The organism is Diplocloster modestus (genome assembly GCF_019042245.1).
GTDB classification, from domain to species: Bacteria; Bacillota; Clostridia; order Lachnospirales; family Lachnospiraceae; genus Diplocloster; species Diplocloster modestus.
Window position 1 is genome coordinate 1 of the sequence record NZ_JAHQCX010000028.1, and the last position, 57,671, is coordinate 57,671.

Genomic DNA, 57,671 nt, shown 5'->3' on the forward strand with positions numbered 1-57,671 from the left:
TCAAACAAAGTGGGATATTTATTCTATTATCCCATATGTTTATCCTTAACTAACTGACATTGGCCGTGAATAGTAACGTTTTATTTTCAGTTTTATCCAGATAAAAAAAGTCCAAAAAAGGGGCCCCTTTTCAGGGCCCCATTAAAAAGGAATTACATCATTCCCATTCCGCCTCCGGCCGGAGGAACCGGCGCATCTTCTTTGATGTTGGCAACTACAGATTCCGTGGTCAGGAAGGTAGCTGCTACACTGGTGGCGTTCTGCAGAGCGCTTCTGGTTACCTTGGAAGGATCCAGGATGCCTGCTTCTACCATATCTACATACTGCTCTTTGTAAGCGTCGAAGCCATGGCCAACGTTAGCTTCTTTTACTTTGTTCACGATGACAGAGCCTTCCAGTCCTGCGTTTGCCGCAATGTAGTACAGCGGAGCTTCGAGAGCTTTCAGGATGATGTTAGCGCCTGTCTTGACATCGCCTTCCATTGTTTCAGCCAGTTTTTCGACTTCTTTGGCTGCATGGATATATGCGGAACCGCCGCCTGCGATGATACCTTCTTCTACAGCTGCTCTGGTTGCATTCAGAGCATCTTCCATACGAAGCTTGCTTTCCTTCATCTCTGTTTCGGTAGCAGCACCTACACGGATCACTGCAACACCGCCAGATAATTTGGCAAGTCTTTCCTGTAATTTTTCTCTGTCAAAATCAGAGGTGGTTTCTTCGATCTGAGCTTTGATCTGGCTGATTCTGGCATCGATGGCACTCTTCTCACCATAACCGTCAACGACGATGGTGTTCTCTTTTTCAACTTTAACGGATTTCGCACGTCCCAACTGAGCCATTGTGGTTTCTTTCAGATCCAGTCCCAGTTCATCAGAAATTACCTGTCCGCCGGTCAGGATAGCGATATCTTCCAGCATTGCTTTTCTTCTGTCGCCGTAGCCTGGAGCTTTTACAGCTACTACATTGAAGGTTCCTCTTAATTTATTCACAATCAGGGTGGTCAGGGCTTCACCTTCCACATCTTCTGCGATGATCAGAAGTTTGGCGCTGGACTGTACGACCTGCTCTAACAGAGGAAGGATTTCCTGAATATTGCTGATCTTTTTGTCTGTGATCAGAATGTAGGGTTCATCCAGAGTTGCAACCATTTTATCCATATCGGTAGCCATATAGGCGGAGATGTAACCTCTGTCAAACTGCATACCTTCTACCAGATCCAGTTCTGTCAACATGGTCTTAGATTCTTCAATCGTGATAACACCGTCATTGGATACCTTTTCCATAGCGTCTGCTACCATATCACCTACTGTATCATCACCTGCAGAAATAGCGGCTACTCTTGCGATCTGGTCTTTGCCGGAGATCTTTCTGCTCATGTCATGAATCGCATTGACAGCGGCGTCTGTAGCTTTCTTCATTCCTTTACGGAGTTCGATCGGGTTAGCGCCTGCTGCCAGGTTCTTCATTCCCTCGTGGATCATGGACTGTGCCAGAACGGTAGCGGTAGTAGTTCCGTCACCGGCTACGTCGTTGGTCTTGGTTGCCACTTCTTTAACCAGCTGAGCGCCCATGTTCTCGAAAGCGTCTTCCAGCTCGATTTCTTTTGCGATGGTAACACCATCGTTGGTGATCAGCGGAGCGCCGAAGGATTTATCCAGTACAACGTTTCTTCCTTTGGGCCCTAACGTCACTCTGACGGTATCCGCCAGTTTATTAACACCTGTTTCCAATGCAGCTCTTGCTTCTGCTCCGTATTTAATCTCTTTTGCCATGATAATAGCCTCCTACTCTTTCTATATTATTCGATGATTGCTAAGATATCGGACTGTTTTACGATGATGTATTCGTCTTCATCGATTTTTACTTCTGTTCCGGCATATTTGGAATATATAATCTTATCGCCAGCTTTTACTTCCATCTTGACTTCTTTCCCGTCTACCGTTCCACCGGGTCCTACTGCTATTACTTCTGCCTGCTGAGGTTTCTCTTTGTTCTGTCCAGGTAATACGATACCGGATTTTGTAGTTTCTTCTGCTTCTAACTGTTTAATAACTACTCTGTCTCCCAACGGTACTAATTTCATGATAATTCCTCCTTAATGAATTCTGCTTTGTGTATTATTAGCACTCACTTTATTCGAGTGCTAACCGATAGTCATATATTAGATAATTCTCGCCTTTCGTGCAACTTTACATATTGGCGATTTTCTCAATATATTCTCATTTTTTCTAGATTATTCTAACATTTTTATCCATTTTCTTAATTTTATCCTTTTTATACGATTTTATACTTTTTTTATACTTTTTCGTGCAGCTTTGCTGCACGCACGCCTGCGGGGTATAAACCTGGGGGGATGCAACCATGGGCCGGAGAGGCTGGAACACTGTCCGAGCCCCCGTTGGGGAGTTTGTTCCGGGCCCTCTCACAACTCCCTGCCTAACGCAGACAATCGAAAAATACTGCCTCCAAGTTTAGAGACAGTATCCCTTATACCCCACGGTTCAAGTGAGGTAGGTTATTTGAGTTTCATTAATAATCTGTGCTTTTGATATTCAGTTCCATAGACATTCTTTTGCGTTCCTTGATATCATCCAGTTCTTCGAATATATAATCGTTTATTACTTTGATATAGGTGCCTTTCATACCGGAGGAACGGGACTCAATCACACCAGCGCTTTCGAACTTGCGCAGGGCGTTGACGATTACGGAACGGGTGATCCCCACATTGTCCGCGACCTTGCTGGCGATCAGGATTCCTTCCGGTCCTCCCAGCTCATCGAAGATACAGATGATCGCTTCCAGTTCCGAGAAAGACAGGCTGTTGATCGCGGCCTTAACTACCTGGATCTGCCGTTTTCTGGTCTCCGCTTCTTCCTTTTCAGCCCGCATCATCTCCAGGCCGACAACGGTTGCTCCATATTCACACAGGATGATATCTCCGATATCGAACCGGACATCCTTTTTATATACAAACAGAGTGCCCAAACGCTCCCCCGAAATATCGATGGGCGTTATGATTGCCTCATAATTCAGCACATCTTCCGAGTCAAAACCCAGAGTCTGCAGATTTACATTTTCTTTTGTAGAAAGGATGGACAGCCATCGTTCGTTCAGAGTCCGATCTATAAACTGACCCACACGGTCTGATATCAATTCGGTAATCTCCTCGACATCCAGACATTTGGATGAACCCAGAACCTTTCCTTTTTTACTGACCACCAGTATGTTGGAATCCAGAATATCCGCCAGCACCGCGCAGATATCATTAAAGACCACCTTACTGTGGCTGTTATTATGAAGCAGCTTATTAATCTTTCTGGTTTTGTCTAATAGTTGAATACTCATGGCGACCTCCTAAACAACCACAATTCTAACATGGAATTGTCTGAAAATCAACCGAATTATCTCACATCTTTAAGAAGTTTTTTCTTTTTTTTCTTTGTTTATTACCTTGACATAACCGCAGTGTTCATTGGCGCAGACGAGCTTACTTCCCTTCTCCACCATGTATCCTCCGCATTCCGGACATTTCTCCTGGGACGGCTTCTGCCAGGACATAAAATCACATTCCGGATTATCCTCGCATCCGTAGTAACGGCGGCCTTTTTTCGTCTTGCGCAGCACGATTTCCTTTCCACACTTCGGACACGTAACGCCCACCTTTTCCAGGTATGGCTTGGTATTGCGGCAGTCGGGAAATCCAGGACAGGCCAGGAATCTGCCATGAGGACCATATTTGATCACCATATTCCTGCCGCACTCCTCACAGATTACATCGGTGACTTCATCTTCTATCTTCACCTGCTCCAGTTCTTTTTCCGCTTTTTCCACTGCATCTCTCAGATCCGGATAAAAATTGCTGACCACTGTTTTCCAATTGACCGTGCCTTCTTCCACACAGTCCAGCAGGCCCTCCATATTCGCGGTGAAATTCACATCCACGATACTGGGGAAGCTCTGCTTCATGATGGAATTAACCACGTCCCCTAACTCGGTCAGATAGAGATTTTTATTTTCCTTCGCCACATAACGTCTGGCGATGATTGTGGTAATGGTAGGAGCATAGGTGCTGGGCCGTCCGATCCCCAGTTCCTCCAGCGTCTTGACTAACGTGGCCTCCGTATAATGAGCCGGCGGCTGTGTAAAATGCTGTTTTTGGTCAAATTCATTCAGATGAATCTGGGTATCTGTAGTAATCTGTCTGGCCAGCACATTGTTCTGCTGCTTTTCTTCGTCATCTATTTCATAGACGGACATAAAACCGTCAAACGCCAGACGGGAAGCTGCTACCGTAAAACGATAATCCCGCGCGTCTATTTTAATGGAAGTCGTCTCATATCTGGCCGGGCTCATCCTGCTGGCTGTAAAGCGTTTCCAGATCAACTGATACAGGCGGAACTGATCCCGTGATAAGGATTCCTTCAACATAGCGGGAAGCCTAGTGATATCTGTCGGACGGATCGCCTCGTGGGCGTCCTGGATCTTTTTGCCCTTACTGGAAGACGCCTGGGCGGTGGTCACGTAATCTTTTCCGTAGACCTCCTCCACATAGGCTCTCGCATTCGCATCCGCCTCGTCGGAGATTCTCGTGGAATCCGTACGCAGGTAGGAGATCACACCAACCGTACCGTTGCCCGCGATTTCGATCCCTTCATACAGCTGCTGCGCCAGACGCATGGTTTTCTGGGTGGAAAAATTCAAAAGCTTGGAAGCTTCCTGCTGCAGGGTACTGGTTGTAAAGGGAAGCGGCGGTTTCTTGATCCGCTCACCGGTCTTGACATCAGCCACCTGATAGTCGGCTCCCTCCAGATCTTTCAGGATCTGGTTCAGCTCTTCTTCATTCCGGATTGTGCGCTTGCCGTCTTTATCCCCATAGAATTTGGCGACCAATACTTTTTTTTCCCCGGGAATACCAAAATTTGCATCCAGGGTCCAGTACTCTTCCGGAATAAATGCGTCGATCTCTTCTTCCCGGTCGGCAATGATACGAAGCGCCACTGACTGCACACGTCCCGCACTCAATCCCCTCTTAACCTTTGCCCACAGCAGGGGGCTGATCCGATAACCAACCATACGGTCCAGAATTCTTCTGGTCTGCTGCGCATTTACCAGATTCATATCAATATCCCTGGGTTCTTTCAGAGAAGCCTTCACCGCATTTTTGGTAATTTCGTTAAAACTGATTCTGGCCATTCTATTATCTTCCAGCTTAAGGGCCTTGGACAGATGCCAGGAGATCGCCTCTCCTTCCCGGTCAGGGTCAGTCGCCAGAAAAATCTTATCTGCTTTCTTAACTTTCTTGCGCAGATCAGCCAGCAGTTCCCCTTTCCCCCGGATCGTAATATACTTGGGTTCATAATCATGTTCAATATCGATTCCCAGCTGACTCTTGGGCAGATCCCTTACGTGACCACCCGACGCCGCCACATCATAATTGGAACCGAGGAATTTTTTAATCGTTTTCACCTTCGCCGGTGATTCCACGATCACTAAATACTTAGCCATTTAATACCCTCCGAAAATCTACTTAACTTAAAACCACCGGTTTATACCGGAAAGTCTCTTCTGACAAATTTCCCCTTTGCCGCTTCTTCTATGCATTCCTTTAGCTGAAGGGACAATAATATTGGAAATACTTCCTGTATAGGCAAGGCGGTTACCGCCATAATTTCATCTACACTTTTTGGGACTAAATCCAAACAAGCATACACCGAAACTTCTTTTTTTTCAAGTGGTATCTTCATTTTTTTCGATTTCCCGTCAGATTTACCAAATATGATTCCAAGTCCTTCCAGCAATTCTTCCGGCCGTAATGCAATACCGGCTCCCTGGGCGATCAGCCGGTTACATCCCATGCTGAGCGGGTCTGTCACCCGGCCCGGCAGCGCAAATACGTCCTTTCCCTGTTCTAACGCCAGATCAGCCGTAATTAAAGACCCGCTCTTTTCTTTGGCTTCAATTACCAGTACCAGATCCGCCAGGCCGCTGATGATCCGGTTTCTGGCCGGAAAATGCCAGTTGACCGGCTGTTCCCCATTGGGATACTCTGAAATCACTCCGCCTTCCTTTATAATCTGTTCATACAGCCTGTAATTCTCTCTGGGATAGCAGATATCTACCCCACAGCCCATAACCGCGAATGTCAGTCCTCCCGCTTCTAACGCCCCTTCCTGGGCGCATCCGTCGATCCCCTTCGCCAATCCGCTGATAATCTGAACCCCGTTGGCTGCCAGCACTCTGCCGAATTCCCGAGCTTTACTCCTCCCATAGGCACTGCACATACGCGCTCCCACGATGGCCACTGCCGGCACTTCCGGATCCGGCAGTTTCCCCCTTACGTAAAGACCTTGGGGATATGCCTGTATTTTCCCCAGCCTCTCCGGATAGGCCGGCTCTCCATAAGAAACATATTCCGTTCTTTCCATATTCATGCCCCCTTTAATGCCAGAATTTCCGATCGCCCATCCGGTACATTACAGCCTCACTTAAGTGTTCCGTACGGATTCTATCGCTGCCGTCCAGATCTGCGATGGTTCTCGCCACCCGCAGTACGCGGTGGCAGCCCCGCATGCTCATGTCCAGTTTATCAAAGACTTCCGAAAGCAGCGTTTCTTCCTTTTTCCCCAGCGCGCAGTACGTCCCGATGGCCGCCGGCGTCAGTTCCGCGTTATAGCGGAAGGGAGTCCCCTGATACCTCCGGCGCTGTATTTCATGAGCTCTGGAAACCCGTTCGCGGATAGCTTCGGATGTCTCCCCTATCCTCTTAGCTGCCATTCTCCCATATTCCATCCTGGGCACCTCCGAGCAGATATCCATTCGGTCCAGCAGCGGTCCGCTGATTTTTCCCAGATATCTTTTGATCTCTCCGGAATTACAGCTGCACTTTTCCATATCCGGGTAAAAACCGCACCGACAGGGATTCATAGCTGCCGCCAGCATAAAATCCGCCGGAAATGTATAGTTTCCCCTGTTTCTGGCGATATGGATCACCCGCTCCTCCATCGGCTGCCGTAAGATCTCCAGGGCCGGTTTGGAAAACTCGGGAATCTCGTCCAGAAAAAGCACCCCCAGATGAGCCAGACTGATCTCACCTGGCCTGGGTATCCTCCCTCCGCCGGCCAGCGCATTTGTCGTAACCGTATGGTGAGGAGAACGAAACGGACGTTTCCGAATCAACCCCTCGCCCTTTTTGAGAAGTCCGCACACGCTGTATATCTTCGTTATCTCCAGGCTTTCCTCCATCGTCAGCCTGGGCAGGATCGTGGGGATTCTCTTGGCTATCATCGTCTTTCCCGCTCCCGGCGGCCCGATAATGAGCAGATTATGCCTGCCGCTCACTGCTACCTCCGCGGCCCGTTTTACCGCTTCCTGGCCGAAGATATCCGCATAATCCATACGCTCTTCCGTCTCTCCTTGTGTAAGCAGTTCTTCCGGATCCACATATTCCGGCTGGAGCGCCGTCTCATCATTCAGATAGGCAATCACTTCCGCAAGTGTCTGAACCCCGATCACTGTAAGCCCCGGAATCGCAGCTGCCTCCTGCGCGTTCTGTTTCGGGACAATACAGCAGTCACACTTCATTTCCTTCGCTCCGGCCGCCATGGTCAGAATACCATTTACCGGATTCACTTCCGCATTCAGGCTTAACTCCCCTGCGATCACCACCTTCTCCATCCTTCCGGCCGGTACCATCCCCAACGCCCCCAGAATCGCGGACGCAATGGGAAGATCAAAAGCAGACCCCGCCTTCCTGATATCTGCCGGCCAAAGGTTCACCGTGATCCGCTTCACCGGCAGACGGATTCCCGTATTCCTCATAGCCGAGCGGACACGATCCTGCGCCTCCTTCACCTCCGAAGCCAGATAGCCCACCATATTCATAACCGGAAGTCCGTCACTGATATCCGCCTCCACATGCACCGGAATACTCTCAATCCCGCACACACACGCAGACAATACGCTACTAAACATATAACACCTCATTTCATAATTGTAAAATGCAGAGATCGCGTTTTTGTATAAAATTGTGAGTTAATATAGGAAAAATCGGCGATACGCCGGAAAACAGACAAAGAACTTGTCCGATAAGCTTACTATACTATAAAATAGCTGTTATATCAATACTTAACTGTTAAAATACATGACATAATAAGTTTATTCGAATTAATATTCAGGGAGGGGACTGGCACCTTTCGGCAGTAAAGCCCGATTTTTCAGCAGCCAGGGGAGAAAGGGGCCTGTCCCCGGATGCCGGAATACTCCAGTTAACATCCGGGGACAGGCCCCTCTCATCCTGCCAGGCGCCAGTCCCAAACTTTATTATACTGCGGAGCCTGTAAAAGTCAGAAGGTCGGGTATATGTCGTTCACCTGTCCTCCAGTTCCAACAAAGTTATTACCGCTGGACCAGGTGGTATTGTTGATCATCGGCTTAAATTCGAAGGATGCGCCGGCCGGTATCCGCTCCGTCTCATATACCCAGACATCGGAGCTTACATTCAGCATCTTGCGTCCTATATCCCAGGTAAGCGGATAACTGTCTCCCCGCAGGTACATATCGTTGCCAAGCCCCACATCATAGTGGACCCGGATCGTCGTTACATTCCTGGCCGGAGGAGTATAGGCCGCCACGGAGCCCGACGTGAATACGTATGCGGTCTTTGCCGGAATCTGCAGGCTGATCTGCTTCCCGGTCACGCCGCCGGCAGTGATGTTAACGGAAACAGACGTATCCAGCAGGTTCGTCAGTCCGGTGCCCACGCCCAGGGAACTCTCCGCCCTGATCGGTATCTGGCGCGTCTCATTGCTGGTCCCGTTATTGATCACGGTGATGACTTCCTGACCGGTCGTGTCATTCCTGCGGGAATACGCGTAGATATTATCTTCCACCCACATTTCCCGCTGGGTGCCGGTCTGGAGGCAGTTATAATCTTTGCGCAGCTGGCTCAGTCTTTGAATCAGTTTATACATGTTTCCGTCTTCAGAAAATCCGGGCATCACTTCCCGGTTTTCCTTATTGGCGATCCCGGCCCACTCGGTGGGAACACCGCCGCCATAGCAGTTCTGCTCCGTTCCGTAATAGACGTCGGGGATACCCCGGACTGTGAACAGGAAGGTCAGCGCCAGCCGGAGCTTCTGATAATTATCGTCCGCCAGACACAGGAACCGGTCTCTGTCATGGTTATCTATGAAAGTGACCAGATGATTGACATCCTTATATTTGTAATCCTGATCCAGAATCGATTTCACAGTGGTAAAGCTCGCATCATGGGCGAAAACTTCCCTGGCCTGGAAGAACAGCGGGAAATCCAGCACCCCCCATTCATAATTGGCAAAATCGCTTACATAGTCCACATCCCCTACAAAGATTTCCCCAAAGGAAGGCACGCCCAGATACTGCTCGAATTCCTGCAGGAAGTCTTTGGGTATGGAACGGGCAGCATCCACCCGTACGCCGTCTGCCCCGGTCATATCGATCCAGTTTTTATAAGCGTCTTTGATGGCTGCCCGCGCGTCGGGATTATCCTGGTTCAAATCATCCAGCCCGCCCAGATCATAATTCAGAACCTGGAAAGGGTTATCCCAGTTTGTAATATCCCCGTAATGATGATACCAGCTTGGATTATTAAACGGCGCGGCCGGCTGGTAGTCGGCCGAACTATAAGTGGTGGCGGTCCCGGCGAAATAGTCCGCGGTATGGTTCGGCACCACGTCCAGAATCACCTTCAGTCCCTTGGCATGCGCTGAGTTCACCAGATCAATCAAATCCTGCTTGGTTCCGTAATGGGGATCTGCTGAATTGTAATCATGAGTAAAATATCCGTGATATCCGGATTCCTCTCCGTCCCTGCTCAATAGTTCATTCTGGGACGGAGGTGAGATCCAGATCGCCGTAACCCCGAGATTCTTGATATAATCCAGCTTCTGTGTCAGTCCCTTCCAGTCGCCCCCCTGGGTGTATTTCAACTGTCCGGGCCGGTATTCCTGGTTAAGCGTTCCGTTATTCGTGGAATCGCCGTCATAGAAACGGTCCGTCAATACCATATAAATAATATCACTTTCATTCAGCGCGCTGCTTGGCTGGGTATTCGTCTCAGCCAAAACCTGCGACGGCATGAGCAGGGAAACACAGAACAGGACAGCTAACACCATACTAAGAGCCTTCATCCGAAAGTTCTTCTTATACATGATATTCCTCCTCACCTTTTAACCTTTTATCCCCCCTGTTTGCAATCCGGATACAAAATATTTCTGGAAGCATATGAAGATGATCAATATCGGAACCAGGCTCGCGACAGACATGGCGAACACATAGCCCCACTGGGTAAACTGATGCTGCCCGAAAAATCCGGAGATTGCAATGGGCAAGGTCCTTTTCAGATTATCGTTGATTACGGTTAAAGCCCATGGGAATTCCTCCCATGCGGTCAAAAAATTGAATATACTAACCGACGCGATGGCCGGGCTGGCCAGAGGCAGCATGATCTTAAAAAACACGGTAAACGTGCTGCCTCCATCCATGTACACAGCTTCGTCAAAATCCTTTGGTATGTTCTCGATATAGCTCTTGATCATGAATGTGGAAAAAGGCAGTTCCCATGCCACATAAAACGGAATCAGACCCAGCAGTTTATTGGTCAGATGAAAAAAAGTGGCCAGCTGATACTGAGTAATGATCAGGGTCGTGCCGGGGATAATCATGGTACCGATCACCAGCCCGAACAGGATATTCCGTCCCGGGAACCGGAAACGGGCGATGCAAAAGGCCAGGGCCGCCGCGATAAAAGCGGTCAGGATCACCGTCAGCACAGCCACCACGACGCTGTTCAGGAAATTGATATAAAATTTTTCCTGCTGAAAAATATAGACATAGTTCTCCACCGTGATTTTGTCAAGCGCCGGGAAAAAATGCGGCGGGAATTCATACAGCGCCCCGTTCGGTTTTAAAGACGTGCTGATCATATAGATCATGGGCAATACGGACACGACCCCGCCGCAAAGAAGCAGCACATATAATGGTATATTCTTTTTACACATTCTGTGGTTTATCCGATTCATCATCAAACACCTCACTTTGGCGCGTCATTTTGTCTCATGACCCTGAACTGCAGGATTGCCAGCAGGATCAGCGTCACCGCCACGATAAAGGACAGGGCGGCCGCGTATCCGAACTTGCCCGTATTAAATGCCTTATAATACATCCACGTCAGCACCGTCTCCGTCTGGTGCATCGGCTTGCCGGCCGTTATCATTTTAATAGAAGTAAATACGTTAAACCCGCCGATGGTCAGCATGACCAGAGCAAACAAGATCGTCCCCCTGATGCTGGGCAGCGTGATATAGAAGAATTTACCGAAGCTGCCGCAGCCGTCCATCTCCGCGGATTCGTACAGGTCCTGGGGAACGCTCTGCAGAGCGGCCAGAAAGATCACCATATTCCAGCCAACCCCCTTCCAGATTCCCAGCATCATCGCCACGAACATCCCGCCCTGCCGGGAGTCCAGCCAGGGGACATTCCCGTTCGTCAGATGGATGACGTCGGACAGGAAATAATTGAGCATTCCTTCCGTATTAAAGATATACTTAAATACCAGGGACACGATCACCCAGGAAGTAATGACCGGGAGGTAATAGACGACACGGAAGGATACCCGGAACTTTGGAATCGCATTAATAAACGTGGCCGCCAGCAGGCCCAGGATCATCTGCCCCGGAACCGTCACCAGCGTATACAGCAGAGTGTTCACGAACGCGGTGCCAAAAGTAGGGTCCGACAGGACATCCGCATAGTTCTGCAGGCCCGCGAACTCCTGTCTGGTCATGGCCCCAAAGTCCCATGCCAAAAAGCTCATCTGAAACAGCTTTACAATGGGGTATATGGTAAATAGTGCAAACACGGCCACACCGGGCAGTAAAAGGGCCGATATCTGCAGGCGGTTGCGAATTGATTTGATTCCCATGTCATCCTCCTTTTCCCGGCCGGGCTGTCACAGACGCCGGATCCATCCGCCGCCTGTGCCGTTCTTTATCCGGTTTGGCCCGCCCCGGTTAACTGCAGTCAATTACACCTGCTATTCCGCCAGCAGTTTATCCATTTTAGCTGCCAGATCGTCCAGCGTTTTTTGTGCGTCCGTCCCATCCTTTATGATTGATGTCATGGCGTTGGTCAGTTCGTTGTCGATTTCCGACCAGGACGCTACCGGAGGACGTGCCTTGGCGGTCTGAATGGCATCCAGGAACGGCGCGAAGTCCGCGTTCTTCACTGCGTCGTTCTCCAGCGCAGTCTTATTTACCGGAATCTGCCCGCATTTTGCCATTTCCACTTCCGCGAATTCACTGGTCATAAACTGCATGAACTTCCAGGCGCCTTCCTTATTCGCTGTCTTGAACATGGCGATGTCCTCGCCGCCCAGCACAGATATGGAACCGCCGTCGCCCGCCGGCATCTCGCAGGTCCCGTATTTGAAATCCGGATACCCGCCGGCCATCTCCGCCGTCTTCCAGGGGCCTTCTAACAGCATCATATAACGCCCGGTGCCAAACCCGTCGGTCATCGGAATATCTCCGCTGTTAAAGCCTGTAAACTCTTTGTTCTTATACATGTCGGCCAGCATTTTGACCGCCTTAACCGTCGCTTCACTGTTCACATATCCGTCAGCCTTGGTAAAATTCTCATCCGTGATGGATCCGCCGTAACTCCATATATAAGGAAGTACGTTCCATCCGGACAGGGCCGGCTCATCCAATCCCCACACCTGCTGTCCGTCTTTATTCTTTCCGGAAAGTTTTTTTACCGCGTTCACAAAGTCGTCCATGGTTTTCGGCGGTTCCAGACCGGCCTCTTTGAATGCTTCCTCGTTGTAGAACATAATCTTGGAATTCGTATTCAGGGCCAGCGCGTAGTAGTGATCCTTGATCTTGGCGGTACTCATCGCACTTTCCAGCAGGTTCCCGCCGACGGTACCAAAATCACTCATCTCCTGATCCAGCGGAACAAGTATATCCATCTTCTGGAACTCCGGCACCCAGGCGATATCCAACCGGGCCACGTCGGGCAGTGTGTCGGAGCTGGCGCTCACCAGGATCTTATCGTGCAGGTCCGCCCATTCATGAGAAACCGCGTTCACCTTATACCCCGGATTCTCCTCCTCAAATTTCGGGATCAGCACCTTGGTCAGTGTCTCGTTCTCCTTCGACTGGGCGCTGTAATGGTGCCAGAAGTTGATAGTGACCGGTTCCGCGGGCGGCGTTTCCGTACTCTTAGGAGTCTCTGCCGGCGCAGTGTCCGCCTTGGGAGGCGTTGTCTGTGCCGGTTCCGGGTTCGAAGCCGCTTTTTCCCCACATGCCGAGAGCGTGAAAGTCATCATGGCTGCCAGTGATAATGCCAATAGTTTTTTAATACCCTTCCCTTTCATACTATTACACCTCTTTTTTGAAATATTTTTATGGAATATGCTTCCAGTTCCACTTTGATCAATCCCCGGTATTCCGTCATGTCACAGTTCGTATACCGGCTGCTGTCCCCGTTCTTTCCGGTCAATATCTCTTCGGTTATTATCTTCCCGCCATCCAACAGGCCGGTCCACTCCCCTTCATACGGAAGCGGCACCTCCATCTCAGCCGTGTCCGGGGATGCATTTATTACTACTGCAGTAACCTCATCCTCTGTCTGTCTGAGATAACCGTATAGTTTTTTCTCATCCGATATCAGATTCGCGCAGAAGCTTCCCCGCTGCAGGGACCCGGAGGAATGGCGAACCGCGGCCAGTTTCTTATACCATAACCGCAGCTCTGCATCCTGCCGTTCTTCCTCCCATATCATGGCCTGCCGGCACAGCGGGTCATTGGCTCCGGTGACACCCACCTCATCCCCGTAAAATATGGCCGGGCAGCCCGGGAATGTCATCATGACGGCGGCCGCCAGCTTAAGCAGCCGTACCTGTCCGCCGCACTCGTACAGGAAACGGGCCGTATCGTGGCTGTCCAGCAGGTTATACATCCGCAGGCATACTTCTTCCGGATACAGAGCCAGCATCCAGTTCAGCCTTCCGTCAAATTCCGATACCGTGATACGCTCACGCGCGATAAAGTCGGTCACCGCATCCTTGAACAGATAGTTCATAGCGCTGTCCAGCCGGTTGCCGTTTAAGATTCTTCCCGCGTCTCCCCAGGTCTCTCCGATCAGCAGAATATCGGATTTCACCTGCCTTAATTCCCATGCAAACTGTTCCCAGAAGCTGGTAGCCACCTCGTCGGCCACATCCAGCCGCCAGCCGTCCGTATCAAACTCCCGGATCCAGTATTTTCCCACTTCGATAAAGTAACGTCTGGCCTCCGGACAGTTCAGGTTGATCTTCGGCATCCATTTATAATGGCCCACGCAGTCATAGTTAGGCGGATCGGTCCGTACCGGATAAGAATCGGCATAAAACCATTCCCGGTACGCCGACTGCTCCCCATGAACCACAAAATCCTGAAAAAAAGGAAAATCATAACCGCAATGGTTAAATACCCCGTCCAAAATGATCCGTAATCCCCTGTTATGGGCTTCATCCACCAGTTGACGGAAAAGGTCCGCCGAACCAAACCGGGGATCCACCGAATAATAATCCACCGTGTCGTACATGTGGTTCGACATGGCATGGAATATGGGGGTAAAGTAAATACAGGTGGCGCCCAGATCTTTTATGTACTCCAATTTCTCAATGACCCCTGCCAGATCCCCGCCCATATATTCCTCACGGTTGGGGACACTTCCCCAGGGCACCGTTCCCGGCGGGTCCAGCGACTTGTCTCCGTTGCGAAACCTCTCGGGGAAAATCTGATAATATACCTGGCTGCTGCTCCAGTCAGGCGCCCGGTAGCCGTCCCCTTCATTGGGCCACAGGAATTCAAAATAATGTTCCTTCATACCGGGCTTATGATCCAGGAAACCATTTGGACCGTACCAGTATACGTCCGCCCCCTTCTCCAGCCTGAAACAGTAACGTACGTAAGCGGCCGGCCCGGAGAACGTGACTTTGGCCCTGTAATAATCCCGGCAGCCGTCCCGCAAAGAACAGGTCATTTGCAGACAATGACGCGCTTCCTCCTCTTCCTCTGTGCGATACCAATACTGAAGCTCCACCCGCTCCAGATCGCCCCGGGCTGCGGACATCTGGCACACCAGCGTATGCCGTGATTCCGGATAAATATACTCCTTCGTGGGACGATGAAGCACGGCAGCTTTGTTCAACACTTCTCTCACATCTATTCCTCCTCGGATTCACGTTCTGTGGATGCCCTGCCGATTATTTTCGTAGAAAGCAGTACCTGCCGGAAACTGGTCTCCGGCTCCTCGATCTGCTGAATCAGAATCTCCGCTGCCTGACGGCCCAGTTCGAAGGTATCCACATCTAAGCTGGTAATAGGAATGTCCGCCAGTTCAGTAAGCGGCGTATTGTCAAAGCTTACGATTCCAAAATCACGGGGAACCGCCACACCGGCCGCCTTCGCCGCTCTAAGCGCCCCAAGGGCCAGCCTGTCATCCCCGCATACCACGGCGTCCGGCCTGTCTTCCTGCCGCAGCAGCCCCAGTACGCATTCCCTGCTGTCCTCCACACCCGACAGGCCATGGCATATAAGTTCCTGCTTAACATCCATCCCGCCTGCGGACACTCCCCGGCTGAATCCCGTCAGCCGGTCCTGGTTAAACTGTTCCTTATCGTTTCCGTACAGAAAGGCTATATTCCGGTATCCTTTTTTTATCAAATGACGGACAGCCAGCGCCCCGCCCTGGGTGTTATTGATATCCACCCAGCTGGTCTCGGTACGGCCCTCATCCAAATGTCCCAAAATTACCGACGGGAATCCCAGATCATTAAGCTTCTCCAACAGACTTTCATCGGCCATGGAGATCGGGATAACAATACCGTCGATCTTTTTTCCCAGCACAAGCTTTTGTACCGGTGAGATCTCGTCTTCCACCGACTTCTCATTGGTGATCATGAGGTTATAACCGTTCTCATGGGCAGCAGTCTCAATGCCGAATACCGTATTGTTGAAAAAGTTGTTCGCATAAGCCCGGACATCCACCACGTCGATCACCAAGGCAAAGGCACGCGCGCTTCCGTTTGCAAAGCTTCTGGCTACGTCGTTGGGCACATATTCCAATTCTTTCATCGTGTCCCAGATCCTCTTCCGGGTCTCTTCCGATATCACCCCTTTGTTGTTCAACACTCTGGATACCGTCGAGGCAGACACTCCCGCTGCCTGTGCCACATCTTTAATCGTTACTGCCATCCTGCTACCTCCTTTTATGCAACCGGTTTATTTATTATTCCTTTTATTTTTGCCATATATTGTTTAATCCATTATTTTTTATATGTATTTTGTATATATTTTATGATTTTTATTAAATATTTTCAATATATATAATATTTTTAATGCAACCGCTTGCCTTAATTTAAAAATATCACACACGAACCTTCTTGTCAAGAAAAACTACCTGAACTTACACCCGATTACACCCAATAATTACTATTCACGGCAAACCGGGAGGGGCTGGCACCTTTCGGCAGCAGAGCCGGGCCTTCCGGCAGCAGAGCCGGGCCTTCCGGCAGCTGCGTAAAGAAAGGGGCCTGTCCCCGGATGCCGGACTCTTCAAGAAAAGCACCTGATTGGAGTTATCCAGTCAACATCCGGGGACAGGCCCCTCCTATTCAAACCATCAAAAAAACTTACATCAAAACAACTTGTGCAAAACAAAAGCCGGCCTCAGGGTATCCGCCCCAAAGCCGGCCTTTCTCACTCCAGTAGTTTGCGGAGTTTTGCCAATGCATTTTTTTCAATTCTGGACACATAAGAACGGCTGATTCCCAGCATTTCCGCGATTTCCCGCTGCGTCTTCTCCTTCTGATTATAGAGTCCATATCGCAGCTCTATCACCATCTTTTCCCGGGGAGTCAAAGTCTTCTCCAGAACCTCATAAAGTTTCTCAATATCCTGTTTCAGATTCACCTTATCCGTAACGCTCAATGTATTATGTTCAATCACATCCAGCAGATTCAGTTCATTCCCCTCTTTATCCGTCCCAATCGGTTCATAAAGGGAAATTTCCTTAGAAGATTTTTTCTTAGAGCGGAGGAACATGAGAAGTTCATTGTCAATACAGCGGGCCGCATAGGTAGCCAGTCTGCTTCCCTTACTCTGGTCATAGGTAGATACCGCTTTGATCAACCCTATGGTGCCAATGGAGATCAGATCCTCGGGATCATCATCCAGATGCTGATATTTCTTAACAATATGAGCCACAAGCCGCAAATTCTTTTCGATGAGCAGATCTTTTGCCTCCGGATCCCCCTGCTGGTACTTTTGCAAATAGTATTGTTCTTCTTCGGCGCCCAGCGGTTTTGGAAATGTTTTCACACAAAAGCACCTCATAGCGGAATTATTACAGTTTATGTGTCCAACTGTCCATTAGTGCCTTTCCAAGTGAAATGTTTTATTTGTACAATCTTTACTCCTCCCGCCTGAGGATATCAAAGGGTTCCGTCTTCGCAGACAGCTCAACATGAAGGATCTGCTTCGGATGGGGCGCGCTTTCCACAGCCGCTCCGGTTTCATCATAAATAGCCAGGACACGGGCGGGGAGGTTCTCCCCTCCGGGTTTCATGACTTCGATGGTTTCTCCCACGGTAAACTTGTTTCTTTGTTCCAGGATGGAACGGCCGGCTTCGTCGTGGGCGTTTACGATGCCAAGGTAGGTGTATTCCTTGACGTAGGTGTTGTTGTCGTAGATCTGGGATTCTTCATCAGGCCTGCCGAAAAAGAAACCAGTGGTGAACTGGCGGTAGGTACAGTTGGAGATCTGGTCCAGATACCAGGGCATGTTCTGCTGATATAAATCCGGCGACGTCAGGTAGTCGTCGATGGCTTTTCGGTAGGTTCTGGCTACCGTGGCTACGTAGAGAGCGGTTTTCATGCGGCCTTCTATTTTAAAGCTGTCGATTCCGGCTTCTATTAGTTCGGGGATGTGCCCGATCATACAGAGGTCTTTGGAATTGAAAATGTAGGTGCCTCTTTCGTTCTCGTAGACGGGCAGGTACTGCCCCGGGCGGCTCTCTTCCATGACCGCGTATTTCCAGCGGCAGGGATGGGTACAGGCTCCCTGGTTCGCATCACGGCCTGTGAAATAGTTGCTGAGCAGACAACGGCCGGAATAGGAGATGCACATAGCTCCGTGAATGAAGGTCTCGATTTCCATCTCTTTCGGGATATGGGCCCGGATTTCCCGGAGCTCGGATAGGGAGAGTTCTCGGGCGGATACTACGCGTTTGACCCCCTGCTCATACCAGAATTGGTAGGTTCCATAATTTGTATTGTTTGCCTGGGTGCTGATGTGGATTTCGATCTCAGGACAGATTTTTTGGGCGATGCAAAATACTCCCGGATCTGCGATGATTAAGGCATCCGGCTTGATTTCTTTTAGTTCCCGGAAATACGCTTCCACTCCGGGGAGGTCCCCGTTGTGGGCAAGAATGTTGGCGGTTACGTATACTTTGACACCGTGAGCGTGGGCGAACTGAATTCCCTGTTTCATGTCTTCCATACTGAAATTTTTGGCTTTTGCCCGCAGGCCGTAGGCTTCACCTCCGATGTAGACGGCGTCGGCGCCGAAAATCACTGCAGTTTTTAATACTTCAGGACTGCTGGCAGGTATGAGTAGTTCCGGCCTTTTCCTTGCGGCCGGTTTGGATATGGGTAGATCTGGTACTTTTCTGGTTTCCGGTATCGGTGGTTCCTGTTGCTTCATGGTTTTTGTTATTCCTTTCACTTCGCTCAGGCAAATCCTCTTTCATTTCTGCCCTTTCCTTCGGATGCGTTTTCATGCGTCTTTCTGCAGCTGACCGCCACCCCGTCTCCCAGAGGCAGGATGGTTGTCACCAGCTCCTGATGGTGCGTCAGCTGGTACAGGTATTCTCTCATCCGGGTATGGATGGTTCGGTCCCGGCGCTCGATGGCGTAGCGGGACTGGATGATGCTGCCTTCCTGCAGTACGTTGTCAGACACCAGGAGCCCTCCGGCGGCCAGAAGCCGCATTACTTCGGGCAGAAAATTCAGATACTGCCCTTTGGCTGCGTCCATAAACACAAAATCATAAGGACCGTTAAGGGTCCTCATGATCTGCTGTGCATCGCCGGGCAGTAAGGTGATCTGCTGCTCCCGGCCCGCTTTTTTTATATTTTCCCTGGCTATGGGAATTCTCTTTTCATAGTTTTCTATGGTGGTAATCCGGCATGTCTCCGGGGCATACTCACTCATCAGCAGCGCGGAAAAACCGATAGCCGTACCGATCTCCAGGATCGATCCGGGCCGCTTTAAAGTGACCAGCACCTTTAGCAGGCTCTGGGTTTCTTTTCGGATCACCGGGACGTATGTCTCTCTGGCCGTTTGCTCCAGCTGCTCCAGATAGGCCGGATTGCCGGAATCAAGAGAATTCAGATAGGTTATCAATCGTTCGTCTACTATCACTCTTGCTTATCCTCTTCCTCTTCTTCAGCGCTATCTCCCGCTAATATGGCCAGCATATCGGAAAGAGGCATGGAGGTGTTCAGCGTATAGGTACCCGGCTGTATCTTCCCGGAATACTTGGACAGTTTCTCCCTTACGACAAACGTCCACTTTCCTTCCACCAGACCTTTGCTTTCCAACATCTCACCCACATCACCGGAAGAATCTCCCTGTTTTACCACAACCGTCACCTGACGCCCCGGGGGCGGGTCCATCGTACGGTTGGAAAATACGGACAGGCCAAAGTCAAAAGCCGCGCGTCCCAGATAAACCAACAATAAGATAACCAGGGCTATTATGATAATCCGAAGAGCCATTTTCATCGTCGCCAAAGCTGCTTTTTTCGAATCCATCCTTTTGTACCTCCTACAGAGCAGTCTCATCCAGGAACTGAAGGTCCAGATCTACACTGTCTAAAATTTCCCGGTATACTTCCTGGATCATGTGACATACCAGCAGCTCCGATGCCAGAAATTCCCGCATGAGGGGATTTTTTCGTATTCTGGCATACTCCTCCTGTAAACTGTCAACTTCGTCAAACAGGTCGATACCGTCCTGATTCTGTATAATATAGTATCTTCTCCGCCATTCCTCGACTTGATGCTTTAATTCCGGGAACTCATCCAGACTTTGTTTCGCGCGCTCAAACCGCTGGTATTCTTCACTGTTTACGATGGCGTTCTTTAATTCTCTTAAGCAATCTGCAACAAGCATTTTTTACACTTTCCTACATGCGTGCGGTCTCCACACGCACATATAGGTAGATGTGAAAATTTTATTTTCACACTTCCATAATGATCGGTAGAATCATGGGACTGCGTTTGGTTTTCTTCCAGAGATAGTCGCTTAAGGAATCCCGGATCATGGTCTTCATCTTACTCCAGTCCGTAATCCGCTTCTCCATACACGCATCCAGCGCATCATTTACCACATGTCTGGCTTCCTCCATCAGATCCTCGGACTCCCTCACATAGACAAAACCTCTGGAGACAATATCCGGTCCCGACACTACCTGATTATTGTATTTTTCCAGCGCCAGCACGACGATCATAATTCCATCCTCTGCCAGATGCTGCCGGTCTCTCAATACGATGTTTCCCACATCTCCAACGCCCAGGCCATCTACCAGGATGGCACCGGTCTGTACGTGGTCCACCACTTTCGCATCTTCCTGATCCAGTTCCAACACGTCGCCGGAGGACAGGATCTTGATATTTTCCTTTGGAATTCCAAGGTTATAGGCGATTCCCGCCTGCGCTTTTAAATGCCGGTATTCACCGTGTACCGGAATCGAATATTTGGGCCGTACCAGGGAATAGATCAGTTTTATCTCTTCCTGGCAGGCATGTCCGGATACATGGGCATCCTGGAAGATCACATCCGCGCCCTTCATGGACAGCTCATTAATCACCTTGGACACGGCTTTTTCGTTTCCGGGAATCGGGTTGGAGCTGAAGATCACAGTATCACCCGGCTTAATGGATACCTTTTTATGAATACTGGCAGCCATTCTGGACAGCGCCGCCATGGATTCTCCCTGGCTTCCTGTCGTGATCAGCACGGTCTGCTCGTCGGCATAATTCTTCATCTGCTCGATTTCGATCAGTGTCTTATCCGGAATGTTGATATAACCTAATTCCGCGGCCGTGCCGATGACATTGACCATGCTGCGCCCCTCTACCACTACCTTCCGGCCGAACTTGTAGGCAGAGTTGATGATCTGCTGCACCCGGTCCACATTGGACGCGAAGGTCGCTACGATAATTCTGCTGTTTTTGTGCTCCGCGAATATGTTGTCAAAGGTCTTGCCCACCGTGCGCTCCGACATGGTAAAGCCGGGCCGCTCCGCGTTGGTACTGTCACACATCAGGGCCAGTACGCCCTTTTTGCCGATTTCGCCGAACCTCTGTAAATCTATAGCATCCCCGAATACGGGAGTATAATCCACCTTAAAGTCTCCGGTATGAACGATGGTTCCGGCCGGGGAATAGATCGCCAGTGCGGAAGCATCTGCGATACTGTGATTGGTTTTGATAAACTCGATCCGAAATGCACCCAGGTTAATGGATTGTCCGTGTTTTATAACTTTTCGTTTGGTTCCCTTTAACAGATTGTGTTCTTTGAGCTTATTGTCGATGAGTCCGATCGTTAATTTTGTCGCATAAATGGGAGCGTTGATTTCCTTTAAAATGTAGGGAAGAGCCCCGATATGGTCCTCATGGCCGTGGGTAATTACAAAGCCTTTTAATTTATCAATGTTGTCCTTCAGATACGTGATATCCGGGATGACCAGGTCGATTCCCAGCATATCGTCCTCTGGGAACGACAGACCGCAATCCACCACAATCATACTGTCTTCGTATTCAAAGGCAGTAATGTTCATCCCGATTTGTTCCAGGCCTCCTAAAGGGATGATCCGCAATTTGCTGTTGTTTTGTTTCTTCAAAAAATAGCACCTCCAAATTTTTTTAATTTACGCTCTTTTGTTTACCTTTCGATGGTAACGTCTTCCAGAAGCTCTTCGAAGATTCTGGATACATACGTCAACTCCTCATCATCGTCCACGATTTCATACAGGGCTTCCGCATCCTCACTTGCGGACAGATCCTTTAAAATATAGCAGGTACCGTCTTCCTCTTCGTCCTCCGTGTCAGTAACCAGAAGATAGTCCACGCCACTTACTCTCGTCTGTTCCATGATGAAAAATTCCACGTTTTCCTTTGTGTCTTCCATTGTGAAAATGATTTTTTCCATATAAGCTCCTAATGCAATGTATTTAAATATCCTTGTAGGATTAATACAGCCGCTAACCGGTCGATGTGTTCTTTCCTGTCCTCTCTGCGCACGTTCCCTTCGATCAGGGCCCGTTCCGCTTCCACCGTGGTGAGACGCTCGTCCCACAGGATGACAGGAAGTCCTGTGCGCCGCTTTAACATCTCTGCGAAATCCAGAGATTTCTGTGCGCGGTCGCCCACCGTGTTATTCATATTTTTGGGGAAACCCAGAACTATGGACTCTACCCCGTATTCCGTGATCAGTTCCTCGATTCTGGCGCAGGTCCTGCGCAGCTTATTCTCAGTCTCTCTTCTGATAATCTCGATTCCCTGGGCAGTAATTGAGAGAGGGTCGCTTATGGCCACCCCAACAGTTTTGGAACCGAAGTCCAACCCCATTATCCGCATAACATTCTCCCTCACCGTTATTCCAGATGGTTATTTTTGATATAGGATTTTAACAGCGCTTCCACCAGCTCGTCCCGTTCCACCTTCATAATCAGGCTTCTGGCATTCTTATGGCTGGTTATATAAGTCGGGTCGCCGGACATGATATAACCCACGATCTGATTCACCGGGTTATAGCCCTTCTCCGTCATCGCCTCGTACACCTTATTTAAAACATCCTCTACCTGCAGTTCCGGCTCAGTCTGAACTTTAAAATATCTTGTATTACTGAGATCCTTCATTCTTTCCTCCATGCGTGCATGATCCAGCACAACCAGGCGCAGGGCAAGCATCTTCTGCTCATCCTCTGCCTCTAACGCCTCACCTTTGTCCGGGAAAATATACACCATTCTTCACGCTTTAAACCAAACTTTACCCTTATTCTAATATATACCAGATGAAAATTCAATGTCTATTTTATTGTCGTAAACAGGAACCGGCGTTTTACACAAATTCCGCCAGCATGATTTCGTCCGTCAGAAAGCCTGTCACCCGCGCCAAACGCAGCTGGTTGGACAGTTCATTTTTACTCTTTACGGCAGCTCTTACATATTCCTTTGTATGTCCAATCTGATAGATTTCTCCACTTATCTCTGTCATTTCCTCAAAGAGTACCTCCTGGGTCCTGCCCAGGTAATAATCCCGGAAAGCCCTGGATTTCTCCCTGTTTAGAGACAGCAGTTCATTGCTGCGCACGGCTTTTACCGGTTCCGGAATCTGTCCCTCCATCACCGCCGCTTTGGTTCCCTGCCTCCTGGAGTATTTAAAAATATGAGTTTCATAAAACGAAACTTTTTCCAAAAAGGCCCGGGTCGCTTCAAACTCCGCTTCGGACTCCTGCGGGAAACCTACGATAATATCCGTTGTCAGCGCCGGATGCTCAAAATATTCCCGGATCAACTGGCATTTTTTAAAGTATTCACCGGTTGTGTAGTGTCTATTCATCCGTTTTAGCGTTTCATCACAGCCGCTTTGCAGCGACAAATGAAAATGGGGACAGAATTTCCGGCTCTTAGAGAGTTCCGATACGAATTCTTCCGTGATAATCCGGGGCTCCAGTGATCCCAGCCGGATGCGCTCAATTCCTTCCACTTCCTGCACCCTTAAGATCAGATCCAGCAGCGAGGAACACGGGTCAAAATCCACTCCATAAGAGCTCAGGTGTATCCCGGTCAGAACGATCTCCTGATATCCTTCGGACGCCAGACGTTCCACTTCTTTTATCACGTCTTGCATTTTACGGCTCCGCACCCGCCCTCTGGCATAGGGAATGATACAATAACTGCAGAACTGGTTGCAGCCATCCTGCACTTTTAGATAAGCACGTGTATGTTCCGTGGTTCTGCCAAGGGTTAATTCCTCGTATTCCTGATCCGCGGCTATATCGGTGATGCATTCTGCAGCCTTATGATCCTGCTCCCACTCCTGAAGAACCCGGATCAGATCTTTTTTCCGGTTATTGCCTATCACCAGGTCCACGGCTGCGTCCTGTAAAAGTTTCTCACCGGCCGCCTGTACATAACAGCCCACCGCCACCACACAGGCGTTTGGATTCTTTGCCTTTGCCCGGTGTAACATCTGCCTGGACTTGCGGTCCGCGATATTGGTTACGGTACACGTATTGATGATATAGACATCCGCGGGCTGTGTGAACGGAACGACCTCATAGCCGTTTTCCTCCAGCATCTGCTGCATGGCTTCCGTTTCGTATGCGTTTACTTTACATCCTAAATTGTGCAATGCTACTCTTTTCATAACAATCCCTTTACTGCTGTATAATCAAATTTATCAAAATTGACGAATAATCCCGATTTTCTTTGTATGTTTGCGTATTGACTTTTCCATACCCCGACGGTAAGATGAACATATAAAAAATATATGGGAGGTTTTTCCAATGAAAACAGTAAGAATTTCTTTAAACTCCATTGATAAAGTGAAATCTTTTGTGAATGACATCACTAGATTTGATAACGATTTTGATCTGGTTTCCGGAAGGTATGTAATCGATGCGAAATCCATCATGGGTATTTTCAGCCTGGATCTGTCCAAACCGATCGATCTGAACATCCACGCAGAAGAAAATATCGATACGATTCTTGCAACGCTTGCTCCTTATATCATCGAGTAAGATGCCTGCTTTTGTAAGAAGAAGGGACATGCACCTCGCTATGGACAGCGGGGTGTTTTTTTGCCCCTGTCAGCTAACAATCACACACTCCGCAGTCTCGATCGCCTGAGCCACCATTTCCTCAATCTTTTCCTCCAGTTTCTTTTCCGAACGCTTGATCACCGGAATACTGGGCTTCGTGACCGGATGTTTCGCCACAAAGATTGTACAGCAATCCTCATAAGGCTGAATGGAGGTCTCAAAGGTACCTATTTTCTCAGCGATGTCAATGATGTCCTGTTTATCAAAAGCGATCAGCGGCCGGAACACCGGCATGGTACACACTTCGTTGGTAGCCGCCAGGCTTTGAACGGTCTGGCTCGCCACCTGTCCGATACTCTCACCGGTGATCAATCCCAGCGCCTCATTTTTGCGCGCCAGTTCCTCCGCGATCCGCATCATATATCGCCGCATGATGATCGTCAGCTCGTCATGAGGGCATTTATCATAAATATACAACTGGATATCCGTAAAGTTCACCACGTATAAATAGACAGGTCCCGAATACTTGGCTACCTGCGAGGCCAGATCCACCACTTTTTGTTTGGCCCGCTCACTGGTATAGGGAGGTGCATGAAAATAAACGGCGTCAATCTTCACACCGCGTTTGGCTACCATATAGCCTGCCACCGGACTGTCGATTCCTCCGGATAACAAAAGCATACATTTCCCGTTGGTTCCCACCGGCATTCCGCCTGGCCCGGGTATGATTTCGGAATAAATATAAATTTTCTCCCGGACTTCTATGGTCAGCATAATCTGAGGGTTATGGACATCCACATGCAGCTGCGGATAGGCCTCCAGAATCCGGTGTCCCATCTTAGCATTGATCTCCATGGAATCCATCGGATAATTCTTTCTGGCCCTGCGTGCGCATACTTTGAAACTCATATTCTTATCCGGGTAGACATCGTCCATATAGGCCAGTACGTCCTGTGCGAGCTTATCAAAGCCCTCGTCCTCCACACATACGGTGGGACAGATCCCCACAATGCCGAACACCCGCTGTAAGGCTTCTACAGCATCGTCATAGTCATAATCCTGCGGACATGCCACATAGATGCGTCCCTGTTCTTTGGATACCTTAAATTCACCTTCTACGGGTTTTAACGCATGCCGGATCTGCTTTACCAGCGCGTCCTCAAACAGGTAACGGTTTTTCCCCTTAATTCCGATTTCCCCGTATTTTATCAGAAATGCCTGATACATCTTATTCTCTCCTTATGAAACATTACTTTTATTTCCTGCTAATATGTTTCCTGCTAATGTATCTCCTGCTGCTTTATTTTCTTCTATCTTTTATTTTTTGCTATCTTGTATATTTATGATATACCCGAATTATCACCTTCCCCGCAATACTTACCTGCGGGTATATTTCTTCAGCTTGGGTATGATTTCCTGCAGCTTTTCGATACAGTAATTCACCTCGTCCACCGTGGATTCCAGATGGAAGCTGAACCGGATCGCCGATTCCAGCTGATCTTTGTCCAGGCGGATCGCAGTCAGGGTCGGACTGACGGCATGCTTCTTACCGGCTGCACAGGCACTTCCGGCAGATACATAGATCTCATACTCTTCCAGCGCATGCAGCAAAACCTCACTGCGCACCCCCGGAAAACTGACGTTAACGATATGGGGAGCGCTATCTTTACCGACAAGACCGTGAATGACCGCGCCCTCTATCGTTCCGATCCCATTGACAAAAGCCTGCTTCACCGTGTAAAGCCGCTCGATTTTCTCATCAAAACCGGTATACAGCTCTTTTACCGCTGCACCCAGACCGGCGATACCCGTGGTATTCACTGTGCCGGAACGCATCCCCTCCTGCTGTCCGCCGCCGTAGGAGATCGGTTTGATTTTCACCTTATCATTGACGTACAGAAAGCCCACACCTTTCGGGCCATGTATTTTATGGCCGCTGGCTGACAGCAGGTCGATTTCCAGCTTTTTCGGTAAAATACGATATTTTCCATAGGCCTGTACCGCATCCACGTGGAGTTTGGCCTTCGGTGCTTTTTTATGAACCAGCTCCGCGATATCCTGAATGGGCTGTACCGCCCCGATTTCATTGTTCACATACATAACCGAGACCAGAACCGTCTCTTCATCAAGGGCCGCTTCCAGCGCATCCATACGCAGAATCCCGTCCGCATCCACCGGTATATAGCTGGCCCGGAAACCGTTCTCTTCCAGATACTCCATGGCAGCCGTTACGGAAGGATGTTCCACCGCTGAAGTAATCACATGATTCCCGGATCTGCGGTTGGCCATAGCCGTTCCGATAATGGCCAGATTATTCCCCTCCGTGCCTCCGGACGTAAAAAAAATCTCCTTCGCGTTGACTTTTAGATTTTTCGCTAAGATATCCCTGGCATCTTTTACATAATTCTCTGCATCCACACCCTTTTTGTGCATGGAGGAGGGATTGCCGTAATCGGTCATCATTGTCCGGATCATGATCTCTTTTACAGACTCATAGCAGCGGGTTGTTGCCGAATTGTCAAAATAACATTCCATAGGTTCCTTCACCATCCTTGTTTTTGCCTTATCTTAGTTTATCCCAATTGCGTCATTGCATTCCAACTGGAACATTAAAACGGAAAGAATGGCGAGTCCGGCGGTCTCCGTTCTCAAAATCCGTTTGCCGAGGGATACCGCAGATGCGCCTAAGCTGCAGGCCTTTTGTACTTCGTCTTCTTCGAATCCGCCCTCCGGACCGATGAAAACACCTACAGACTGGCCTGTTCTCACAGCCTGGAGTAATTCCCTGCTTTCCGCCATGCCCTGCGCATGTTCATAGGGAATAAAAACATGATCCATGCTCTGTGCATAGGCCAGGGCATCCGAAAACTTCATCAGCTCTTTGACTTTCGGAATTACCATTCGGCCGGACTGTTTCGCCGCACTCTCCGAAATGGCATTCCAGCGTTTTAACTTACTCTGTTCTTTTTTGGCATCCAATTTCACGACCGTTCTTCGGGTACCGACTGGAACTACCTCCGACACACCCAATTCCACTGCCTTCTGGATGATCAGCTCCATTTTGTCGCTTTTGGGCAGCCCCTGGAAGAGCGTGATCCGGCAGGGCAATTCCCGATTTTCATCCTCTGCGGACAAAATACCAAGCCGGATACAATCCGGCTCTATCTTTGATATCTCGCACAAATATTCCCGGAACGCTCCGTCTGCGCTCACACTTACTTTTTCTCCCGGTTTCATTCGCAGCACATTCCGGATATGATTCACATCCGTTCCCAGAATCACGATTCCGGACTCCTGTATCTGCTCTGGATTCACAAAGAAATGGTACATCTATCTCTTCCTCGCCGTTACACTGACCCACTCGCCCTGATGGGTCACTTCCACAACTTCCAGTCCGGCTTCTTTCACCGTACGCACAATCAGTTCTTCCTTTACATCCAGAATACCAGAGGTGATATAGCAGGCTCCCGGTTTCATCGTTGCGACAACCACCGGTGTCAGGGGAACCAGCACTTCTGCCAGAATATTCGCCAGTACAATGTCATATTTTTCATATCCGACCGCATCCTGGATCTCTTTCTCATCGATGATATTACCAATCATCACCTCAAAGCAGCCAGATTCAATCGCATTGGCTTCCATATTTTCATGGGTAGCGTTAATCGCACAGGGATCCAGATCCGTCCCCACCGCATGCCCGGCTCCTAACTTGCAGGCGGCGATGGATAAAATCCCGCTTCCGCAGCCCAGATCCAGGACATCGATCCCCGGCCGCACATATTTCTTCAACTGCCGGATACAAAGCTGGGTCGTCTCATGCATCCCGGTCCCAAAAGCCGTACCGGGATCAATATGAATGATCATCTTCCCTTCATCCTCCGGCTTCACTTCCTCCCAGGATGGGATAATCAGAATATCGTCCACGTAGAACTGCTTAAAATACTGCTTCCAATTATTAATCCAATCCTTGTCCTCCGTCTCGGACGCTTCGATGGCGGCCTCCCCGATATCCATGAACATACGCAGCCCTTCCAGCTCGTCCTTCACTTGCACCAGGAGTTCCGTCTCATCAGTATCCTCCTCCAGATAAAAACTGATATAGGCGATGCCGTCATCCTCCGGCCCGTCAGGCAGGATATCCACAAACATCTGTTTCTTATCGTTCTCTGTCAAAGGCACCTTGTCCTCGATCTGGGCGCCCTCGATCCCCAGATCGACCAGCGTACTGATTACCAGATCTTCTGCTTCTGCTTTTGTCTTAATCGTAAATTTTTTCCATTTCACGGGATTCACCTCATATTTCGTCTTTTCCCATATTACCACAGGTCCTCTTAGAAAAACAAGAGGTAAACTTCCGCTGTGCTATTATAGGCGTTTTTAATTATGGGGAAATTGGGGGGGTTTTGGGGGTAATGAGGAGATCGGAGCGGCGGGGGGCTTTCTGGGGCCGGACAAATCTCGTGGGGGCAAATCGCATCGGCTGAACCCAAGAACGGGTAACTCCGATGGTGGGAGAACCTCGCAGGGCCTGGAACAAACTCGCCATAATACGGCTCGGACAGTGTTCCAGGCCCTGCGAGGTTCTCCCGCCATCTGCGTAACCCGTTCTTGGGTTCAACCTCAAGCGATTTGCCCCCACGAGATTTGCCCGGCCCCAGAAAGCCCCCCGCCGCTCCGATCTCCTCTCTGCTCTAAATAAGGCCGATTTCCATGGTCTATATTAAAATATTAAATAGGTTTTCTGTAAATATATAATTGAATATCTATAGCCATGTTTTATACGGGGATAGGAATCTGCAGAGGTGATGTATTATTATCGTATCGCTATAATATATTATAAGTTAAATATGATAGAACATTGTAACTTAGCTTTATGTAAGAGCAGGGAGATGAGGGGACCGAAGAGGGCTGCCGGACGGGGGCAGGGAATAACCGCAGCGGCAATTCGCTTGAGACCGGACCTTAGAACGGGTTACGCAGAAGGGGAGCGAACCTCGCAGGACCCGGGGCACTGTTTGAGCCGTATTATGGCGAGTTTGCCCCGGGTCCTGCGAGGTTCGCTCCCCTTCGCAGTTACCCGTTCTTAGGTCCGGTCGATGCGAATTGCCGCTGCGGTTATTCCCTGCCCCCGTCCGGCAGCCCTCTTCGGTCCCCTCATCTACCGGCCCTCTACTTAAACTTAAACCCTTTTCTCTTAGACTTTTCATTCCCCTCATGGGGCTGACTCAGCGTGTTTCCGTTGGCCTCGTCGAACTTGCGGAGTGCTTCCTTGGCTTCCTCGTTTAGCTTTGTGGGCACCTGAACGACCAGGGTTACATAGTGGTCGCCCCGGATGTCTTTATTTCTGAGGGAAGGGACTCCTTTGCCCTTCAGGCGTACTTTGGTGTCTGTCTGGGTTCCGGGTTTTACGGTGTAGAGGACGTCTCCGTCCACTGTGCTGATCTTGACGTCTCCGCCCAGGGCCGCTACTGCAAAGCTGATGGGGGCCGTGGAGAAGATGTTCGCGTCCTGACGCTGGAAAATCGGGTGTCTGGATACTACGACTTCGACCATCAGATCGCCTCTGGGTCCGCCGTTGGTTCCGGGTTCGCCTTTGTCCCGGATACGGATGCTCTGGCCGTTGTCTATGCCGGCCGGAATGGATACCTGGATTTTCTTGCGGTTCGCAATGTAGCCGGTTCCGTGACAATCCGTACATTTTTCCTTGATGATTTGTCCGGTTCCGTGACAGTCCGGACAGGTCTGTACATTCCTGACCATACCGAACAGGGACTGCTGGGTAAATACCACCTGGCCTTTTCCGCCGCATTTCTCACAGGTAACCGGAGAGGTACCGGGCTTCGCTCCTGTTCCGTGACAGGTGGAACAGTTATCCTTAAGCGTCAGCTCGATCTCCTTCTCACAGCCGAAGACCGCCTCCTCAAAGGTAATTCTTACACTGGTGCGTAAATTCGCCCCGCGCATGGGTCCGTTATTGGCCCTGCGGCTGCTTCTGCCGCCGCCGAACAAATCTCCGAATATATCACCAAAAATATCACCCATATCCATACCGGAAAAATCAAAGCCTCCGGCACCAGCTGATCCGTCAAAGGCCGCATGACCAAACTGGTCATACTGGCGTCTCTTTTCCGCATCACTAAGTACGGCGTATGCTTCCGACGCTTCCTTGAACTTCTTCTCCGCCTCAGTATCTCCCGGATTCATGTCGGGATGGTATTTTTTCGCCAGTTTTCTGTATGCACTTTTTATGGTAGCATCATCGGCTCCTCGATCCACGCCTAAGACTTCATAATAGTCTCTCTTGTCTGCCATATCTGTTCAACCTCTCTGTTTCATCAGGATAAGGGGAAGAGTGGTTCTTCCCCTTATATATTCCTATTCGATTTCTTTTAGATCTCTTTGTAATCTCCATCTACAACGTCATCGGCCTGATAAGAACCACCGTCTGCCGCACCGCCCATATCCGGGCCTGCTCCTGCAGTTCCGGCAGCCTGCTGTGCCTGCTCATAAACCTTAGCAAACAGCTTCTGAGAGCTTTCCATCAATTTATCTTTGGCAGCTTTCAATTCCGCCACCTGGGCTTCTGTCATCTCTTCTGCGTTTGTCTTTTCGATCAGTTCTTTCAACGAGTTGACATCTGCCTGTACCGCAGTTTTGTCATTGGCGTCGATCTTGTCACCGACCTCTTCCATGGCTTTTTCCACCTGGAATACCATGGCATCCGCATCGTTTCTGGTATCAATGGCTTCTTTACGTTTTTTATCCTGTGACTCGAACTCAGCAGCTTCTCTGACTGCCTTGTCGATATCGGAATCAGACATATTGGAGCTGGCGGTGATGGTGATATGCTGCTCTTTTCCGGTTCCCAGGTCTTTCGCGGATACATTCACAATACCGTTGGCATCAATATCGAAGGTAACCTCGATCTGAGGCACGCCGCGTCTTGCAGGCGGGATTCCGTCTAACCGGAACTGTCCTAAGGACTTGTTGTCTTTCGCGAACTGACGCTCACCCTGAAGGACATTGATATCCACAGCCGTCTGATTATCGGCAGCGGTGGAGAAGATCTGGCTCTTCTTGGTAGGGATCGTCGTGTTCCGCTCGATCAGTCTGGTTGCTATTCCGCCCATGGTCTCAATGGACAGAGACAGCGGGGTAACATCCAGCAGAAGGATTTCCCCTGCGCCCGCATCTCCAGCCAGCTTACCGCCCTGGATGGAAGCTCCCAGAGCTACACATTCATCCGGGTTCAGAGTCTTGCTGGGTTCATGTCCGGTCAACTGTTTTACTTTATCCTGAACAGCCGGGGTTCTGGTGGAACCGCCAACCAATAATACCTTACTGAGTTCAGAAGCTGTGATTCCGGCATCTCTCAACGCGTTCTTTACAGGCTCTGCGGTTAATTCTACCAGATCATGGGTCAGTTCGTCAAATTTTGCCCTGGTCAGATTCATGTCAAAGTGCTTCGGACCATCCGCTGTTGCGGTGATAAACGGCAGGTTGATGTTGGTCGTGGTCGCGGAGGACAGCTCTTTTTTCGCTTTCTCTGCAGCTTCTTTTAATCTCTGAAGAGCCATTTTGTCGGCGGAAAGGTCTACGCCTTCATTTTTCTTGAATTCTGCGATCATATAATCGGTAATTTTCTGATCAAAGTCATCGCCGCCCAGACGGTTGTTACCGGAGGTGGCCAAAACTTCAATGACTCCGTCGCCGATATCGATGATGGATACGTCGAAGGTACCGCCGCCTAAGTCGTAAACCATGATTTTCTGTTCTTTTTCATTATCCAGACCGTAAGCCAGAGCGGCAGCGGTCGGCTCATTAATAATACGCTTTACATCCAGTCCCGCGATCTTACCTGCGTCCTTGGTAGCCTGACGCTGTGCGTCATTAAAGTAAGCGGGAACCGTGATAACTGCTTCGGTAACTTTTTCACCCAGGTAGTTTTCCGCATCCGCTTTTAATTTCTGAAGGATCATGGCAGAGATTTCCTGAGGTGTATATTTCTTACCGTCAATGTCTACGCGGAAATCGCTTCCCATATGTCTTTTGATAGAGGAGATGGTCTTTTCAGAGTTGGTAACTGCCTGACGCTTTGCCGGCTCTCCAACCAGACGCTCTCCTGTTTTTGTAAATGCAACCACGGACGGTGTGGTTCTGGCTCCTTCTGTATTCGCTATAACGACAGGTTTTCCACCTTCCATAACTGCTACGCATGAGTTTGTTGTACCTAAATCAATTCCTATGATTTTTCCCATAATGATTTTCCTCCTGATTCTATCATTCTATTTGTTTAATTTGCTACTTTTACCATGCTGTGACGAACGACGCTTTCTTTGTAAAGATATCCCTTCTGGAATTCTTCCACAACGATGTTATCGCCTGCCTCTTCGTCTTCCACATGCATAACCGCATTGTGCAGGTTCGGATCAAATTCGCCTCCCACCGCCTCGATTGGTTTTACGCCAATCTCATCCAATGTGGTCATTAACTGCTTATAAATTTTGTTCATGCCTTCCACAAATGGATCTTCCCGTCCTGTTTCCGGCACACTGGCAAGGCCTCTCTCGAAGTTATCCACAACCGGCAGCATCTTTTCTATCACTTCCTTTGCGCCGATTTCATACATGTGGGACTTCTCCTTTTCGGTCCGCTTTCTGTAGTTATCGAATTCCGCCATCTGCCGCTTTACCTGGTCGGACAGCTCTTCGATCTTTTCATCTTTCTTATCTCTTTTTTCTTTCTTTTCTTTTCTCTTACTGAACTTCTCTTTTTTCTCGTCGCCTTCCTGTGTATCCGGCTGTGCAGCTTCAGCTTCCTTCGCGTTTTCTTCCGCCGGTTCCTGATCTGCAGCCTGCGCTGTCTCTGCCGCCGCATTCTCCTGATCCGTTGGAATATCTGCTGTCTCCTGCTGATCTGCCTTTATCGTATCTTTTTCTTCTGCCAAGCCTGGTTACCTTCCTTTCTATCTCTACCTATGTTTTTTTCTTATAGATCGCATCCAGTTGGACCATCAGTGTTTTGAGAGTGCTCACTACTTTTTCGTAATCCATTCTCTTTGGTCCGATTATACCTATGGTCCCCTGCATCCCTTCCCCTAATTCATAAGTCGCGGTCACAACACTGCAGTCTTTCATGGCCCGTACCGGTGACTCATTCCCGATATAAACCTGAATTCCATGTTCATCCGCGTTGGCCAGCGTCTCATTTACCAGATCGCTTAACTGCTGCTTTTCTTCAAAGGTGCTCAAAAGTTCACTGGCCCGTTCGCTGTCGGACAGCTCGGGATATTTGAAAATGTTCGTGGTGCCGCTGGTGTATATCTCCAGATCGTCGTCCAGATTAATCGCCTCCGCCACCGCATCCAGTACATCGCTCACCAGTCCGCTGTGGATTCCGGCCTGTTCTTTCAGGTTTGCGATCATTCCCAGGTTGATCTCCTCCAGCGTCAATCCATTGAGCTGTGTATTCAGCAGAATATTGAGCTTCAGGATCTTCTCATTATCGAGTGGCTCATCCACCGTGATCATCTTATTTTTCACGATATTGCCTTCCACAACAATGACCGCCAGGATCTGTGTCTCATCCACTTCGCTTAACTGTATGAACTTCACTTTATTATGATGGTACTGAGGTGAGGAAATCATCGTCGCGTAATTCGTATTATGGGCCAAAACCTTGGCCACCTGCTGCAGCAGCGACTCCATCCGGTCAGCCTTCTGGATCATGAGTTCTTTCATCTCCGTGACTTCCCGTTCTTTTTCCTCCATCATCTGATCGACGTAAAGCCGATAACCTTTGTCGGAGGGGATCCGGCCCGCAGACGTGTGGGGCTGTACAATAAATCCCATCTCCTCCAAATCAGACATTTCGTTGCGAATGGTGGCTGAACTCAATTTCAAATCCGAGTATTTGGAAATCGTTCTGGAACCCACAGGTTCGCCGGTTTCCAGATAGTTCCGGATGATCGCCTGCAATATCTTCGTCTTTCTGTCGTCCAGCTGCATCCAATCGCTCCTCTCTTTTTGCTTTATTAGCACTCGTTGTTGAAGAGTGCTAACATCTGTAATTAACATAGCACTCCCCCTAATTTTTGTCAATACCATTTCACATATTTTTTAAAAATTCTGGGGGCTGGTTACGGGCGGGGATGTTGGTACTTTATGATTCTCGGGGATTCTTTGGAAGTTGCCCCTTGCTTTTGGTAATTAGGCAATGTATAATAAGAACAATTGTGTATGCGGAATTTATCTTGTGGTAAGAAATCTGCGACTATGAGAAATCATTGTACAGGCTTTTAATAGGTAGGATTGTCTGTTTGTTGTAGTAAAGATACTCATACCTTGTGAAAAGAAATGCAGATTATGTTTGCGTAATGTAATACTCTGTTGAGCAGCTATACTGCGAACCCTCCCGCAGGGCATGTATTATGGGATGCTGCAAGTTTACCTTCCAGGCCTCTTTGGGTTTGTTTTCCGGTCTGTGCATGAGGTAATGTTTGAATGCTTCCTTCACCAATGGGTTTGGGATCAGGGGGCTCTCCTGAAATGCAGGGAACCGTCCGGATGTGCAATTATAAAAGAAAATCGCATGTTAATGCAGAAAGTGTAAATGAATGAAGAATGAATCAAATGATATCTCTACAGATATTAGTAAAAAAAGCAGCAGGGCCGCAGCTTCCAAATCTGACGGTACCAAGGCCGCCGCAAAGGGAAAGACAGACCATGCCAAGACCAAGTCAGCAGCAGATCGCGGCGGGGCTAAGACAGGATCAGACAGTGCCGGGACTTCAGCGGAAAAGGCGCACAAGCCTGCGGATACCGGCAGCCGGAACACGACCAGGAGAAAGACTGCCGCTAAAGCTTCTGGTACGGCTAAGTCCGTTAAGAAAGAGAATGCTGTCCAGGATGGCGGGGGCAAAGATCCTTCCAAGCACTCCGGGCAAATCGGGCATTCCGATGTAGATGTGGATACGGATTATAAGCTCACGGCTGGGAGCGATACGGTAAAGATTATTCCGCTGGGGGGTCTGGACCGGATCGGGATGAATATCACCGCGATTGAGTATAAAGATACGATCGTGGTCATCGACTGCGGGATTTCTTTCCCGGATGAGACGATGCTTGGAATTGATAAGGTTATCCCGGATGTCTCTTACCTGTTGGAGAATCAGGATAAGGTGAAAGGCTTTGTCATCACTCATGGTCATGAGGATCATATTGGGGCACTGCCTTATATTCTGCCTCAGTTGAATGTACCGGTATATGCAACGAAGCTTACCATGGGACTGATCGAGCATAAGTTAAAAGAGGCCCGGCTCATGAAGAAAGTGCGGCGCAAAGTGGTGAAGCAGGGAAGCAGCGTAAATCTGGGGGATCTGCGGGTGGAATTTATCAAGACCAACCATAGTATAGCCGGAGCTTGTGCCCTGGCCGTGTATACCCCTATGGGAGCCATTGTGCATACCGGAGATTTTAAAGTGGATTATACGCCTTTATTTGGGGAGTCCATCGACTTGCAGCGGATGGCGGCTATTGGTAAGAAAGGCGTGTTGGCCGTGATGTGCGACAGTACAAACGCGCTCCGCCCCGGTTTTACCCCTTCTGAAACCAAGGTGAGCAGGACTTTTGATATGCTTTTCGCCGAAAATAAAAATAACCGGATCATTGTGGCAACCTTTGCCTCCAACGTGGACCGGGTGCAGCAGATCATGGACACAGCTTATAAATATGGCAGAAAAGTAATCCTGCAGGGACGGAGTATGGATACCGTCATTCAGATCGCATCGGACCTCGGTTATGTCCATGTGCCGGAAAACACGATGATCGACGTGGATGATATGAATAAGTATCCGCCTGAAAAGCTGGTATTCATTACTACAGGAAGCCAGGGGGAGGCTATGGCGGCACTGTCCAGAATGGCGGATTCTACTCACAAAAAGGTGTCGATCAAGCCCAATGATGCGATCATCTTCAGCTCCACACCGATCCCAGGAAATGAAAAAGCCGTGTCCAAGGTGGTAAATGAATTAGCAATGAAGGGAGCCAATGTGATTTTCCAGGATACCCATGTGTCCGGCCATGCCTGTCAGGAAGAGATCAAACTGATCTATTCCCTTTTAAAGCCTCTCTACGCGATCCCGGTCCACGGGGAATACAGGCACCTGCTGGCCGGCGCCCACATTGCCAATGATCTGGGGATCGACAAGGAGCATACGTTTGTGCTGGCGGCCGGGGATGTTCTGGAGCTTTCTAAAGAACAGGGAAAGGTGGTCTCAAAAGTGCCTGCCCGAGGGATCTTTGTAGATGGTCTCGGTGTCGGTGATGTGGGAAATATCGTGATCCGTGACCGCCAGAATCTGGCAGAAAATGGAATCCTGATCGTGACTCTGACGCTGGAACACGGTTCGAACCGTCTGATGGCCGGACCGGACATTATCTCCAGAGGGTTTGTCTATGTCCGCGAATCCGGCTGTTTGATGAAGGAACTGCAGCAGATCGCGTTTAAGGCAGTCGCCAAGTGCGAGGAACAAAATTGCCGGGATTGGGGTAGGATCAAGGAGGAAATAAAAGACAGTCTGGACAGTTATTTATGGAAGAAAATACAGCGCAGTCCGATCATCCTGCCTGTTATTATGGAAGTTTAGGAGGCGCCTGCCTTTTGAATCACATATTATTGAGGTAATTACTTTATCAAAAAATTCAATATATAATAGATAAATATGCAGAGGACTTAAAAGCCAGTGTGTTACATGATTCATCGCCGTAATCTGTTCGGGATTCGATGAACTATGGCGGTTTTTAAGGTCCTCTGTTTATATGTGGCTTGCCTATGCTCAGATTTTTCAGGAGATTTGAAACGATGATTGTAGCAACTCTGGTTTGCGGATATAATAGAATAGATAAAATGAGTTTTGGTCTTACAGACGGAATCTATATATAGAGTATTCGCATTTTTTAGATATTAAGAAATACTGAGGAGGCGGACGAATTTGAAAGAACTGATCGAGTTATTTTGTACATTCGCGCAGATCGGCGCGCTGACGTTTGGAGGCGGACTGGCGATGCTGCCGATGCTGAGACATGAATTAGTGGAGAAGAAAGAATGGGTGACAGAAGACGAATTACTGGATTATTACGCTATCGGGCAGTGTACCCCGGGTATTATCGCGGTCAACACCGCGACCTTTGTAGGATATAAACGAAAAGGCGTCTGGGGAGGCGTGATGGCCACTCTGGGAATGGTGTTTCCGTCTCTGGTGATCATCTCGCTGGTAGCTTCCGTCCTGATGAATTTCATGGAGAACACTTATGTGGCTCATGCGCTGGCCGGGATCCGTGCTGTCGTCTGCGCATTGATGCTCGGCACCGTACTGACCCTGGCCAGGAAAAGTATGGTGGACTGGATCTGTTATCTGGTCTTTTTCGGAACTCTCCTGCTGGCACTGTTTTCTCCGGTTCCGGTGGTGCTGCTTGTGGTGCTGGCCGCCGGGATCGGGGTCGGTGTCAAAAGGTTCAGGGAGAAGAGGAGGACAAATTCATGATCTATCTGCAACTGTTTGTAGAATTCTTTAAGACGGGGTTGTTTGCGCTGGGCGGCGGCCTGGCCACTCTCCCTTTCCTGATGGAACTCACGGAAAAATACGGTTGGTTTTCCGCCGCTGAGCTGACGGATATGATCGCAGTCAGCGAGAGCACTCCCGGGCCTATCGGTGTGAATATGGCCACCTACTCGGGATTTCACACAGCCGGTGTGCCCGGCGCCATCGTTGCCACTATGGCTCTGGTCCTCCCCAGTATCCTGATTATTGTGTTGATCGCTAAATTTCTGTCCGGTTTCAGTGAAAACCGTATCGTACAGGCTGTATTCTACGGCATCCGCCCCGCTGTTGCGGCTCTGATCGCCTCTGCGGTAATCGGGCTTTTTAAGACTTCCTTATTCGTAAACTCAGAATCCGGGATGCTCACGCCCGTCTGGGGAGTGATCCTCCTGGCCGCCTTTACCTTCGGCCTTCTAAACATCCCCAGGCTCAAACATCTGCATCCTGTTGCATTTCTTGCCTTTGGCGCGGTTATGGGGATTCTTTTCCGTTTGTAACCCGAAGGAGTTTCGCTTGCGAAACTCTCCGCCTGCGGCGGACCGCGTAACCGGCATCTTCCTTTCCGCCGCAGTGCGATCCCCGCGCAGCGTTTTTACTTTACATTAAAAAGCTGGCCATTACATAATTACTCACATCGATTCCTTTATCCGAAAGAAAAATCCGGTTTTTTTCGCGGATCAGGAGTCCCTGGTCCTCCAGTTTTCGGAACACAGAAGCATAGATATCCCAGAAGCTGCGGTGGAACTGATCGTGGAATTCTCCCAGGGATATCCCCTCCATCATGCGAAGGCCCAGAAACATGAATTCTTCTATCTGATCGGCAGCGGACAGGGTCATCAGATCTTCGTAGACATACTTTTTGGTCAGATAGGCCTGCATGTCTTTGGTGACTGTGAATCTCTGGTTTTCCATCAGGGAGGCGGCACCCAGGCCGTAGCCCAGATAATCGCCGCGCTTCCAGTATGTGATGTTATGTCTGCATTCATATCCGGGACGGGCATAGTTGGAGATCTCATAACGGCGGTATCCAAACTCAGCCAGGATTCCCGCGGTGTCGTAATACATCTCCCGCTCCGCCTCTTCGGTGGGCAGCTGCTTCGGTTCCTCTCCCCGTTCCCGGCGCGTCACGTCATCTTTATATAATAGGTAGAAAGGCGTTTCCTCTTCGATCATAAGTCCGTAGGCGGAGATATGCTGGGGATGCAGTGCTGCTGCTTTTTTGAGGGTCTGTTTCCAGGATTCCCGGGACTGGCCGGGCAGGCCCGACATCAGATCAATGTTGATGTTTTCAAAGCCTGCTTTCCGGGCCTGTTCATAATTTTCCAGGAATTCTTCGTAGGTATGGATTCTGCCCAGAAGCTTTAATTCTTCGTTTTTGGTGGATTGAAGGCCTATGCTTAAGCGGTTGATGCCCATTTTCCGGTAGGATACGAGCTTTTCCGGGGTGAGCGTACCCGGGTTGGCCTCTATGGTGATTTCCGCGCTGGGCTCTACTTCATAGAGATCGTAGAGCTTGTCCATAAGTTTGCCCATCAGCGGCGCGGGCAGGATGGATGGGGTTCCGCCGCCGAAAAATATGGTGTTAACCCGGTATTGGCCGGCGGCCTCCCTGGTCCGCTCCATCTTCTGGAGCAGGGTCCGCACATAGCGCTCCTGCTCCTCCTCTGATCCTGACATAGACAGGAAGTCACAGTAGCCACATTTTTTTACGCAGAATGGAATGTGGATATAAACACTCAGATCTTTTTTCATCTATTTGTCATCCAGTTTGAGTACACTCATGAATGCTTTTTGCGGGATCTCTACATTGCCCACCTGACGCATTCTCTTCTTTCCTTCTTTTTGTTTCTCCAGCAATTTTTTCTTACGGGTGATATCGCCGCCGTAGCACTTGGCCAGCACATCTTTCCGCATGGCTTTCACGGTCTCCCTGGCTATGATCTTGCTGCCGATAGCTGCCTGGATCGGAATCTCGAACAGCTGGCGGGGGATCTCCTCTTTTAGCTTTTCGCACATTTTGCGTCCCCGCTCATAGGCGGTTCCCGCATGAACGATAAAGGAGAGGGCGTCGACTTCTTCCCGGTTGATCAGGATATCCAGCTTGACCAGCTCGGAGCGCTCATAGCCCTTCATTTCATAATCAAAGGATGCGTAGCCTCTGGATCTGGATTTCAGGGCATCGAAGAAATCGTAGATGATTTCGTTTAACGGCAGGTCATATTTTAAAACCGCACGGGTTTCTTCTATATATTCCATCCCCAGATACTGCCCCCGGCGCTCCTGACACAGGTCCATAATGGCACCGATGAACTCGGTGGTCACCATAACTTCCGCGCTGACCATGGGTTCTTCCATGTATTCGATCTCGGAAGGATCCGGCATGTTGGAGGGGTTCGTCAATTCCAGTACATCCCCGTTGGTTTTGTATATCTTATAGATAACTCCGGGGGCCGTGGTCACCAGATCGAGATTATATTCCCGTTCCAGGCGTTCCTGGATAATCTCCAGATGCAGAAGTCCTAAGAATCCGCATCGGAAACCAAAGCCCAGCGCTACGGAGGTCTCCGGTTCAAACTGGAGGGAAGCGTCGTTGAGCTGAAGTTTCTCAAGCGCATCCCGCAAATCGGGATATTTCGCCCCGTCGGCCGGGTACATTCCGCAGTATACCATGGGATTTACTTTCTTATATCCAGGCAGCGGATGACCGCAGGGCTGCTGCGCGTTGGTGATGGTGTCACCTACCCGGGTATCTTTGACGTTCTTTAAGCTGGCCGTGATATAGCCTACCATTCCGGCCGACAGTTCTTCGCAGGGTATGAACTGTCCGGCTCCAAAGTAGCCTAATTCCACGACTTCCGCTTCCGCCCCGGTCGCCATCATCTGGATCGGCGTACCTTTGCGGACCGTGCCTTCCTTGATTCTGCAGAATACGATAACCCCTTTGTAAGAATCATAGAGAGAATCGAAGATCAGCGCCTGCAGCGGGGCTTCCGGGTCGCCTGCCGGAGCCGGGATTTTCTTTACGATCTGTTCCAGCACTTCCTCCACATTGGTTCCGTCCTTCGCTGAAATCAAAGGAGCCTCCTGTGCTTCTATACCAATGACATCTTCAATCTCTTCAATCACTCTCTGGGGTTCCGCGCTTGGCAGGTCGATCTTATTGATCACCGGCATCACATCCAGATCGTGATCCAGCGCCAGATAAACGTTGGCCAGCGTCTGGGCCTCGATTCCCTGTGCCGCGTCCACGACCAGGATCGCCCCGTCGCAGGCAGCCAGGCTTCGGGATACTTCGTAGTTAAAATCCACGTGTCCCGGCGTGTCGATCAGATTGAAGATGTATTCTTCTCCATCCTTCGCTTTATATATGGTACGCACGGCCTGCGCCTTGATCGTGATTCCCCGCTCCCGCTCCAGCTCCATATTGTCCAGCACCTGCGCCTGCATCTCCCGGCTGGTCAAGAGTCCGGTCATTTCGATGATCCGGTCCGCCAGCGTCGATTTGCCGTGGTCAATATGTGCAATGATACAAAAATTCCGTATTTTACTCTGATCGATATGAGACATATTCATCCTCCTATGGTACCGGATTCGATTGCAGATCTCCTCAGGCAGCCGTACTTTGTCGAGTAGCATTATATCACAGACCCGGGAATATTGTCCAGGCGGTTTTCCGGACCTTTTTCATATATCGCGGCTGAGAGGGGACTGGCACCTTTCGGTAGTAAAGTGAAAGCATTCAGTAACTGCGTGGAGAAAGGGGCCTGTCCCCGGACGCCGGTCTGGTCGAGGAAAAAAGCGCCTGCTCCCCCGGATGCCGAACTATTCCCGTCAACATCGGGGGACAGGCTCCTTTTTCTCTGATCAGACTGACTTCCGGGGACAGGCTCCTTTTTCTCTGATCAGACTGACTTCCGGGGACAGGCTCCTTTCTCCACATAGTTACTGAACAATCTAACTTTACAACCGAAAGGTGCCAGTCCCCTCTCTTCTGCCTCAGGATCCCGTCAGCACTTTATGTAATATATCAGCCAGAGGCTCCATAGCATTTTTCTCTTCCTGGAGCGTATTGGTCTGTGCACCGCATTCCACAAGAAGGCTTCTGGGCTTAAAGTGCATGTTGTAACGGTATCCTTTCAGGTAGATCTTTCTGGCAACCCCGGGATAATACTGGGCGGCTTTCAGCTGACACTGCAGGGAGAATGCCAGGTTATCCTGAATATAGGGATTGGGCAGATAAGAAATGTCTCCGATCTTGGTCGTCCGAGACAAGCCGTTGAAAAACATGAACTGTGCGGTGTCCTTGCCGTTAATATTGGTGACCAGATGGGTACCCTCGGCCACTCCGTCCCGGTGCAGGTCGATCACAACTTCGATGGAAGGGTTGTCGGCCAGGATCTGAGCGATAGAGGTTTCCGCCAATGCATAAGCTTTGCTTCGGTCCAGCTTCCCGTCGATCATATCGTATACTTCCGTGTGGTGTATGACATTAAAGTGATACTTATCCCGAAGTAAAGTGGTCAGATATTCCCCTACACCCACAATGGTAGTACTGGGATCTCCGGGAATGGAGTCCACAAAGCTTTCCTGGGAATGGGTGTGGTAGATCAGGATCTGAGGAACGCTGTTATCCTGGGCGATCCCCATGTTTTGCTGCAGAAGCTGGGATGCATTGAGCTGGCTGCTGGTAATCGTGGTCGTTTTGTCCACTACATAAAAGTTATTGATCAGGTAATCATAGTCATTTAATTTTTCCATGGAGATCTGATTCGTCGCCTCCTGGGCCTCCTGTATCTGAGATACATCCACCTGCTCACTGGGCGCGGGATTGACAGCGGCGTTTTCTGCCTGCATGGCATTGGCCAGGGCAGCGGCATTTTCCTGCTGCATCGCTTCCGTTTCCGTATCGGACGGAATCAGTTCCCCGGTCATCTCATTTACAGCATTTTCATCGTTGGCCTCCCCCGCCAATATCATTTCATAAGTGGAGGCGCTTTCCACTTCCGTTGTATATCCGGAATGTTCTTCCAGATAGCCGAACAGTGGAATCAGATCAAATGCTTTTTCCGCCACATATACACTAAAATCAGACGGCTGCTCTTCATAAGCAGCCGAATACATCAGACCTGGCAGATGCGTAGTAATGGCCTTTTTATTCAGATAACTTTCTACCTGGCCCGCCAGGTCCGAAAAACTGCCCTGCATTTGTACATTGCTCAGGGCTTTTGTTCCGTGAAATATGATATATAATCCCAGAATTAAAATCACTACCCATAGGAAGAGATTCGATATTTTCTGAAAATGGCTCATTTTGTGACCACTCCGTTCTTACAAATTATATTCCCCTCTGCAGGGGAATATGCTTGTAATCGAAGTGCTGACTCAAGGGTACTTGGGGTACGCTCAGGATAACTGGAAAGCCATATTCAGAGCCTCTGATACGGTAAAACTGATCCTTTTGATCGTGTCATCGATATCTTTCGGGGTTACAAACATACCGTTCAGATGCGGTGAGATCAGTTCCCGGATCAGCTGGTATTTCTCCGAACTGTCGAATTCCCTCCAGGTGTTGCCGAATCCCTTCATATGATCAGACTGTTCCATAGCTTCGATGAGATTTTCCATGGTATCGTTGACGATGGTCGCTGCATCAACTACCGTCGGAATACCAATGGCGATCACAGGGACCCCCAGTGTCTCACGGGTCAGCGCATGCCGGTGGTTACCCACTCCTGATCCGGGATTGATGCCGGTATCTGTGATCTGTATCGTACGGCTTAACCTCTTCGTGCTTCTGGCCGCCAGTGCGTCAATGGCGATTACCAGGCTTGGCTTGGTCTCCTCCACTACCCCGCGGATGATTTCCAGAGTCTCCATCCCTGTCTGAGCCATGACCCCGGGGACGATTCCGCTGATCAGATTAACTTTGTCTTTTCCCATCGCCAGTTTCCCGTATTCCTGAATGACATGACGGGTGATCAGAAGGTTGCCTACGACTTCCGGCCCCAGCGCATCCGGGGTTACCTCCCGGTTGCCCAGTCCCACTACCAGTATGGACTGCTCTTCCTCGGAATGATCGATCAGATTCCTAATATGATCGGCCAGTACCGTAGAGATTTCCTTGTGGTAATCTTCATCGGGATCGGACATATTCGGAGCCTCCAGGGTAATATAGGTACCGATCGGTTTTCCCATGGCCTTGGCCCCTTTTTCGGTCTCGATTTTTACTTTTGTAATATGGATCTCCCGCTTCTCATCGTATTCTTCCTCCACAACGACGCCCTTGATTTCCACATCATCCTGCTCAAAACTTTCCTTTGCCTCCAGTGCCAGGTCTGTCCGCACTCTGAATTTGTCCAACATAGCATCCTCCTTATTTATAGAAAAGACTTTTAACCGTATTTTTTACAAAAAGTTGAGGATTATGTATTGACAGATAAACTTCTTTGTTCTAGAATGAATGAGTATGTTTAGCGTGATTACCGTAAGCGTCCGTGTCCGGTTATAGGGTAACCACAAAAGAATTCAAAAATCAGATTTCATTGATTTGGAGGTGTACGGATTGGCTAATATTAAATCTGCGAAGAAGAGAATTTTGGTAAATGAGACAAAGGCGGCAAGAAATAAATCGATTAAATCGGCAGTAAAGACCGCGATCAAAAAAGTCGATGCAGCAGTTGTTGCAAAAGACAAGGCTACTGCAGATGCTGCATTATTGGGAGCGATTTCCGCAATCGATAAAGCGACATCCAAAGGAATTTACCATAAAAATACCGCTTCCCGTAAAGTATCCCGTTTAACCAAAGCTGTCAACAGCATTGCCTAATCGGTTATAAGAAGCGCAAAACAGCCAATACCGTCATGTTGGCTGTTTTTTTTATGATTTTAACGGGCCGGGAGGAGAGGGTGGAGGCGGGATGCTGTGGGGCCGGGCGGCAAAACTTGTGGGGGAATATCGCATCGGCCGGGCCTAAGAACGACTAGCTACGATGGCGGGAGAACCTCTTATTGGCAGGGTCTGGAACAAACTCGCCAAAGGACGGCTCGGACAGTGTTCCAGGCCCTGCGAGGTTCTCCCGCCATCTGCACAAGTCGTTCTAAGGCCCGGCCTCAAGCGATATTCCCCCACAAGTTTTGCCGCCCGGCCCCACAGCTATCCCGCCTCCACCCTCTCCTCCCTTGTTTATAATATGCCGATTTTCTATTCCTTGATTAATGCGTTAATTGTTATTGCGGCGGCACAATCCGCATATAAAAATTACCGGGATAAGCGATACCATTGATAGTCCCATGTACTAAAATGGATATTGAACACCCTCAAGTTTTACCTTGCTCCAAGTTAAATCGCAAAACTTGACAGTTTCAAGATACACCGTCTTTATCACACAGGCTGGATTGCCGCGCCCATCGAGTACAAGCGATAAATCGTCAACACTTGGGGGCTGCTCGTCCTCCAATACAACAGAGACTGTTGCAGTTTTCTTTCCGGTAGGATTTATAAATCGAGTTTCATATAGATAGAAGTATCCATTGGGCTATTATTATAACTTTCTATCTCATAAAAACCAAATTTCCTGTACATGTGTATTGCACCTTGTAAAAATGGCAATGTATCTAATAACATATAAGAATATCCTATTTCCCTAGCGTCCCCTATAATCTTTTCAATCAAAATATTTCCTAACTTTTTTCCACGAAATTCCGGTCTTACATAAAGACGTTTCATTTCACAGTTTTGATTATCAATTTTTCTTAAACCTACACAGCCTGCTAATTTCCCATCACAGCTAACCGAATATAACCTTCCATCAGGCATACCATATTTTGATTCTAAATGCTCGACTTCTTCATCATAGTTTTGAATGTGAAGATACTTTTTGAATGATTCATCATTTGTGATTAGCGTATTTATATATTCCGAAAATAATATACTTATTTCTTCACGCTGTTCATAGGCAGGCACTATTTTTATATCCATGATTACTCCTCCGTAAATTCAAATTTGCTTTTGTTTTTAAACCCACCTGTAACTTCACTTCAACGAATTTATACTCATATTTTTTCATAGTCTTTATTCCTCTGACAACATAAGCAAATTGAAGTAAAGATTCTATTGTGTATCAACCGGAACATAAATGTCCATATAGGTAACGCCCTCTCTAGCATAGACCTCCTCCATGCAGATGCGGTTCTCATAACTCTGAGCCACCACATATCCATGCAGCCTGAATTTTTCCACTGTCTTCAAACTGATTTCACTTTCGCACATGGAACCAGACCGATCATCAAAGCAGGAGCGTGCCGCTGCAAGGACGGACGCCGCGGTCGGGGGAAAAAGAAACAGGCGCCAAATCGCTTGAGGCCGGGCCTTAGAACGACTTGCGCAGATAATGGGAGAACCTCGCAGAGCCCGGAACACTGTCCGAGCCGATTTTTGGCGAGTTTGTTCCGGGCCCTGCCAATAAGAGGTTCTCCCGTTATCGTAGCTAGTCGTTCTTAGGTCCGGCCGAAGCGATTTGGCGCCTGTTTCTTTTTCCCCCGACCGCAGCGTCCGTCCTTGCAGCGGCACGCTCCGCCCTTCATCCAGCCATCGCACTATACTTAACGATCAGAAGCTCCACACTGATTGTATCCGCCAGCTGACCGGTCTTTACAGCTTCTTCCATCTGGGCGCAGTCCTCTACCGCTTCCCGCAGTTGTTCCAGGGTAAACCGGCCTGTCTGGGCGGCGTATTTTTTGACTAGGAACGGGGCCAGGCCCGCCTGCTTTGCTATTGTGGAACTGTCCAGGCCCAGGTTTTTCATGTTTTTCACCTGCATCAGCTGGTTGAACTGTCTGGAGATTAGAAACAGGATTCTCATGGGCGGCTCTTTTAACGCCAGCAGGTCATAATATAGCTTTAATGCTTTCTTTTGGTTCTGTTCTGTGACTGCGCCGATCATGTCGAAAATCTTGTTGGCGATCTGGGTGGTACAGATCTCTTCCACATCTTCATCACTGATCTCCGGCCGGTCCATGGTGTAGCAGATTAATTTTTCCAGTTCCTGACAGATGTTTTCCATGTCGGAGCCTGTCTTGCTCAAGAGGAGCTGCAGTGTAGCTTCCCGAATATTTTTTTGTTCCTTTTTAAGCATACCGGCTACCCAGCGGGCCAGTGTCCGATCATCCTGCCGGGTCATCTCGGCCGCGCGGCCTCTATCCTTAACCGCCTTAAAAAGCGCATTTCGCTTATCTACTTCCTCTTCTACAAAAACAAAATAGGTGAACTTAGGAAGTTCCTTTATATATTCTGCCATCTGGGGACTGGAACTCTTAAACCAACCGCTGTTCTCTATGATGATTAACCGGTGTTCCGCAAAAAACGGCATGGTTTCTGCCAAATCGATCACTTCCCCCGGTGCTATGCCCTTTCCCTCAAAATAGGTGTAATTCATCGTGTCATCCGCCGGAAGGATGGCTTCATGGAGTTTGTCACGGTACTGTTTCTTTAGATATGTCTCATCACCATAGAGCAGATATACTTGTTTCAGCTGCTGCGTTTTCATATCTTCGATAATATTTTTCATTTGATTTCACTCCGTTTCATCCGTGTTTGAATGTAACTGAATTCCATTATACTATAATTTTTAAGGGTTTTGAAGAAAAGTTTCCAACTTTAAGCTCCCATCTTTGATGCCGACCGTGATCGCACCGCTTTGCATAGTGAGAAATGTACGGCACCCGATGGCGTTCAGGCGGTCTAGTGTCTCCTGATGCGGATGACCGTAGGAATTCCCGGCGCCACAAGAGATTAACGCCGCTTTCGGCATTGTTTTCTCAAGGAACTGTATACTTGTGGAAGTATTGGAACCATGATGCCCTGCTTCTAAGATATCGACCGGTAAAAGCTCGTTCAGGATCCGTTCCTCTCCCTCTTCTCCCAAATCACCGGTAAGCAGGAATCGGAACTGATCATATTGTACAGCCAGTACCACAGATCCGTCATTTCTATCCAAAGGCTGGTATCCACGAGAAGGATGCAGGCAATGGATAAAGAGTCCCCCCTGCTTTAGTTCCATTCCCTCAGCGATCATCCTCACTTCTATCCCGGCATCCTCCGCTAATTTTATCATTTCCATATAAGGCTCGTCCCGGCCAGCGATATCCGGCAGCAGAAGGCAGCGGATCGGATAATCCTGCTGCATCAGTTCGCGGATTCCCGAGATATGGTCGGCATCGGCATGTGTCATCAGCACGTAATCCAATTTTCGAATGCCCTGTGATTTCAGGAATGGCAGGATCCGGTATTTGCCTACCTCTTTTACATCGGAACTTCCTGCATCCACCAGCATATGAAGCCCCTGCGACTGTATAAATATACCGTCACCCTGAGAGACATCCAGTGACACCAGTTCAAATTCGGGATTGCCCCGTCCGGTCAGAACCAAGAGCATGATACAAAACAGGACGGCCGGCAGTGTCTTTCGCAGCCCTTTATGGCTTATTTTTTTCCATAGAACCAGAATCAACAGACCAATCCCATAATATAGGATGATCCGGTTAATGGACGGCTTTCCGATTATGATATTATGGAAGGGGAGTTTTTCCGAACCGATACACAGAATATTATAGAATTCTAATATGTAATGAACGGGGGCGGCCAGGAAGCTGCCGGCCGCTACATTTATCATGCCCGCAAAACCGCCCAGCAGGCCCATGAAAACAACCAAAGACATCAGAGGTATTACACAGAGATTCAGAAGGACAGAGTATAACGGAAATTCATAGAAGGATGACAGAAGGACCGGCATGCTCATAATCTGTACCGCAAGGCTTGCCTTCAACCCCTCCGCCACAGGATTCTTCCATGGAAGCAGCTCCTTTAACACAGGCATGAACACTGCGATTCCAAGGACCGCGCCAAAGGACAGGAGGAAACCGGAATAAAACAGATAGTACGGATTATCCGCCAGGATCAGTATGGCCGCGAAGGCTGCCCCCGTACGCAGGTCATAAGTCCGTCCCAATATTTTCCCGGCGATCATAAGGCTGAACATCAATAGTGCCCGGGTAGCCGACACACTCTGGCCGGTCATCACTACATAACTGCCCATCAGCGCGATACACAGAATTCCCGCCGTCCGCACCGGACATCGGATCTTTCTGAGGAAACCGAAAGCTGCCATGCCGATGATCGATATATGCAGCCCGCTAATGGCCAGGATATGGCTGATTCCGCCGCTCTGGTACCGTTCTTTGATTTGCGCATCCAGCTGTCCTTTTTCTCCCAGCAGCATGGCTCTTAGCACCTGACTGTCGGTTTCCAACAGCACCAGGTCCAGGGATCTGCTCATCCGCTCGCGGATCTGTGTGATCCCCTCCAGATAACGGTTATAATCACCGTCTGTCAGGAAAGTTTCCTCCCCGTAGAGAAAGCCGTCTGTTTTCATAATCTTATAATAACCCGCCGCATCAAACTGTCCGGGATTCCCCGCAGGCTCAGGCCACTTTATTGTTCCCGACACGCGAACCGTACTTCCGATTTTCCAAAACGGATTTTCTTTGAGATATATTATTAATTTATGTAATGGGAATTTTTGATTTTCTTCCAGAATGGAAGTGTGATTCAGATAGATCAGATACTTGTCGTTTTTTTCTTCGCGTCCGCAGACACGCCCCTGCACCGTAACCCGGGTACCGTCCGGGCAGGGAGGATCTTCCTTCTCCCTGCCATAAGTACCCAGCAGCACAATCAATGCGAAGGCCAGCGCCAGCAGACACATTGGCCGTTTTATCATTTTTTATTTGTCACCCCTTTTGACGAATCCATCTGGCTGTCCTTGATCAGGGTGTCCTGCGACTCGATCAGGTCCAGATTTCGCTCAAACGGTGATTCCAGACTGATACTCTCCCGGAATTTTACATCCGTCTTTCCGTTAATGGAGAACTGCACCTTACTGATATTGGACAGCTCCGTAAGAGAATTTACGATGGAATAGACCGGCAGCATGTCAGATATCTCATATGGATTATCCAAAAATTTTTCGTCCAGATTCACATAACAGGTTCCGTCTTTCGTGGAAATACCCAGTATCTTAGTCTCGGGAGGAATCGTGGTGTACGCCTTTGATCCTTCTTTCGGTCCCTGGATCAGCTGTTCCACGATCAGCTTTTCCATGGAAATATTGCCGCTGTAAGTCTTCGTCGGCTTGGTCGTCACCAGCTTATCCCCGCTTTTGTTGGCATAGTATAAGGTAAGTGTGGCCCGCTTATAGGCATTGATCTCCGCCCCGGGGTTATCCACAAAGCTGTCCGCCGACATAATTCCAACCGGATTCGCATTGGCGTCTAAAAGCGGATTGCCATTTACCGTAAACGTAATATTCTTGACCCCCTGTACCTGGGTCAGGGTTCTCACCACAGCCGCCCTGCATAAGACCTCCCGGATACTGGACATCTCATGATAATTCTCGCTGAAATCCAAGTACAGCTGATTTTCATCCATAGTGGGCTGTCCAATCACGATACCCGAAGGTATAGCCGCCTTATACTCCGCGTCCTCGGGTACGTTCTGCAGCTGCACCAGCAGTTCCTCCACCAGTTTTAACGTATCTTCACCTTTGATCTCAAAGGGCTCCGGCACCAACGCCGTCTCATCCTTATTTACATAAAACACGGCCTTCTGACCGGCTTCCCTCTCCTGCTCCCCGCAGGCACTTAAGAGGAAAGCCATGATCAGCAGCAGACCGATTATTCCAGCCTTTTTTTGCATTCTATCCCTCCTAAGCGATATAATTAAGCGGTACCCGCACCGTAAATGTAGTTCCTTCGTTCTCTTTACTGTACACTTTGATGGCTCCCCGGTGCATCAGGATCGCACTGCGGGTAATCGCAAGGCCCAGACCGGTTCCTCCGATTTCTCTGGATCGTGATTTGTCCACACGGTAAAATCTCTCAAAGATATGTTCTACGGATTCCTCCGGTATGCCCATTCCGGAATCCGAAACCTTCACATAGAAATATTTGTGATCCGCATTGAGGGAAACATGAACCCAGCCGTTGTCAATGTTATATTTGATCGCATTCTCCACCAGATTGGAAAATGCGAGACTTAGCTTCACCTCATCGATCTCCGCGGTCACCGGACGGAAGCTTTCAAATACCAGCTCAATGTTCCGCTGCGCCGCGATGGGTCTTAGCCGTTTCAGGATCGATTCCAGCATCTCATTGATATTTACCGGTGCTATATTCAGATCCGACGCCTTCTTATCCAGCTTTACCAAGGACAGCAGGTCGGATATAATCTGACTCTCCCGGTCGATCTCCTGGGCGATATCCCCCATAAACTCCTTATAAAGCTCCACCGGCACATCCTCCTGCATCAGAAGCGAATCCGCCAGAACCTTCATGGAGGTAATGGGTGTCTTTAACTCATGGGACACGTTGGATACAAATTCCTGCCGGCTGTCATCCAGCACCTTCATATGAGCCAGCATCCGGTTAAAGGCTTCGGCCAGCTGCTCCGTCTCCACATAACCCGGGATAGACAGTTTATTCTCATCCCCATATCCCTCGCTCACCTCTTCGATCGAGTGGGTTACCTGACTGAACGGCCTCACAAAAAAGCTGGCCAGATACACCGCGATCATGAGGATCACTGCTGAAATCGCGATCACCAGCACCAGCGATTTGCTCCCCAGTACATCCAGGTTGTCCATGATACTGTCCGTAGACACACTGGTTATCATCACCCCGATCACCTCTTTACTGGTCTGATCCTTAATCGGAACGGTCAGCTCTATGTAGTGATTATCGGGATCATAATTAACGATATTCTCCCCCTTAAAGCACCGAAACACTTCTTCAGAGACAATGGTTTTAGCCTCATCCAGCCCATAGGTGTCCTTAATAATCTTAAAATTCCGGTCCGTAATCAAGATCCGTCCATCGTACATATTCGACAGCTGATCCAACTGCCCATTGATCACTTCCGACGACTGATCCAGCATATAATCTGACGAGATCAACTGATTACTCAATATCATCAGCTGATTCTGCACGTCCATCCCGCGCACCGAAACAGCCCTGTCCTCATAGCTGTTCAAAATCCCGTTCCTCAAAATAATGCAGGGAATAATTCCAACCGCCAGCAGAAACAGGAAAATCCGCACCCGAAGGCTGCGGAATATTTTCGCACCAAACTTCAATCTGGAAATGGGTACCCACTCCTTAATCTAACAGGAGACCCGGATCCCGAGCCTCCCGCCTTTTTAATTCCCATTTATTTTACCATGATTATACTGGCTGGTCAAATACTTTTGCCGGGGGAATTTGGGTGATAATGCTTGAGGGGGCGGAGCGGAAAGCCGGGGGATTTGGGGCGGCCTTTTCCTCTGCCGTCGGGGCGGGATCTCTTCGGGGGCAGGAAACTTCGAGGAACCTTTGAATTTCTAAATAGGCCAGCATTTTTGCCAGGACAGTCAGGGGCCGCGCAAACTCGCATCCGCTCAGACAGTGCGTGGCCCCTGACTTGGCAAAAATCCTGCCCTATAAGAAATTTCAAAGACCTCTCAATGTTTCCTGTCCCCGAAGAGATCCCGCCCCGACGGCAGAGGAAAAGGCCGCCCCAAATCCCCCGGCTTTCCGCTCCGCCCCCTCAAGCCCAACAACCCGACCGTATTAGCGTGAATGGTACCTAACCCGGATTCACCGGAACCAAATTTTTGCCATTTTGTGCAGAAAATCATTTATAAGTTACTAAAAACTCATGGCCGGCTGATAAGCAGGAAGGGCAAGGTTCTGGAGGAGCGCCCCGTTCTGGCCGGGCAGCCTTCCTGGGGAGACTGTCCGGCCAGAACGGGACGCACCTCCAGAACCTTGCCCTTCCGGCCCTTTAGTTCCCCTTCAGTTTTCCTAATACCCTACGGAATCGTCAGCTTCTCCTCCCCCGCAGATAACACGGGTCGAATTACAGCCTACGCCCAGCCGGTCGACACCCATCTCTACATATTTGAGGGCTGTCTCCAGGTTGCGGATTCCGCCTGAGGGTTTTACTTTGATTCTGCCGCGAGCGGTGTCCAGCATGGTCTGGACCGCTTCTACGGTAGCGCCTTCGCCGTGAAAACCGGTGGAGGTTTTTACAAAGTCAGCGTGAGCACGAATGCTGCACTCGGTGGCTTCGGCAATCTGGTCCTGGGTGAGCTGGCTGGTTTCCAGGATTACTTTAACTATGGCGCCGTTTTGGTGGGCAGCCTTCGTGACTGCCTCGATTTCTTCTTCTACTTTGTCCCAGGCTCCGGAACGGGCGAATCCGTAATTCATTACCATGTCCACTTCTACGGCCCCCTGTTTCGTATAGATGTCGGCCAGGGCAGCTTTGGCTTCCTTTCCACCATGGCCGTGAGGGAAGTCCAGTACACAGCAGACTTCTGTGTTGGTTCCCTGGCACATTTCAACTGCCATTTTGATGTCGCAGCCTCTGACACATACGGTCTTGGTCTCATAGTGGATAGCTTCTGCGATGGATGCTTTCACTTCTTCTATTGTCATTTCCGGGTTCAGGATTGCATGATCCAGATATCTGTTTATTTCCATTGTTTATAAACCTGCTTTCTATATTCTATAATTGGTTATTGGGTTTCTGGTGTTGCGTTTGAATTATTGCTTCATGGCGTCGAGCATGGCCTGAGCGCATTCTTTTACAGATCTGCCTTTCAGGAAAAGGCCGGAGGTTCCTCCGATCAGCATGCCGGCGCCGTGCTTTACCAGGGTGGGGATGGTTTCTGTATTTACATTACCGTCGGCAACGATCTTTGTATCAATGCCGTGTGCGTCCAGCATCCCGCGCAGAGCCGACATCTTTTCAAAGGCGGCCGGCTGTATTTTCTGGCCGGAAAACCCGGGATTTACTGTCAGCTTGATGATGTACTCAGCTTCTTCCATAGCCGGCAGCATGTCTTCGGTAGCTATGGTCTCACTTCGCAGCGCCAGGGCCGGCTTTGCTCCCAGTTTGCGGATATAGCGGAAGGCTTCCATCAGGTCTTTTGTTCCCTCCGGATGTATGGTTATAATGTCTGCTCCTGCTTCGATGAATTGGGCTATGTACAACTCCGGCTCATAGACCGCCAGATGAACTTCGATGGGCAGCTCGGTATGAGGGCGCATCATCTGCAGGGTGGGAAGCCCCAGGATCAGACACTGGTTAAATCTGCCGTCCACCACGTCATAGTGCATGAAATCAATGGGCGCCTCATGGATTTCCTTAAATTGGCGCTCCAGATTGTAGAGATCAAAACAGGAGACAGATCCCCCTAAGATGTAATTGTTCTTCATGTATGTGATTCCTCCATGTCTTCCATATGCTCCATCAGGAAACGGTTGCCAATATAGGCGCTTCCTATTGCTACGTTAAAGTTTCTCTGATCCGGACGAATACTTTTCAACAGCGGCGAGTACATCGTCTCTTCGTCCAGCCGCATGACGTTGTATGCGGGATTATGCGCATGCAGACCTTCCGACAGCAGCTCGTAGGCCCGGTTGTTCGCGATAATTCCACCGCTTAACAGCCGTGTGGTGACGATCTCCGGAAATATCATTTTATCCTGGTCGATCAGCACACCCAGGGCCTTACCCATGACACGGAAGGCTTCCTCGACCGCCGGTGTTTTTTCATCCAGCTGAGCTATTAGACGTCTGGTGAGCTGCCCCCTTCGATCCTTTGGTGCCGTGACTGTCATCATTCTGTCCTGCCCCGGATCATAGGTGATCAACCCCTCTTCGAGCAAGCGGCCGTAAAGCGGGTCCTGGGCTTCATAGAGCGCAGTAACTGCCATACGAAATAAGCCCAGCTGGGAAATATATTTTTGAATGGTTCCGGGTATTCCTGTATTCATACTGCAGACGCTTCGGATGTCAGCCGCCGGATAAGCCGCATAAGCTTCATTTCCCAGGTCGATCACATGCTGATAGCCTTCCAGCGGGATATGCTGGATCGTCCCGGCTCTGGATATGAACCCGGTACCCATCTCTGTTCCGATGGTGTTGGCGAACATGCCATAAGCTTCTATAAAATTCTCCGCTGAAAATGCCTGTTCGACACTGGTAATGTAGGATGCCGCATTACCGTCGTTCAGTACTACTACCGGCGCGCCCTTTTTCACATATCCGGCTACCATGAGGTCAATTTCTGAAGTCTTAAAGAATTCAATCTCATAATCCGTTTCCGGGTTATTTTTAAGTCCCAATTGTTTGAAAGACTCGCCGCCGGCTATTTTATTATGTACGACAATGTCCGGGAAACCGATCACGACAGAGTCAAACCGCTCTTCCGTGCGGATTCCCTCTTCTTCCAGTTTTTCCGTCCATTTTAATAATTGATGATAGGGCATTTGATTTTCAAATGTTTCCCGTATCCTGTCAAGGGTTCCTTCTTCTTCCAGCAGACCCGTGCAGGCGCTTAAAAAACGCACCATCAGGATCATGGGCGCATTCATCTCTTCCGCCACTTTATGTCCCGTGGGATACCACTGATATTCTTTCAGCACTATGACTTTTCCGTTCTGAACCACGGCGCCTTTGATCGAATTCCCCCCCACATCCAGGGAGCAGAAAGTCCTGCCATCCATCTCAGCAGCCGACCGTCGCAATAGATCCTGTTCCTTCCTGCCATCCTCCGGCAAATAAATGAAATACTGCTCCATCTCACTTAGGTCGGGCCAATCCTCCAGCGCACAGACCTCCATACGGAATTTTTCCAGGCCCAGAAACACATTCATCCGATTTATATAATTCAGATATACTCCATAGCCGGTTCTGTCATTTCTTACATTATCTGCCTGAAACCTGCCCAAAACCCGTGCAGCCATATCCGCCAGGTTCTTATCACCCAGGTCAAAATACACTTTCAACAGCGCCCCGCCGAAGGATACCAGCAGATTGTTGATCATCGCCAGCAGATATTTTTCATAAAGCCCGGCATCTTCCAAAAGTTCTTTCCCTTTTGGAAACTGAAAGCTCAATTCACGGTACCGGCCCCGCTCATCCACCAGCAGCAGCAAGCGTATTACCTGTCTGTCTTTGTCCGGAAGTTCTGCTATTTTCAGCTGTAAATCCGATATGTAAATGGGGGCGGCCCCTTTCCGCATTTGATCTTCCATGTGACTTATCCCTTCTTTCCCCTGTGTGTTTCTTTATGGGGGGATTTGTTATTGAGGTCCGGAGCGGGCTGACGTCAGGACCGGCTCCGGGGCAGCCCGCTCCCGTTTTATTACGCTTTATTAACACCTTCGTTCCTGATTCATCAGGAAAGGGAACGTGGAGTCCGGAGAACGGCCGCTTAGCAAAACCGTCCGTTTTTCGGACTCCACGCTCCCGGTGCCCCTTTCAAAAAGCTCGTCCTACACAAGAACCAATCTGGTTTTCGCTTCAATACGCTCCCGGTCCGCCTCCGGCATACCCGTGTCCGAGATCACCAGATCAATGGCTTCCCACGGAAGGCCTTCGACCAGGGTTCCCCGTGCACACTTCGTGCTGTCAAAGATAGCGATCCGCATATCACTGTTTTTGGCGTAGAGGAGCTTTGCGTCCCTGTCATCAAAGGAGACAGCTCCGATTCCGTCCCGGTTGACAATCCCTACCGACCCCAGAACGCATACGGACATGTGAATGGATTTTAGATTCTGCAATGACCAATAGCCGTAAAATCCGCGGTCTACCTCGCGCAGCTGGCCCCCTGTACAATACAGCCTCGGATTTCCCGCCTCCGCATAGATATTGGCGGCATCCAGCGAACTGGTAACGACGATCTTCGTCGGATCGCTGACCAGAAGTTTCGCCACATGCCATACGGTATTCCCGACGTCCAGCCCCACAAAGACGGAACTGCCTTCCGGCAGATGCTTGATCGTCTCTGCCGCTATACGCTCCTTTGCAGATTGGTTGGTGGTGGTCCGCACGTACATCAGATCATCCACGTAGTTAATCAGCAGATTCACCCTGCCGTGCTTACGCTCTACCATACCCTGATTTTCCATCTCGATCAGATCCTTTCGGATCGTCTCATTCGACACCTGTAGTTCCGCTACCAGATCACTCACCAGCAGCGTGTGCCGGGAGGATAAAGCCTCCAATATTTTATTCCGCCGTTCACATAATCTCTTATCTTTGGACATCCT

General features: G+C 49.4%; 49 protein-coding genes and 1 pseudogene. 5 read left to right on the forward strand and 45 right to left on the reverse strand.

The annotated features are described in order from the left end of the window. Positions 1-152: 152 nt before the first annotated feature. The 22 genes from groL to mtaB form a co-directional block, all read right to left on the reverse strand. Positions 153-1,772, reverse strand: a complete 1,620-nt coding sequence (groL, locus tag KTH90_RS23910) for a chaperonin GroEL (protein ID WP_158355564.1) — start codon at positions 1,770-1,772, stop codon at positions 153-155. 26 nt (positions 1,773-1,798) lie between these two features. Further along, positions 1,799-2,083 (reverse strand): co-chaperone GroES, encoded by a 285-nt coding sequence (gene groES / locus KTH90_RS23915; protein WP_158355563.1) that lies wholly within the window; start codon positions 2,081-2,083, stop codon positions 1,799-1,801. Positions 2,084-2,529: 446 nt separating this feature from the next. Beyond that, positions 2,530-3,345 (reverse strand): GTP-sensing pleiotropic transcriptional regulator CodY, encoded by an 816-nt coding sequence (gene codY, locus KTH90_RS23920; RefSeq protein WP_158344644.1) that lies wholly within the window; start codon positions 3,343-3,345, stop codon positions 2,530-2,532. Between the two features lie 69 nt (positions 3,346-3,414). Then, positions 3,415-5,505 carry a type I DNA topoisomerase gene (topA, locus tag KTH90_RS23925; protein WP_158355562.1) on the reverse strand — a complete coding sequence of 697 codons (2,091 nt, stop codon included), beginning with the start codon at positions 5,503-5,505 and terminating at the stop codon, positions 3,415-3,417. A 41-nt stretch (positions 5,506-5,546) separates the two neighbouring features. Continuing rightward, entirely contained in the window at positions 5,547-6,425 is an 879-nt protein-coding gene (gene dprA / locus KTH90_RS23930) for a DNA-processing protein DprA (RefSeq protein ID WP_238727564.1), read from the reverse strand. A gap of 13 nt (positions 6,426-6,438) precedes the next feature. Continuing rightward, the gene (locus KTH90_RS23935; protein WP_238727565.1) at positions 6,439-7,971 is read right to left on the reverse strand and encodes a YifB family Mg chelatase-like AAA ATPase; all 1,533 of its coding nucleotides are present in this window, start codon (positions 7,969-7,971) and stop codon (positions 6,439-6,441) included. Between the two features lie 371 nt (positions 7,972-8,342). Next, positions 8,343-10,187 (reverse strand): alpha-amylase family glycosyl hydrolase, encoded by a 1,845-nt coding sequence (locus KTH90_RS23940; protein ID WP_158355559.1) that lies wholly within the window; start codon positions 10,185-10,187, stop codon positions 8,343-8,345. Between the two features lie 18 nt (positions 10,188-10,205). Continuing rightward, on the reverse strand, positions 10,206-11,060 hold the full coding sequence (locus KTH90_RS23945) for a carbohydrate ABC transporter permease (protein WP_238727566.1): 855 nt from the start codon (positions 11,058-11,060) through the stop codon (positions 10,206-10,208). An 8-nt stretch (positions 11,061-11,068) separates the two neighbouring features. After that, positions 11,069-11,959, reverse strand: coding sequence for a carbohydrate ABC transporter permease (locus KTH90_RS23950; RefSeq protein ID WP_238727567.1), 891 nt, complete (start codon positions 11,957-11,959; stop codon positions 11,069-11,071). A gap of 111 nt (positions 11,960-12,070) precedes the next feature. After that, complete coding sequence (locus KTH90_RS23955; RefSeq protein WP_158355557.1) at positions 12,071-13,414, reverse strand: extracellular solute-binding protein; 1,344 nt, start codon at positions 13,412-13,414, stop codon at positions 12,071-12,073. Further along, complete coding sequence (locus KTH90_RS23960) at positions 13,411-15,246, reverse strand: glycoside hydrolase family 13 protein (RefSeq protein ID WP_158355556.1); 1,836 nt, start codon at positions 15,244-15,246, stop codon at positions 13,411-13,413. The genes KTH90_RS23955 and KTH90_RS23960 overlap by 4 nt, the downstream gene beginning before the upstream one ends. Positions 15,247-15,248: 2 nt before the next feature. Beyond that, on the reverse strand, positions 15,249-16,280 hold the full coding sequence (locus KTH90_RS23965) for a LacI family DNA-binding transcriptional regulator (protein WP_158355555.1): 1,032 nt from the start codon (positions 16,278-16,280) through the stop codon (positions 15,249-15,251). Between the two features lie 504 nt (positions 16,281-16,784). After that, positions 16,785-17,405: an RNA polymerase sporulation sigma factor SigK gene (sigK, locus tag KTH90_RS23970; protein ID WP_158344652.1), complete on the reverse strand. Its 621-nt coding sequence runs from the start codon at positions 17,403-17,405 to the stop codon at positions 16,785-16,787. Positions 17,406-17,496: 91 nt separating this feature from the next. Then, positions 17,497-18,792, reverse strand: a complete 1,296-nt coding sequence (locus KTH90_RS23975) for a peptidase U32 family protein (protein WP_158355554.1) — start codon at positions 18,790-18,792, stop codon at positions 17,497-17,499. Positions 18,793-18,818: 26 nt separating this feature from the next. Then, entirely contained in the window at positions 18,819-19,511 is a 693-nt protein-coding gene (locus KTH90_RS23980; RefSeq protein ID WP_158355553.1) for an O-methyltransferase, read from the reverse strand. Next, positions 19,508-19,903 carry an endolytic transglycosylase MltG gene (locus KTH90_RS23985; protein WP_238727568.1) on the reverse strand — a complete coding sequence of 132 codons (396 nt, stop codon included), beginning with the start codon at positions 19,901-19,903 and terminating at the stop codon, positions 19,508-19,510. The genes KTH90_RS23980 and KTH90_RS23985 overlap by 4 nt, the downstream gene beginning before the upstream one ends. Positions 19,904-19,916: 13 nt before the next feature. Further along, positions 19,917-20,264, reverse strand: coding sequence for a YlbF family regulator (locus KTH90_RS23990; RefSeq protein ID WP_158355551.1), 348 nt, complete (start codon positions 20,262-20,264; stop codon positions 19,917-19,919). 67 nt (positions 20,265-20,331) lie between these two features. Then, a complete protein-coding gene (locus KTH90_RS23995; protein WP_158355550.1) occupies positions 20,332-21,996 on the reverse strand; it encodes a ribonuclease J in 1,665 nt (554 codons plus the stop codon). Positions 21,997-22,037: 41 nt separating this feature from the next. Beyond that, positions 22,038-22,304, reverse strand: coding sequence for a DUF1292 domain-containing protein (locus KTH90_RS24000; RefSeq protein ID WP_158355549.1), 267 nt, complete (start codon positions 22,302-22,304; stop codon positions 22,038-22,040). An 8-nt stretch (positions 22,305-22,312) separates the two neighbouring features. Then, on the reverse strand, positions 22,313-22,732 hold the full coding sequence (ruvX, locus tag KTH90_RS24005) for a Holliday junction resolvase RuvX (RefSeq protein WP_158355548.1): 420 nt from the start codon (positions 22,730-22,732) through the stop codon (positions 22,313-22,315). Positions 22,733-22,749: 17 nt separating this feature from the next. Beyond that, positions 22,750-23,013: an IreB family regulatory phosphoprotein gene (locus KTH90_RS24010; protein WP_158355566.1), complete on the reverse strand. Its 264-nt coding sequence runs from the start codon at positions 23,011-23,013 to the stop codon at positions 22,750-22,752. A 202-nt stretch (positions 23,014-23,215) separates the two neighbouring features. Then, positions 23,216-24,526 carry a tRNA (N(6)-L-threonylcarbamoyladenosine(37)-C(2))-methylthiotransferase MtaB gene (gene mtaB / locus KTH90_RS24015; RefSeq protein ID WP_158355547.1) on the reverse strand — a complete coding sequence of 437 codons (1,311 nt, stop codon included), beginning with the start codon at positions 24,524-24,526 and terminating at the stop codon, positions 23,216-23,218. 139 nt (positions 24,527-24,665) lie between these two features. Between mtaB and KTH90_RS24020 the strand changes: the two genes are divergently transcribed. Continuing rightward, complete coding sequence (locus KTH90_RS24020; RefSeq protein WP_158355546.1) at positions 24,666-24,899, forward strand: HPr family phosphocarrier protein; 234 nt, start codon at positions 24,666-24,668, stop codon at positions 24,897-24,899. Positions 24,900-24,968: 69 nt separating this feature from the next. Here KTH90_RS24020 and thiI read toward each other — a convergent pair whose 3' ends face one another. The 8 genes from thiI to hrcA all read right to left on the reverse strand — a co-directional run bounded on the left by thiI (position 24,969) and on the right by hrcA (position 34,927). Further along, on the reverse strand, positions 24,969-26,147 hold the full coding sequence (thiI, locus tag KTH90_RS24025) for a tRNA uracil 4-sulfurtransferase ThiI (RefSeq protein WP_158355545.1): 1,179 nt from the start codon (positions 26,145-26,147) through the stop codon (positions 24,969-24,971). Positions 26,148-26,297: 150 nt separating this feature from the next. Further along, the gene (locus KTH90_RS24030) at positions 26,298-27,455 is read right to left on the reverse strand and encodes a cysteine desulfurase family protein (RefSeq protein WP_238727569.1); all 1,158 of its coding nucleotides are present in this window, start codon (positions 27,453-27,455) and stop codon (positions 26,298-26,300) included. Between the two features lie 33 nt (positions 27,456-27,488). Continuing rightward, positions 27,489-28,250, reverse strand: coding sequence for a 16S rRNA (uracil(1498)-N(3))-methyltransferase (locus KTH90_RS24035; RefSeq protein ID WP_238727570.1), 762 nt, complete (start codon positions 28,248-28,250; stop codon positions 27,489-27,491). Then, positions 28,251-29,204, reverse strand: a complete 954-nt coding sequence (prmA, locus tag KTH90_RS24040; RefSeq protein WP_158355542.1) for a 50S ribosomal protein L11 methyltransferase — start codon at positions 29,202-29,204, stop codon at positions 28,251-28,253. 885 nt (positions 29,205-30,089) lie between these two features. Further along, positions 30,090-31,232, reverse strand: coding sequence for a molecular chaperone DnaJ (gene dnaJ / locus KTH90_RS24045; protein ID WP_158355541.1), 1,143 nt, complete (start codon positions 31,230-31,232; stop codon positions 30,090-30,092). Between the two features lie 77 nt (positions 31,233-31,309). Then, positions 31,310-33,178 carry a molecular chaperone DnaK gene (gene dnaK / locus KTH90_RS24050; RefSeq protein ID WP_158355540.1) on the reverse strand — a complete coding sequence of 623 codons (1,869 nt, stop codon included), beginning with the start codon at positions 33,176-33,178 and terminating at the stop codon, positions 31,310-31,312. Between the two features lie 35 nt (positions 33,179-33,213). Beyond that, a complete protein-coding gene (grpE, locus tag KTH90_RS24055; RefSeq protein WP_158355539.1) occupies positions 33,214-33,867 on the reverse strand; it encodes a nucleotide exchange factor GrpE in 654 nt (217 codons plus the stop codon). 28 nt (positions 33,868-33,895) lie between these two features. After that, a complete protein-coding gene (gene hrcA, locus KTH90_RS24060; protein ID WP_158355538.1) occupies positions 33,896-34,927 on the reverse strand; it encodes a heat-inducible transcriptional repressor HrcA in 1,032 nt (343 codons plus the stop codon). Positions 34,928-35,535: 608 nt separating this feature from the next. Between hrcA and KTH90_RS24065 the strand changes: the two genes are divergently transcribed. The 3 genes from KTH90_RS24065 (at position 35,536) to KTH90_RS24075 (ending at position 39,017) form a co-directional block, all read left to right on the forward strand. Continuing rightward, a complete protein-coding gene (locus KTH90_RS24065; protein ID WP_158355537.1) occupies positions 35,536-37,566 on the forward strand; it encodes an RNase J family beta-CASP ribonuclease in 2,031 nt (676 codons plus the stop codon). A gap of 345 nt (positions 37,567-37,911) precedes the next feature. Next, a complete protein-coding gene (locus KTH90_RS24070; RefSeq protein WP_158355536.1) occupies positions 37,912-38,463 on the forward strand; it encodes a chromate transporter in 552 nt (183 codons plus the stop codon). Beyond that, on the forward strand, positions 38,460-39,017 hold the full coding sequence (locus KTH90_RS24075; RefSeq protein WP_158355535.1) for a chromate transporter: 558 nt from the start codon (positions 38,460-38,462) through the stop codon (positions 39,015-39,017). Before KTH90_RS24070 ends, KTH90_RS24075 begins: the two co-directional genes overlap by 4 nt. Before the next feature lie 100 nt (positions 39,018-39,117). Here KTH90_RS24075 and hemW read toward each other — a convergent pair whose 3' ends face one another. The 4 genes from hemW to gpr all read right to left on the reverse strand — a co-directional run bounded on the left by hemW (position 39,118) and on the right by gpr (position 44,883). Continuing rightward, positions 39,118-40,272, reverse strand: a complete 1,155-nt coding sequence (gene hemW, locus KTH90_RS24080) for a radical SAM family heme chaperone HemW (RefSeq protein WP_158355534.1) — start codon at positions 40,270-40,272, stop codon at positions 39,118-39,120. Continuing rightward, complete coding sequence (gene lepA / locus KTH90_RS24085) at positions 40,273-42,087, reverse strand: translation elongation factor 4 (protein WP_158355533.1); 1,815 nt, start codon at positions 42,085-42,087, stop codon at positions 40,273-40,275. 429 nt (positions 42,088-42,516) lie between these two features. Continuing rightward, positions 42,517-43,830, reverse strand: coding sequence for a stage II sporulation protein P (locus KTH90_RS24090; RefSeq protein WP_158355532.1), 1,314 nt, complete (start codon positions 43,828-43,830; stop codon positions 42,517-42,519). A 93-nt stretch (positions 43,831-43,923) separates the two neighbouring features. Continuing rightward, entirely contained in the window at positions 43,924-44,883 is a 960-nt protein-coding gene (gene gpr / locus KTH90_RS24095; RefSeq protein ID WP_158355531.1) for a GPR endopeptidase, read from the reverse strand. A 199-nt stretch (positions 44,884-45,082) separates the two neighbouring features. Between gpr and rpsT the strand changes: the two genes are divergently transcribed. Beyond that, on the forward strand, positions 45,083-45,346 hold the full coding sequence (gene rpsT / locus KTH90_RS24100; protein WP_158355530.1) for a 30S ribosomal protein S20: 264 nt from the start codon (positions 45,083-45,085) through the stop codon (positions 45,344-45,346). Between the two features lie 487 nt (positions 45,347-45,833). Here rpsT and KTH90_RS25385 read toward each other — a convergent pair. The 11 genes and pseudogenes from KTH90_RS25385 to KTH90_RS24155 all read right to left on the reverse strand — a co-directional run. Next, positions 45,834-46,007, reverse strand: a pseudogene (locus KTH90_RS25385) (ASCH domain-containing protein); the annotation flags it as partial. 8 nt (positions 46,008-46,015) lie between these two features. After that, on the reverse strand, positions 46,016-46,498 hold the full coding sequence (locus KTH90_RS24110) for a GNAT family N-acetyltransferase (protein ID WP_158355529.1): 483 nt from the start codon (positions 46,496-46,498) through the stop codon (positions 46,016-46,018). 132 nt (positions 46,499-46,630) lie between these two features. Then, entirely contained in the window at positions 46,631-46,768 is a 138-nt protein-coding gene (locus KTH90_RS24115; protein WP_238727571.1) for a hypothetical protein, read from the reverse strand. A gap of 331 nt (positions 46,769-47,099) precedes the next feature. Beyond that, positions 47,100-48,086, reverse strand: a complete 987-nt coding sequence (gene holA / locus KTH90_RS24120) for a DNA polymerase III subunit delta (RefSeq protein ID WP_158355528.1) — start codon at positions 48,084-48,086, stop codon at positions 47,100-47,102. Between the two features lie 60 nt (positions 48,087-48,146). Further along, positions 48,147-50,297 carry a DNA internalization-related competence protein ComEC/Rec2 gene (locus KTH90_RS24125; protein ID WP_158355527.1) on the reverse strand — a complete coding sequence of 717 codons (2,151 nt, stop codon included), beginning with the start codon at positions 50,295-50,297 and terminating at the stop codon, positions 48,147-48,149. Further along, positions 50,294-51,271 (reverse strand): GerMN domain-containing protein, encoded by a 978-nt coding sequence (locus KTH90_RS24130; protein ID WP_158355526.1) that lies wholly within the window; start codon positions 51,269-51,271, stop codon positions 50,294-50,296. The genes KTH90_RS24125 and KTH90_RS24130 overlap by 4 nt, the downstream gene beginning before the upstream one ends. Before the next feature lie 10 nt (positions 51,272-51,281). Then, entirely contained in the window at positions 51,282-52,604 is a 1,323-nt protein-coding gene (locus KTH90_RS24135; RefSeq protein ID WP_238727572.1) for a sensor histidine kinase, read from the reverse strand. Positions 52,605-53,412: 808 nt separating this feature from the next. Continuing rightward, a complete protein-coding gene (deoC, locus tag KTH90_RS24140) occupies positions 53,413-54,093 on the reverse strand; it encodes a deoxyribose-phosphate aldolase (protein WP_158355524.1) in 681 nt (226 codons plus the stop codon). A gap of 63 nt (positions 54,094-54,156) precedes the next feature. After that, positions 54,157-54,831, reverse strand: a complete 675-nt coding sequence (locus KTH90_RS24145; protein WP_158355523.1) for a ribulose-phosphate 3-epimerase — start codon at positions 54,829-54,831, stop codon at positions 54,157-54,159. Beyond that, complete coding sequence (locus KTH90_RS24150) at positions 54,828-56,654, reverse strand: acetate and sugar kinases/Hsc70/actin family protein (protein WP_158355522.1); 1,827 nt, start codon at positions 56,652-56,654, stop codon at positions 54,828-54,830. The genes KTH90_RS24145 and KTH90_RS24150 overlap by 4 nt, the downstream gene beginning before the upstream one ends. A gap of 240 nt (positions 56,655-56,894) precedes the next feature. Further along, positions 56,895-57,668 (reverse strand): DeoR/GlpR family DNA-binding transcription regulator, encoded by a 774-nt coding sequence (locus KTH90_RS24155; protein ID WP_238727573.1) that lies wholly within the window; start codon positions 57,666-57,668, stop codon positions 56,895-56,897. Positions 57,669-57,671 lie beyond the last annotated feature (3 nt).

What these genes read in the sequence shown, in the direction of transcription:
- KTH90_RS24090 (WP_158355532.1), bottom strand. Translation starts at nt 43,830, where the DNA reads ATGAGCCATTTTCAGAAAATATCGAATCTCTTCCTATGGGTAGTGATT.
- KTH90_RS24155 (WP_238727573.1), bottom strand. Translation starts at nt 57,668, where the DNA reads ATGTCCAAAGATAAGAGATTATGTGAACGGCGGAATAAAATATTGGAG.
- ruvX (WP_158355548.1), bottom strand. Translation starts at nt 22,732, where the DNA reads ATGCGGATAATGGGGTTGGACTTCGGTTCCAAAACTGTTGGGGTGGCC.
- KTH90_RS24030 (WP_238727569.1), bottom strand. Translation starts at nt 27,455, where the DNA reads ATGGAATGTTATTTTGACAATTCGGCAACAACCCGCTGCTATGAGTCT.
- KTH90_RS23945 (WP_238727566.1), bottom strand. Translation starts at nt 11,060, where the DNA reads ATGATGAATCGGATAAACCACAGAATGTGTAAAAAGAATATACCATTA.
- mtaB (WP_158355547.1), bottom strand. Translation starts at nt 24,526, where the DNA reads ATGAAAAGAGTAGCATTGCACAATTTAGGATGTAAAGTAAACGCATAC.
- KTH90_RS23965 (WP_158355555.1), bottom strand. Translation starts at nt 16,280, where the DNA reads ATGGCAGTAACGATTAAAGATGTGGCACAGGCAGCGGGAGTGTCTGCC.
- KTH90_RS23985 (WP_238727568.1), bottom strand. Translation starts at nt 19,903, where the DNA reads ATGGATTCGAAAAAAGCAGCTTTGGCGACGATGAAAATGGCTCTTCGG.
- lepA (WP_158355533.1), bottom strand. Translation starts at nt 42,087, where the DNA reads ATGTCTCATATCGATCAGAGTAAAATACGGAATTTTTGTATCATTGCA.
- KTH90_RS23950 (WP_238727567.1), bottom strand. Translation starts at nt 11,959, where the DNA reads ATGGGAATCAAATCAATTCGCAACCGCCTGCAGATATCGGCCCTTTTA.
- KTH90_RS24075 (WP_158355535.1), top strand. Translation starts at nt 38,460, where the DNA reads ATGATCTATCTGCAACTGTTTGTAGAATTCTTTAAGACGGGGTTGTTT.
- KTH90_RS24000 (WP_158355549.1), bottom strand. Translation starts at nt 22,304, where the DNA reads ATGGAAAAAATCATTTTCACAATGGAAGACACAAAGGAAAACGTGGAA.
- KTH90_RS24125 (WP_158355527.1), bottom strand. Translation starts at nt 50,297, where the DNA reads ATGATAAAACGGCCAATGTGTCTGCTGGCGCTGGCCTTCGCATTGATT.
- KTH90_RS24020 (WP_158355546.1), top strand. Translation starts at nt 24,666, where the DNA reads ATGAAAACAGTAAGAATTTCTTTAAACTCCATTGATAAAGTGAAATCT.
- KTH90_RS24150 (WP_158355522.1), bottom strand. Translation starts at nt 56,654, where the DNA reads ATGGAAGATCAAATGCGGAAAGGGGCCGCCCCCATTTACATATCGGAT.
- hrcA (WP_158355538.1), bottom strand. Translation starts at nt 34,927, where the DNA reads ATGCAGCTGGACGACAGAAAGACGAAGATATTGCAGGCGATCATCCGG.
- KTH90_RS24110 (WP_158355529.1), bottom strand. Translation starts at nt 46,498, where the DNA reads ATGGATATAAAAATAGTGCCTGCCTATGAACAGCGTGAAGAAATAAGT.
- gpr (WP_158355531.1), bottom strand. Translation starts at nt 44,883, where the DNA reads ATGTTGGACAAATTCAGAGTGCGGACAGACCTGGCACTGGAGGCAAAG.
- KTH90_RS23955 (WP_158355557.1), bottom strand. Translation starts at nt 13,414, where the DNA reads ATGAAAGGGAAGGGTATTAAAAAACTATTGGCATTATCACTGGCAGCC.
- codY (WP_158344644.1), bottom strand. Translation starts at nt 3,345, where the DNA reads ATGAGTATTCAACTATTAGACAAAACCAGAAAGATTAATAAGCTGCTT.
- deoC (WP_158355524.1), bottom strand. Translation starts at nt 54,093, where the DNA reads ATGGAAATAAACAGATATCTGGATCATGCAATCCTGAACCCGGAAATG.
- KTH90_RS24010 (WP_158355566.1), bottom strand. Translation starts at nt 23,013, where the DNA reads ATGAAGGATCTCAGTAATACAAGATATTTTAAAGTTCAGACTGAGCCG.
- KTH90_RS24035 (WP_238727570.1), bottom strand. Translation starts at nt 28,250, where the DNA reads ATGTACCATTTCTTTGTGAATCCAGAGCAGATACAGGAGTCCGGAATC.
- groES (WP_158355563.1), bottom strand. Translation starts at nt 2,083, where the DNA reads ATGAAATTAGTACCGTTGGGAGACAGAGTAGTTATTAAACAGTTAGAA.
- KTH90_RS24065 (WP_158355537.1), top strand. Translation starts at nt 35,536, where the DNA reads ATGAAGAATGAATCAAATGATATCTCTACAGATATTAGTAAAAAAAGC.
- dprA (WP_238727564.1), bottom strand. Translation starts at nt 6,425, where the DNA reads ATGGAAAGAACGGAATATGTTTCTTATGGAGAGCCGGCCTATCCGGAG.
- KTH90_RS23940 (WP_158355559.1), bottom strand. Translation starts at nt 10,187, where the DNA reads ATGTATAAGAAGAACTTTCGGATGAAGGCTCTTAGTATGGTGTTAGCT.
- hemW (WP_158355534.1), bottom strand. Translation starts at nt 40,272, where the DNA reads ATGAAAAAAGATCTGAGTGTTTATATCCACATTCCATTCTGCGTAAAA.
- topA (WP_158355562.1), bottom strand. Translation starts at nt 5,505, where the DNA reads ATGGCTAAGTATTTAGTGATCGTGGAATCACCGGCGAAGGTGAAAACG.
- KTH90_RS23990 (WP_158355551.1), bottom strand. Translation starts at nt 20,264, where the DNA reads ATGCTTGTTGCAGATTGCTTAAGAGAATTAAAGAACGCCATCGTAAAC.
- dnaK (WP_158355540.1), bottom strand. Translation starts at nt 33,178, where the DNA reads ATGGGAAAAATCATAGGAATTGATTTAGGTACAACAAACTCATGCGTA.
- KTH90_RS24130 (WP_158355526.1), bottom strand. Translation starts at nt 51,271, where the DNA reads ATGCAAAAAAAGGCTGGAATAATCGGTCTGCTGCTGATCATGGCTTTC.
- groL (WP_158355564.1), bottom strand. Translation starts at nt 1,772, where the DNA reads ATGGCAAAAGAGATTAAATACGGAGCAGAAGCAAGAGCTGCATTGGAA.
- holA (WP_158355528.1), bottom strand. Translation starts at nt 48,086, where the DNA reads ATGAAAAATATTATCGAAGATATGAAAACGCAGCAGCTGAAACAAGTA.
- KTH90_RS23935 (WP_238727565.1), bottom strand. Translation starts at nt 7,971, where the DNA reads ATGTTTAGTAGCGTATTGTCTGCGTGTGTGTGCGGGATTGAGAGTATT.
- thiI (WP_158355545.1), bottom strand. Translation starts at nt 26,147, where the DNA reads ATGTATCAGGCATTTCTGATAAAATACGGGGAAATCGGAATTAAGGGG.
- KTH90_RS23975 (WP_158355554.1), bottom strand. Translation starts at nt 18,792, where the DNA reads ATGAAGCAACAGGAACCACCGATACCGGAAACCAGAAAAGTACCAGAT.
- dnaJ (WP_158355541.1), bottom strand. Translation starts at nt 31,232, where the DNA reads ATGGCAGACAAGAGAGACTATTATGAAGTCTTAGGCGTGGATCGAGGA.
- KTH90_RS24145 (WP_158355523.1), bottom strand. Translation starts at nt 54,831, where the DNA reads ATGAAGAACAATTACATCTTAGGGGGATCTGTCTCCTGTTTTGATCTC.